Annotated in this window: 77 protein-coding genes and 1 tRNA gene (1 of these 78 running past the window's edge); all 78 read right to left on the bottom strand. The window is 33.3% G+C overall.

The features are described 5' to 3' along the window. Positions 1-546, bottom strand: the 5' end (the start) of a protein-coding gene (locus OWK30_RS07170; protein WP_423325008.1) for an HD domain-containing phosphohydrolase. Its footprint begins 867 nt before the window's first position; the window shows 546 of its 1,413 coding nt (coding positions 1-546); its start codon is at positions 544-546; the stop codon falls past the left edge of the window. A gap of 8 nt (positions 547-554) precedes the next feature. Continuing rightward, positions 555-830 carry a flagellar biosynthesis protein FliQ gene (gene fliQ, locus OWK30_RS07165; RefSeq protein WP_423325006.1) on the bottom strand — a complete coding sequence of 92 codons (276 nt, stop codon included), beginning with the start codon at positions 828-830 and terminating at the stop codon, positions 555-557. Positions 831-853: 23 nt separating this feature from the next. Then, entirely contained in the window at positions 854-1,588 is a 735-nt protein-coding gene (gene fliP, locus OWK30_RS07160; RefSeq protein ID WP_423325089.1) for a flagellar type III secretion system pore protein FliP, read from the bottom strand. Between the two features lie 2 nt (positions 1,589-1,590). Then, complete coding sequence (locus OWK30_RS07155; protein ID WP_423325004.1) at positions 1,591-2,367, bottom strand: hypothetical protein; 777 nt, start codon at positions 2,365-2,367, stop codon at positions 1,591-1,593. Next, positions 2,360-2,650 carry a FliM/FliN family flagellar motor switch protein gene (locus OWK30_RS07150; protein WP_423325002.1) on the bottom strand — a complete coding sequence of 97 codons (291 nt, stop codon included), beginning with the start codon at positions 2,648-2,650 and terminating at the stop codon, positions 2,360-2,362. The genes OWK30_RS07155 and OWK30_RS07150 overlap by 8 nt, the downstream gene beginning before the upstream one ends. Before the next feature lie 7 nt (positions 2,651-2,657). Then, entirely contained in the window at positions 2,658-3,164 is a 507-nt protein-coding gene (locus tag OWK30_RS07145; protein ID WP_423325000.1) for a flagellar basal body-associated FliL family protein, read from the bottom strand. Further along, the gene (locus OWK30_RS07140) at positions 3,164-3,913 is read right to left on the bottom strand and encodes an OmpA family protein (protein ID WP_423324998.1); all 750 of its coding nucleotides are present in this window, start codon (positions 3,911-3,913) and stop codon (positions 3,164-3,166) included. Before OWK30_RS07140 ends, OWK30_RS07145 begins: the two co-directional genes overlap by 1 nt. Positions 3,914-3,920: 7 nt before the next feature. Then, the gene (locus OWK30_RS07135) at positions 3,921-4,685 is read right to left on the bottom strand and encodes a motility protein A (RefSeq protein ID WP_423324996.1); all 765 of its coding nucleotides are present in this window, start codon (positions 4,683-4,685) and stop codon (positions 3,921-3,923) included. An 89-nt stretch (positions 4,686-4,774) separates the two neighbouring features. Continuing rightward, on the bottom strand, positions 4,775-7,246 hold the full coding sequence (locus OWK30_RS07130; protein ID WP_423324994.1) for a flagellar hook-basal body complex protein: 2,472 nt from the start codon (positions 7,244-7,246) through the stop codon (positions 4,775-4,777). A gap of 19 nt (positions 7,247-7,265) precedes the next feature. Continuing rightward, positions 7,266-7,928 carry a flagellar hook assembly protein FlgD gene (locus OWK30_RS07125; protein WP_423324992.1) on the bottom strand — a complete coding sequence of 221 codons (663 nt, stop codon included), beginning with the start codon at positions 7,926-7,928 and terminating at the stop codon, positions 7,266-7,268. Between the two features lie 9 nt (positions 7,929-7,937). Then, on the bottom strand, positions 7,938-9,017 hold the full coding sequence (locus tag OWK30_RS07120; protein ID WP_423324990.1) for a flagellar hook-length control protein FliK: 1,080 nt from the start codon (positions 9,015-9,017) through the stop codon (positions 7,938-7,940). A 122-nt stretch (positions 9,018-9,139) separates the two neighbouring features. Next, positions 9,140-10,246, bottom strand: coding sequence for a lipid-A-disaccharide synthase (gene lpxB, locus OWK30_RS07115; protein ID WP_423324988.1), 1,107 nt, complete (start codon positions 10,244-10,246; stop codon positions 9,140-9,142). Next, a complete protein-coding gene (locus OWK30_RS07110; RefSeq protein WP_423324986.1) occupies positions 10,247-12,634 on the bottom strand; it encodes a type IV pilus secretin PilQ in 2,388 nt (795 codons plus the stop codon). It abuts the gene before it with no gap. Further along, on the bottom strand, positions 12,634-13,164 hold the full coding sequence (locus OWK30_RS07105; protein ID WP_423324984.1) for a pilus assembly protein PilP: 531 nt from the start codon (positions 13,162-13,164) through the stop codon (positions 12,634-12,636). The genes OWK30_RS07110 and OWK30_RS07105 overlap by 1 nt, the downstream gene beginning before the upstream one ends. Further along, positions 13,161-13,742: a type IV pilus inner membrane component PilO gene (locus OWK30_RS07100; RefSeq protein ID WP_423324982.1), complete on the bottom strand. Its 582-nt coding sequence runs from the start codon at positions 13,740-13,742 to the stop codon at positions 13,161-13,163. The genes OWK30_RS07105 and OWK30_RS07100 overlap by 4 nt, the downstream gene beginning before the upstream one ends. 2 nt (positions 13,743-13,744) lie before the next feature. Then, positions 13,745-14,290 (bottom strand): PilN domain-containing protein, encoded by a 546-nt coding sequence (locus tag OWK30_RS07095; protein ID WP_423324980.1) that lies wholly within the window; start codon positions 14,288-14,290, stop codon positions 13,745-13,747. Then, positions 14,287-15,324 carry a type IV pilus assembly protein PilM gene (pilM, locus tag OWK30_RS07090; RefSeq protein ID WP_423324978.1) on the bottom strand — a complete coding sequence of 346 codons (1,038 nt, stop codon included), beginning with the start codon at positions 15,322-15,324 and terminating at the stop codon, positions 14,287-14,289. Before pilM ends, OWK30_RS07095 begins: the two co-directional genes overlap by 4 nt. A 2-nt stretch (positions 15,325-15,326) precedes the next feature. Then, positions 15,327-15,668: a phosphoribosyl-AMP cyclohydrolase gene (hisI, locus tag OWK30_RS07085; RefSeq protein ID WP_423324976.1), complete on the bottom strand. Its 342-nt coding sequence runs from the start codon at positions 15,666-15,668 to the stop codon at positions 15,327-15,329. A 40-nt stretch (positions 15,669-15,708) separates the two neighbouring features. Continuing rightward, positions 15,709-15,930, bottom strand: a complete 222-nt coding sequence (locus OWK30_RS07080; protein ID WP_423324974.1) for a hypothetical protein — start codon at positions 15,928-15,930, stop codon at positions 15,709-15,711. Beyond that, positions 15,905-16,888 (bottom strand): hydrogenase expression/formation protein HypE, encoded by a 984-nt coding sequence (hypE, locus tag OWK30_RS07075; RefSeq protein WP_423324972.1) that lies wholly within the window; start codon positions 16,886-16,888, stop codon positions 15,905-15,907. Before hypE ends, OWK30_RS07080 begins: the two co-directional genes overlap by 26 nt. Before the next feature lie 6 nt (positions 16,889-16,894). Next, positions 16,895-17,977, bottom strand: coding sequence for a hydrogenase formation protein HypD (gene hypD / locus OWK30_RS07070; protein ID WP_423324968.1), 1,083 nt, complete (start codon positions 17,975-17,977; stop codon positions 16,895-16,897). Next, positions 17,964-18,188: a HypC/HybG/HupF family hydrogenase formation chaperone gene (locus OWK30_RS07065; RefSeq protein WP_423324966.1), complete on the bottom strand. Its 225-nt coding sequence runs from the start codon at positions 18,186-18,188 to the stop codon at positions 17,964-17,966. The genes hypD and OWK30_RS07065 overlap by 14 nt, the downstream gene beginning before the upstream one ends. Position 18,189: 1 nt before the next feature. Continuing rightward, positions 18,190-18,861, bottom strand: coding sequence for a rhomboid family intramembrane serine protease (locus OWK30_RS07060; RefSeq protein ID WP_423324964.1), 672 nt, complete (start codon positions 18,859-18,861; stop codon positions 18,190-18,192). A gap of 40 nt (positions 18,862-18,901) precedes the next feature. Next, positions 18,902-20,425 carry a cytochrome c3 family protein gene (locus OWK30_RS07055; RefSeq protein ID WP_423324962.1) on the bottom strand — a complete coding sequence of 508 codons (1,524 nt, stop codon included), beginning with the start codon at positions 20,423-20,425 and terminating at the stop codon, positions 18,902-18,904. Positions 20,426-20,475: 50 nt separating this feature from the next. Further along, the gene (gene atpE, locus OWK30_RS07050) at positions 20,476-20,799 is read right to left on the bottom strand and encodes an ATP synthase F0 subunit C (protein ID WP_423324960.1); all 324 of its coding nucleotides are present in this window, start codon (positions 20,797-20,799) and stop codon (positions 20,476-20,478) included. A gap of 24 nt (positions 20,800-20,823) precedes the next feature. Continuing rightward, complete coding sequence (atpB, locus tag OWK30_RS07045) at positions 20,824-21,495, bottom strand: F0F1 ATP synthase subunit A (RefSeq protein WP_423324958.1); 672 nt, start codon at positions 21,493-21,495, stop codon at positions 20,824-20,826. Beyond that, a complete protein-coding gene (locus OWK30_RS07040) occupies positions 21,479-21,838 on the bottom strand; it encodes an ATP synthase subunit I (protein WP_423324956.1) in 360 nt (119 codons plus the stop codon). The genes atpB and OWK30_RS07040 overlap by 17 nt, the downstream gene beginning before the upstream one ends. Further along, positions 21,828-22,037 (bottom strand): AtpZ/AtpI family protein, encoded by a 210-nt coding sequence (locus OWK30_RS07035; protein WP_423324954.1) that lies wholly within the window; start codon positions 22,035-22,037, stop codon positions 21,828-21,830. Before OWK30_RS07035 ends, OWK30_RS07040 begins: the two co-directional genes overlap by 11 nt. Positions 22,038-22,051: 14 nt before the next feature. Continuing rightward, the gene (locus tag OWK30_RS07030; protein WP_423324952.1) at positions 22,052-22,387 is read right to left on the bottom strand and encodes a P-II family nitrogen regulator; all 336 of its coding nucleotides are present in this window, start codon (positions 22,385-22,387) and stop codon (positions 22,052-22,054) included. Between the two features lie 3 nt (positions 22,388-22,390). Then, positions 22,391-23,662: a glutamate-1-semialdehyde 2,1-aminomutase gene (hemL, locus tag OWK30_RS07025; RefSeq protein ID WP_423324950.1), complete on the bottom strand. Its 1,272-nt coding sequence runs from the start codon at positions 23,660-23,662 to the stop codon at positions 22,391-22,393. Further along, the gene (locus tag OWK30_RS07020; RefSeq protein ID WP_423324948.1) at positions 23,649-24,389 is read right to left on the bottom strand and encodes a TIM barrel protein; all 741 of its coding nucleotides are present in this window, start codon (positions 24,387-24,389) and stop codon (positions 23,649-23,651) included. Before OWK30_RS07020 ends, hemL begins: the two co-directional genes overlap by 14 nt. 198 nt (positions 24,390-24,587) lie before the next feature. Beyond that, the gene (locus tag OWK30_RS07015) at positions 24,588-25,139 is read right to left on the bottom strand and encodes a class II aldolase/adducin family protein (protein WP_423324946.1); all 552 of its coding nucleotides are present in this window, start codon (positions 25,137-25,139) and stop codon (positions 24,588-24,590) included. Continuing rightward, entirely contained in the window at positions 25,111-25,707 is a 597-nt protein-coding gene (locus tag OWK30_RS07010; RefSeq protein ID WP_423324944.1) for an ATP-binding cassette domain-containing protein, read from the bottom strand. Before OWK30_RS07010 ends, OWK30_RS07015 begins: the two co-directional genes overlap by 29 nt. Then, positions 25,704-26,279, bottom strand: coding sequence for an ATP-binding cassette domain-containing protein (locus tag OWK30_RS07005; RefSeq protein ID WP_423324942.1), 576 nt, complete (start codon positions 26,277-26,279; stop codon positions 25,704-25,706). Before OWK30_RS07005 ends, OWK30_RS07010 begins: the two co-directional genes overlap by 4 nt. A 6-nt stretch (positions 26,280-26,285) precedes the next feature. Next, on the bottom strand, positions 26,286-26,702 hold the full coding sequence (gene rplQ, locus OWK30_RS07000) for a 50S ribosomal protein L17 (protein ID WP_423324940.1): 417 nt from the start codon (positions 26,700-26,702) through the stop codon (positions 26,286-26,288). Beyond that, positions 26,692-27,708 (bottom strand): DNA-directed RNA polymerase subunit alpha, encoded by a 1,017-nt coding sequence (locus OWK30_RS06995; RefSeq protein ID WP_423324938.1) that lies wholly within the window; start codon positions 27,706-27,708, stop codon positions 26,692-26,694. The genes rplQ and OWK30_RS06995 overlap by 11 nt, the downstream gene beginning before the upstream one ends. A 19-nt stretch (positions 27,709-27,727) precedes the next feature. After that, on the bottom strand, positions 27,728-28,354 hold the full coding sequence (gene rpsD / locus OWK30_RS06990) for a 30S ribosomal protein S4 (protein ID WP_423324936.1): 627 nt from the start codon (positions 28,352-28,354) through the stop codon (positions 27,728-27,730). 12 nt (positions 28,355-28,366) lie between these two features. Continuing rightward, on the bottom strand, positions 28,367-28,747 hold the full coding sequence (rpsK, locus tag OWK30_RS06985; RefSeq protein ID WP_423324934.1) for a 30S ribosomal protein S11: 381 nt from the start codon (positions 28,745-28,747) through the stop codon (positions 28,367-28,369). Positions 28,748-28,767: 20 nt separating this feature from the next. Next, positions 28,768-29,136 carry a 30S ribosomal protein S13 gene (rpsM, locus tag OWK30_RS06980; protein ID WP_423324932.1) on the bottom strand — a complete coding sequence of 123 codons (369 nt, stop codon included), beginning with the start codon at positions 29,134-29,136 and terminating at the stop codon, positions 28,768-28,770. Positions 29,137-29,147: 11 nt separating this feature from the next. After that, positions 29,148-29,261, bottom strand: coding sequence for a 50S ribosomal protein L36 (gene rpmJ, locus OWK30_RS06975; protein WP_013008450.1), 114 nt, complete (start codon positions 29,259-29,261; stop codon positions 29,148-29,150). A gap of 9 nt (positions 29,262-29,270) precedes the next feature. After that, the gene (gene infA / locus OWK30_RS06970; RefSeq protein WP_423324929.1) at positions 29,271-29,492 is read right to left on the bottom strand and encodes a translation initiation factor IF-1; all 222 of its coding nucleotides are present in this window, start codon (positions 29,490-29,492) and stop codon (positions 29,271-29,273) included. 10 nt (positions 29,493-29,502) lie between these two features. Further along, positions 29,503-30,246, bottom strand: a complete 744-nt coding sequence (map, locus tag OWK30_RS06965; RefSeq protein ID WP_423324927.1) for a type I methionyl aminopeptidase — start codon at positions 30,244-30,246, stop codon at positions 29,503-29,505. Further along, positions 30,246-30,893 (bottom strand): adenylate kinase, encoded by a 648-nt coding sequence (locus OWK30_RS06960; protein ID WP_423324925.1) that lies wholly within the window; start codon positions 30,891-30,893, stop codon positions 30,246-30,248. The genes map and OWK30_RS06960 overlap by 1 nt, the downstream gene beginning before the upstream one ends. Continuing rightward, a complete protein-coding gene (secY, locus tag OWK30_RS06955) occupies positions 30,890-32,203 on the bottom strand; it encodes a preprotein translocase subunit SecY (protein ID WP_423324923.1) in 1,314 nt (437 codons plus the stop codon). The genes OWK30_RS06960 and secY overlap by 4 nt, the downstream gene beginning before the upstream one ends. A gap of 3 nt (positions 32,204-32,206) precedes the next feature. After that, positions 32,207-32,656: a 50S ribosomal protein L15 gene (gene rplO, locus OWK30_RS06950; RefSeq protein WP_423324921.1), complete on the bottom strand. Its 450-nt coding sequence runs from the start codon at positions 32,654-32,656 to the stop codon at positions 32,207-32,209. A 12-nt stretch (positions 32,657-32,668) separates the two neighbouring features. Beyond that, positions 32,669-33,154: a 30S ribosomal protein S5 gene (rpsE, locus tag OWK30_RS06945; RefSeq protein ID WP_423324919.1), complete on the bottom strand. Its 486-nt coding sequence runs from the start codon at positions 33,152-33,154 to the stop codon at positions 32,669-32,671. 18 nt (positions 33,155-33,172) lie between these two features. Then, positions 33,173-33,538, bottom strand: a complete 366-nt coding sequence (rplR, locus tag OWK30_RS06940; RefSeq protein WP_423324917.1) for a 50S ribosomal protein L18 — start codon at positions 33,536-33,538, stop codon at positions 33,173-33,175. Between the two features lie 11 nt (positions 33,539-33,549). Then, positions 33,550-34,086 (bottom strand): 50S ribosomal protein L6, encoded by a 537-nt coding sequence (gene rplF / locus OWK30_RS06935; protein ID WP_423324915.1) that lies wholly within the window; start codon positions 34,084-34,086, stop codon positions 33,550-33,552. A gap of 9 nt (positions 34,087-34,095) precedes the next feature. After that, positions 34,096-34,494, bottom strand: coding sequence for a 30S ribosomal protein S8 (gene rpsH / locus OWK30_RS06930; RefSeq protein ID WP_423324913.1), 399 nt, complete (start codon positions 34,492-34,494; stop codon positions 34,096-34,098). A 35-nt stretch (positions 34,495-34,529) separates the two neighbouring features. Continuing rightward, entirely contained in the window at positions 34,530-34,715 is a 186-nt protein-coding gene (locus tag OWK30_RS06925; protein WP_423324911.1) for a type Z 30S ribosomal protein S14, read from the bottom strand. Positions 34,716-34,730: 15 nt separating this feature from the next. After that, the gene (gene rplE, locus OWK30_RS06920) at positions 34,731-35,270 is read right to left on the bottom strand and encodes a 50S ribosomal protein L5 (protein WP_423324909.1); all 540 of its coding nucleotides are present in this window, start codon (positions 35,268-35,270) and stop codon (positions 34,731-34,733) included. 16 nt (positions 35,271-35,286) lie between these two features. After that, on the bottom strand, positions 35,287-35,616 hold the full coding sequence (gene rplX / locus OWK30_RS06915) for a 50S ribosomal protein L24 (protein WP_423324907.1): 330 nt from the start codon (positions 35,614-35,616) through the stop codon (positions 35,287-35,289). Between the two features lie 11 nt (positions 35,617-35,627). Next, the gene (gene rplN / locus OWK30_RS06910) at positions 35,628-35,996 is read right to left on the bottom strand and encodes a 50S ribosomal protein L14 (protein WP_423324905.1); all 369 of its coding nucleotides are present in this window, start codon (positions 35,994-35,996) and stop codon (positions 35,628-35,630) included. A 12-nt stretch (positions 35,997-36,008) separates the two neighbouring features. Next, entirely contained in the window at positions 36,009-36,278 is a 270-nt protein-coding gene (rpsQ, locus tag OWK30_RS06905; RefSeq protein ID WP_423324903.1) for a 30S ribosomal protein S17, read from the bottom strand. Next, the gene (rpmC, locus tag OWK30_RS06900) at positions 36,268-36,474 is read right to left on the bottom strand and encodes a 50S ribosomal protein L29 (RefSeq protein ID WP_423324901.1); all 207 of its coding nucleotides are present in this window, start codon (positions 36,472-36,474) and stop codon (positions 36,268-36,270) included. The genes rpsQ and rpmC overlap by 11 nt, the downstream gene beginning before the upstream one ends. Continuing rightward, positions 36,474-36,899 carry a 50S ribosomal protein L16 gene (gene rplP, locus OWK30_RS06895; RefSeq protein ID WP_423324899.1) on the bottom strand — a complete coding sequence of 142 codons (426 nt, stop codon included), beginning with the start codon at positions 36,897-36,899 and terminating at the stop codon, positions 36,474-36,476. Before rplP ends, rpmC begins: the two co-directional genes overlap by 1 nt. Continuing rightward, on the bottom strand, positions 36,886-37,560 hold the full coding sequence (gene rpsC / locus OWK30_RS06890) for a 30S ribosomal protein S3 (protein WP_423324897.1): 675 nt from the start codon (positions 37,558-37,560) through the stop codon (positions 36,886-36,888). The genes rplP and rpsC overlap by 14 nt, the downstream gene beginning before the upstream one ends. Before the next feature lie 13 nt (positions 37,561-37,573). Further along, positions 37,574-37,906 (bottom strand): 50S ribosomal protein L22, encoded by a 333-nt coding sequence (rplV, locus tag OWK30_RS06885; RefSeq protein WP_423324895.1) that lies wholly within the window; start codon positions 37,904-37,906, stop codon positions 37,574-37,576. 11 nt (positions 37,907-37,917) lie between these two features. Continuing rightward, positions 37,918-38,199, bottom strand: coding sequence for a 30S ribosomal protein S19 (gene rpsS, locus OWK30_RS06880; RefSeq protein ID WP_013008469.1), 282 nt, complete (start codon positions 38,197-38,199; stop codon positions 37,918-37,920). An 11-nt stretch (positions 38,200-38,210) separates the two neighbouring features. Then, on the bottom strand, positions 38,211-39,035 hold the full coding sequence (gene rplB, locus OWK30_RS06875) for a 50S ribosomal protein L2 (RefSeq protein ID WP_423324892.1): 825 nt from the start codon (positions 39,033-39,035) through the stop codon (positions 38,211-38,213). A gap of 12 nt (positions 39,036-39,047) precedes the next feature. Continuing rightward, entirely contained in the window at positions 39,048-39,329 is a 282-nt protein-coding gene (gene rplW / locus OWK30_RS06870) for a 50S ribosomal protein L23 (RefSeq protein WP_423324890.1), read from the bottom strand. Next, a complete protein-coding gene (gene rplD / locus OWK30_RS06865; RefSeq protein ID WP_423324888.1) occupies positions 39,322-39,951 on the bottom strand; it encodes a 50S ribosomal protein L4 in 630 nt (209 codons plus the stop codon). Before rplD ends, rplW begins: the two co-directional genes overlap by 8 nt. Positions 39,952-39,960: 9 nt before the next feature. Beyond that, positions 39,961-40,605, bottom strand: coding sequence for a 50S ribosomal protein L3 (gene rplC, locus OWK30_RS06860; RefSeq protein ID WP_423324886.1), 645 nt, complete (start codon positions 40,603-40,605; stop codon positions 39,961-39,963). A gap of 15 nt (positions 40,606-40,620) precedes the next feature. Further along, on the bottom strand, positions 40,621-40,929 hold the full coding sequence (gene rpsJ, locus OWK30_RS06855; RefSeq protein ID WP_423324884.1) for a 30S ribosomal protein S10: 309 nt from the start codon (positions 40,927-40,929) through the stop codon (positions 40,621-40,623). 11 nt (positions 40,930-40,940) lie between these two features. Then, positions 40,941-42,131 (bottom strand): elongation factor Tu, encoded by a 1,191-nt coding sequence (gene tuf, locus OWK30_RS06850; protein ID WP_423324882.1) that lies wholly within the window; start codon positions 42,129-42,131, stop codon positions 40,941-40,943. 17 nt (positions 42,132-42,148) lie between these two features. Then, complete coding sequence (gene fusA / locus OWK30_RS06845; protein WP_423324880.1) at positions 42,149-44,224, bottom strand: elongation factor G; 2,076 nt, start codon at positions 44,222-44,224, stop codon at positions 42,149-42,151. A gap of 15 nt (positions 44,225-44,239) precedes the next feature. Beyond that, the gene (gene rpsG, locus OWK30_RS06840) at positions 44,240-44,710 is read right to left on the bottom strand and encodes a 30S ribosomal protein S7 (RefSeq protein ID WP_423324878.1); all 471 of its coding nucleotides are present in this window, start codon (positions 44,708-44,710) and stop codon (positions 44,240-44,242) included. A 22-nt stretch (positions 44,711-44,732) separates the two neighbouring features. Beyond that, positions 44,733-45,104, bottom strand: a complete 372-nt coding sequence (gene rpsL / locus OWK30_RS06835) for a 30S ribosomal protein S12 (protein ID WP_423324876.1) — start codon at positions 45,102-45,104, stop codon at positions 44,733-44,735. A gap of 147 nt (positions 45,105-45,251) precedes the next feature. After that, on the bottom strand, positions 45,252-49,265 hold the full coding sequence (gene rpoC / locus OWK30_RS06830; RefSeq protein WP_423324874.1) for a DNA-directed RNA polymerase subunit beta': 4,014 nt from the start codon (positions 49,263-49,265) through the stop codon (positions 45,252-45,254). A gap of 17 nt (positions 49,266-49,282) precedes the next feature. Then, positions 49,283-53,233, bottom strand: coding sequence for a DNA-directed RNA polymerase subunit beta (rpoB, locus tag OWK30_RS06825; protein ID WP_423324872.1), 3,951 nt, complete (start codon positions 53,231-53,233; stop codon positions 49,283-49,285). A 77-nt stretch (positions 53,234-53,310) separates the two neighbouring features. Further along, entirely contained in the window at positions 53,311-53,691 is a 381-nt protein-coding gene (gene rplL, locus OWK30_RS06820) for a 50S ribosomal protein L7/L12 (protein WP_423325087.1), read from the bottom strand. A 20-nt stretch (positions 53,692-53,711) separates the two neighbouring features. Next, positions 53,712-54,320: a 50S ribosomal protein L10 gene (gene rplJ / locus OWK30_RS06815; protein ID WP_423324870.1), complete on the bottom strand. Its 609-nt coding sequence runs from the start codon at positions 54,318-54,320 to the stop codon at positions 53,712-53,714. A gap of 18 nt (positions 54,321-54,338) precedes the next feature. Further along, entirely contained in the window at positions 54,339-55,040 is a 702-nt protein-coding gene (rplA, locus tag OWK30_RS06810; protein WP_423324868.1) for a 50S ribosomal protein L1, read from the bottom strand. 20 nt (positions 55,041-55,060) lie between these two features. Next, positions 55,061-55,486: a 50S ribosomal protein L11 gene (gene rplK, locus OWK30_RS06805; protein WP_423324866.1), complete on the bottom strand. Its 426-nt coding sequence runs from the start codon at positions 55,484-55,486 to the stop codon at positions 55,061-55,063. Positions 55,487-55,500: 14 nt separating this feature from the next. After that, complete coding sequence (nusG, locus tag OWK30_RS06800) at positions 55,501-56,025, bottom strand: transcription termination/antitermination protein NusG (RefSeq protein WP_423324864.1); 525 nt, start codon at positions 56,023-56,025, stop codon at positions 55,501-55,503. 3 nt (positions 56,026-56,028) lie between these two features. Further along, positions 56,029-56,211, bottom strand: coding sequence for a preprotein translocase subunit SecE (gene secE / locus OWK30_RS06795; protein WP_423324862.1), 183 nt, complete (start codon positions 56,209-56,211; stop codon positions 56,029-56,031). Between the two features lie 20 nt (positions 56,212-56,231). Beyond that, positions 56,232-56,307: transfer RNA gene (locus OWK30_RS06790), tRNA-Trp, on the bottom strand. Positions 56,308-56,310: 3 nt separating this feature from the next. After that, on the bottom strand, positions 56,311-56,460 hold the full coding sequence (gene rpmG, locus OWK30_RS06785; RefSeq protein ID WP_149266042.1) for a 50S ribosomal protein L33: 150 nt from the start codon (positions 56,458-56,460) through the stop codon (positions 56,311-56,313). Positions 56,461-56,465: the final 5 nt, after the last annotated feature.

The following is a 56,465-nucleotide window of genomic DNA, read 5'->3' as shown; positions in this document are numbered from 1 at the left end:
TTTAAATGCTTTTGTAAATATATGGAAAAAACAACCACTAATTAGTGAATCAGAAAAAAGCATTCTCTCCATTCCATTTAAAATCTCTTCATGATCTAGTGTTTTATTGAAAAATAAACCCGCATCATATATCTTTAATAATTGTTTGAGTTCTACCACTTCTTTCTTCAACTTTCTATTTTCATCAGCTTTTTGAAGTTTATTTATCAAATCTTCCACTTTAAACGGTTTTGTAACATAATCAAAAGCACCTTCTTTCAAACATTCTATTGCACTATCAATGCTAGGAAATCCAGTCATAACAATCACTGGTAAATCTGGATACCCTTTTCTAATTTTTCGAAGAAGAGTAATTCCATCCATTTCTGGCATCTTAATATCGGTAATGACAAAATCAAAATAATTTTTCTTCAACAATTCCAATGCTTCAAATCCACTACTAACACCTACAACTTGATATCCTTCTGTGGATAAAATAATATCTAAACTATCTCTTACATAATCTTCATCATCCACAACTAACACTTTATATTTAAATTCTTCCATAACAACTCCTAGAATTTCCCTATATAAATTGGAATATTGTTTATAATACTGACAGTAAAACTAATCAACTTATCAATTATCCATGGGAAAAAAATTATCAGAGCAACAACAACAGCTAGGATCTTAGGGATGAATGTTAATGTCATCTCTTGTATTTGTGTTACAGCCTGAAATATACTTATTATCAAACCAACAACCAATCCAAAAATTAGCATGGGTGCTGCAATCATCAACGTTAGCTCCAATGTCTTTGTGGTTATTTCAATAACAAAGTCTACAGTCATTTTCAACCTTATATTTTATACTACTAATAAAAACTTCTTACTAATGAACCAACTATTAGTCCCCATCCATCAACTAATACAAATAACAAAATCTTGAAAGGTAACGATATCATAACAGGAGGAAGCATCATCATACCCATTGACAATAAAACACTTGCTACTACAAAATCAATAACTAAAAATGGTAAAAACAGTAAAAAACCTATTTCAAAAGCCGTTTGTAGTTCACTTGTAATAAATGCTGGAATAATCACAGTATCTGGAATATCATCTGGAGTCTTGGGCCTTTTTATTTTTGCTATCTCAATAAATGTAAGCAATTCTTTTTTCCGAGTATTTTTTAATAAAAATTCCCTCAACGGTTTTTTTGCCTCAACAAGAGCCTGAGTAAAAGTTAGTTTCCCACTTAAATATGGTTGCAAAGCTTTTTTATTCATTTCACTAAAAACTGGAGACATAATGAAAAAAGTAAGAAATAGTGCAAGACCTATTAAAACCTGATTTGGTGGAGATTGCTGTGTTCCCAACGCACTTCTTAAAAAAGAAAATACAATAATTATCCTTGTAAAAGATGTGACCATTAGTAATATTGCCGGAGCTAAAGTAAGAATAGTTAATAAAAAAATAATTTGTAAAGTAACAGCTACATCGTTTGGATTCTTAGCAGTCTCTACACCAAAACGGAATGTAGGTAAAGGGATATTATCTGCAGCACAAACGTAAACAGATGAAAAAATAATTAATAAGCATATATGCAGAATTATTTTTTTCTTAACGATTCAACCTTCTCCCTTACAATTGTTTTAGTAATTTCCATATCTTCTTTTGTGACTCTTTTACCAAAAAAACGCAAATAACTTGAAAAATCATGATATTTGGAAAACCCTTTTTTTATCTTACTAATTTCCTCTTCATCTGTGAGTTTATCAATAATCGTAACTGAAGCATTAGTATAAGCCAAAATATAAAGTATTGAACCCAATTCCACAAATAATAGTGAAATACCAGGCATCAAATCCATTTTACCCAAAACACGTCCAACACCAGGAACAACCTGATGCAGTTTTTTTCTATACAAAAATTTTAACATTATAAAAGATAAAACAATCATTATTAAGACAATAATAAGTCCCACAATTATACGAATATATGGACTCATTGAATTAGTTTTATTTTCAGCACTGCCACCATCTTTAAATGGAATTTTTATCTCCATTTTATTACCTTTAATGCTATAAGATGGCTCCACAACTTTCTTTATATAACTTATCTCTATATAATACTTTCCGCTTGTATCATAGTATCCTTTTACATATGATACTGGTAAACCTAAAAACTCCCGTTTAAACTGCTCACCTTTTACACCACTAATTAAATAAAAAAACGTGTTTCTATTTATTTTTTTATCAATAAGCTTAGGAGTATTTTTAAATTTAATATCTATCAGCATATAATTTTCTTTTACATCATAATCAAAACACCAAACACTAAAAGTTACCAGAAAAAAAAATAAAACTAAAATGATTTTTTTAATCATAAAGTCCATCTCTTTTCTTGTCTATAATGTTTTCTAATGTATAAATATCTGAAATTCTTACAGCAAATTTTTCATCAATCACCATAACCTCACCTTTGGCTATTGGTCGATTAGCCACTAGTATATCTACTGCTTCTCCTGAAGTTTTATTTAACTTTACAATTGAACCACTATGCCAAGCCAGCATTTCTTGAATTGTAATTTTTTCTCTTCCCAACTCTACTATTACATCTAATATTACTTCTCCAAACTCCTTTTTTATCTTACTTATATTATTTTTCATCTTCCACCTATTGTGCAACAAACTCTGTAAAATAGATATTTCTTATTGCTCCAGTCGTTAAAATAAGATTTATTCTCCTTATTAGTTCCTGTTTTAACGCAAGCTTTCCTTGAGCAGTACTAACCTCAGCATATGTTTTAGAGGATAAAACTGTCAGAATTACATCCCTAATTTGAGGCTTTCTTTTATCCATTTCTTCCTGAAGCTTCTCACTATCAAGCTCAAGCTGCATAGTAACCTTCAAATACCTTGTACCTCCAGGATCTGCAAGATTAACTATAAATGTATCAAGAGAATACAACGGTCCAATCCCAGAATCTACTTTAGATTGCTTTTTCTCCTTTGTTTTATCTCCACCATTTTTATCTGCTTTACCCTTTACCAAAAAGAAATAAGCAGCACCTCCACCAGCAAGTAACACAACAACTAATATTATAATAATAAATAACTTTGACTTTTTCTTCTTTTTACCACCTTCTTCTTGTTCTTGAGTATTTTTATCCTCTTCTGCCATTAAAAACCTCCACTATTATTTTCTTCAAAGATATTTTTATTTGATTCAGCGAGCTCAGGACTTACAAAATTAATCTCAACTCTTCTATTTTTAGCTCTATTTTCTGGAGTAATATTCGGTACTAAAGGATGATATTGAGCATATCCTGCAGCGCTAAGTTTTTCAGGCTTTACTCCTTTACTTATTAAAAACTTAACAATTGATACAGCTCGAGCCGTAGAAAGCTCCCAGTTTGAAGGAAATTTCGGAGTATGAATAGGTATGTCATCAGTATGACCTTCTACTAAAATATTGTAAGGAGTATCTCTCATTACTGCCGCAAGCTTTTCAAGAATTGGTATAGCAGAAGGTAAAATATCAGCACTCCCAGGTTCGAACAATACAGAGTCCATTATTCTTACAGAAATACCTTTATCTGTTTTTACTACCGAAATCTGACTGCTAAGATTAGCCTGTTCTATATAATTCCTCAACCCTGCTAACATCTGATTTTGGGTCTTTTTTATCTGCTGCACAAAATCCATCTTTGACAATATCTCTTCCTTTCCCATTTCTGACTTTCTACCTGCTTCAAGTACGCCAAGTGCACCCTGAAGAGAGCCAAGAGCTTCTTTTATCTTCCTCTGATCAAGGGACGCCATTGATAAAAGCAAAACAAAAAAAGTCAAAAGCAATGTTGTCATATCCGAAAATGTTACCATCCACTCTGGAGCTCCAGCTTTACATTCTTCACATTTTTTTTCTGCCATATATCACCTATTCAAACTGTGATTTTCTCATTTTTGGAGGAAGATATGCATTAAGCTTTTGCTCCACTATTCTTGGGTTATCTCCAGCTTGTATAGCCATAATACCAGCAATCATTATTTCCCTCAATAAAATTTCCTCTGCAGAACGAGTTTTCAATTTACCAGCCAATGGTGAAGCAAAAAGGTTAGCAATTATTGCTCCATAAAATGTTGTAAGCAATGCCACAGCCATTGCTGGACCAATAGAACTGGGATCACTCATAGTTTGAAGCATTGCTACCAAACCAATCAGAGTACCAATCATCCCCATAGCTGGAGCAAAACCTGCAATGCTTTCAAGTATTCCAACACCCTCTTTATGCCTTTCTTCCATATAAGATAATTCTGTCTCTAAAATAGATTTTATTACTTCAGGTTCAGTACCATCAACAGCCAGCCTAATCCCTTTTTTCAAAAACTCATCACTAATCTCATTTTCAGCAGATTCCAAGGCTAAAATCCCATCTCTTCTTGCTCTAACTGCAAAATTAACTAGCTGCTCTATAAGTTTTGCAGGATCTTCTGCTTTAAAAAGAAATGTTTTCATAACAATCGCAATAATGTTAAAAACCTTATTCATTGGATAGTTCATAAAAATTATACCAAATGTACCACCAATAACGATTAACACAGAGGGGATATCAATATACACCCCTACGCCAGGTCCCATTAAAAGAGATATAAACACTAATACATAAGCAAGAACAATACCAATAAGGGTAGCTATATCCATATCATCCCACTCCTAAGAAATTATAATTAAAAAAACAATAACTTTCAAAGAAAATTTATACGGATAAAAACGAAATATCAATCATCATTTTACCTCTTCAAATTCATCAATTCCTGTAACAGTTCATCACTGGTTGTAATAACTCTTGAATTGGCCTGAAACCCCCTTTGAGTTGTAATCATGTTTACAAACTCTCTTGCAAGATCAACATTGGAGTTTTCAAGAGCACCAGAAGCAATAGTACCTCTACCTCCTGTAGATGCACGACCGATTGCTGCCTGTCCAGAGTTTGGCGTTTCAGCAAACAACGTATCTCCTACTTTCAAAAGACCTTCCTGATTAGTAAAAATTGCTACTCCCACTTGTGCAATCAACTTTATCTCACCATTAGTATAAGAACCTACAATTTCTCCAGCATCATTAACAGATAATCTTTCCAGTGCCCCCATCGGATAACCATCCTGATCAGTTTCAGTAATTGTTGAAGGAGCAGCTGACAATGTCATCCCATCATAATTCCCTGAAGTCCCTAAATTTACATTTACTCCACTTATAACAGAAGCACCGTTGCCAGGAGAAAGTGTAAAGGCCAAATTAGATAATATGTTATTTGTAAAAAGATCATATACTCCTTGAAATGATCCATCTTGATTAAATCTTACAATAACTGAGTTACCTGTAGTTCCATCGATTGTTATGGAATCGGCATTATCTGCAGGTGTTATGGTCAGCATCCACTCATTGTTAGCTTCATCAAAAAGTGTAAAATCATAATTGACAACATGAGGATTACCCTGAGCATCATAAATTGTCTGACTTGTAATGAGTTGACCACCTGAAGCATTTTGTAAGGTTTGATACTTCATATAGTCAACAAAGGTGGTGTAAGAACCAGGGCCTGTTGCTGTAAAGTTTATATAATCAATACTATTTGGCACACCTTTTTCCCCAGTAACTTTAATTTTTCCATCCACAATTTCAATACTGTTAGCTGGTATACCCATATATCCTTCAAGAGCATTCATTAAATCACCAATCGTATTACCAGCTACACTTATATTACTAACGCCATTCCCATTAGGTGGATTGCCTCCAATTTGTGCATCAAATTGAATTGTTGCATTTGTATCAAGACCAAGAGGTGTTCCAGAGTTAGTGTATAAATTATCCAAAGAATCAGTTTCTTTCGCATATCTCAAAAATAAATTACTTTCAGCAGAATTACCAGCAGATATTGTATTTGTAGTAACCATATTGGACTCAAAGACAGTACCACTATAAGCTTTATCTATTGTAAAGCCTGTAATGTCATATGCACCTATACCTGTATTTAAGTATGTAAACTTGCCTACATTTGTTGTATTATAATCTACTGTAAAACCAGACGACACATTATTACTAATAGCATTTTGTATCTGAACTGCCAATTCTCCCAAATTAGTAAAATCACTTCCAGCATTTAAGATTTTCTCATAGAAAATTTCATCACTGCTTCTACTTGCTGTAACAGAAGAATAAGTTCCAACAAGAGGTTGAAGCAAAGCAGCAAGATTCGCATTTCCTGAGAATGAGTTAATAACCGTTGTATCACTATTCGCAGAATCTCTCTCTATTAAAATTTTCCCACTATTTATTGTAACATTATAATTGTTTCCAGCTCCTGCTTCTGTTTCTAAAATATTTTTTAGCTCTGCAGCCAGTCCTTGGAGTGAATGAAACAAATAGTCATTACTTGCCGTATCAGCTGTAGAATTAGATGAATATGTAAGTGTATAGCTATTACCGTTTACAATTAAATTTAATGTTGGATTTGAATCTAAACCTATACTCACATCACTTGAATTATATACTGCAGCCATATCTGTTATTTCAGTAGCATGTGCTTTTATCCTAACAGGTTCACCATCCACAAGATCTAATTTTAAGCCCTCTGAACTAAAAAGATCAAAAATATTATCATTATCTGCAGCAGTTGTCATCATTGGTTGAAATTCTAAAATAGTTGGTTCAGCTCTGGTATCAAGATTTCCAACAAGTGAGACATTTTCAGTAGCCCTTGCAGGTACACTTGTATAAGCAGAAGAAAGCTGAATGTCAGAAACCTCTGTATCTGTTAATATTTCACCAGTTGTAGCATCAGCCATCCATCCCTGAACTATAAAACCATCAGGAGTTACAAGATACCCATCTTTATCAAAAGTGAAATTTCCTGCCCTTGTATAATACATTTGGTTTTCATTCTCACTTCTTACAACAAAAAAACCATTCCCCTGTATTGCCATATCTGTCGTAACACCTGTATTTTGAAGAGTCCCTTGAGTAAAAATTGTATCAACAGACGCTGTTGAAGTTCCTGTCCCAATTTGTTTTGGATTAATCCCACCAAGATTCCCTGCAGGTGCTTTTCCACCACTAATTGTTTGACTTAACAAATCCTGAAATATAATTCTAGAAGTTTTATATCCTACTGTGTTCACATTAGCTATGTTATTACCAATAACGTCCATACTTTTTTGATGCTCATTCAACCCAGTAATTCCTGCATATAATGACCTTAGCATCTATACACCTCCAAAATTCTTAATTATATACGGAAACTATTTCTTCAGGTTTAACATGTGTAAAACCCAAATCAAATAAAGTATCATTACCATCTTTTAGAATACCGATTACTTTACCGGAAGAATATAGCCTTACCGGTATTTCATTTCCATCACTATCTTTTGCAATTACTTGGTATGAATAATAACCTGGTTGTAATTTAACACCATTTTTATCCGTTAAGTCCCAGCTAAAAAAATTCTCACCATTCACAGCATTAAAACTTACTTCATTAATCAAAGCCCCTTTTTCATCATAAATTTTTATGACAGTATCTTTTGGTTCACCTGACAATTCAAATTTCAATTCTGCACCATTTTCCCCTGCACTAAATTTATTGCCATAAAAAGTAATTGTCTTATCTATAAACCCTACAGCAGAAAACAAATTTAGATTGTTATTCTCTTGATCATCAATAAGTTTATCAAATTTTTCAGATATATTTATTAATTGTTCAAGAGATGAAAACTGCGTAGTCTGTGCAATAAACTCATTATTATCTAGAGGATTCATCGGATCCTGATATTTCAGTTGAGCAACAAGCAAATTCAAAAAATCATCTTTATCCAGCTCTTTTTTAGGCTCCCGGTTAGTATCCATCGAATACAAAGTGGTAGTTATATTATTTGTATTATAAATCATTTGACCCTCCTACGCATAAAGCGCATTATTATAATCTTCCTCTTTTTTATTTATAGAAACCTCTTCCGAAACCCTATTTTCATTTTTAAAATTATTCTTAGCATCCCTATGATTAAACTGCTCCTTAGGTGAATCATCAGCCAAATATCCAAAATCTATATTTGATAAATTTATTCCTTTAGCTTCTAAATGCTGTCTAATTAAATCAGTTTGTGTTACAAGTAAATTTTTTGCTTCATGAGATTCAACAAAAAGTTTTGCTGTCATTTTTCCGCTAACATCGCTAATTTCAATTCTTAGATTTCCAAGATGCTCAGGATGAAGTTTTACAACGATTTTTTGACCACCTTTGATATTTACCATTTTCAAATAATCAACAAACTTCAAAATATCAGCTGGCTTTTCAACTTTAATTTCAACTTTAACTAACACATTATTATCTTGACTATTTGAATGATATAGCAACGACTGATCAGATCTAAAGTCTATTTCTTGTTTATTCCCTTGAAAATTTATTTTATTTATGTTTAAAAAATGTTCTGATAATAGTTTCTTTTTATCAAAAACAAGCTTGGCATCTAACCCTTTTTTTAAAACGTTACCAATGTGTTGTGTATTTTTGGCATTCCTTACTGTTTTTTCCATTTCATTTACAGCCTCATTCTTTAAATCCTCCTTATCAACCTGTTCTGACAACAAATAAGTTTCATCATTCACTATTTTTTTAAATTTAATATTCTCAATATCACTTAATATCTTTTTCACTTCTTCATCAGAAACCCCAAGCTCTAACAGCATCTCTTTCATTATTTTTTTTGCTTCAGCATAATTTTCTGCACTTTTAATATTCTCAATACTTTCTGTTGAAATTTCCAGATTAAGTTGTTCTAATATCTTTTGTAAAAATGAGATTATATTTTGAATATCAGCTTGATTTTCTTTTGTATTATTATCCTCATTATCATCGAGCTTATTACTAAAAATTTTATGAAATTTTTCATTATCAACTGAGTTTGGTTTATTAAGTTTTAGTTGTGTTCTAGGTTTTTTAGAAATGATATCATTAATATTAATTAATGCTTGCTCCATAGCACACCTCCACCATATACATAGAAAAATAAATGCCAATATTTATTAATTTCACTTTAAAACACTGCGAAACATCTAGCAGGACAACTTATTAATAAATAATAGAAAATAATTTCAAGAAATTAACTATTTAAAAAGGAATATATTTCCTGAGCAGCTTGCTGGGAGGGATTATAAATGGAAAAAATTTCTCCAATTTTCGACAACTCACTCTTATAATACTCATAGTTATCAATTAATTTAAAGGTATAATCGATCAAATTTTCTGGAATTAAACTGTTTTGCAACAACTCAGGGACAACCTCTTTATCAGTCACAATATTAGGAAGACCAATATATTTTGTTTTAATAAATAATTTCCCAAGCATCTCTGTAATTTTCCCAACTTTGTAAATAAGAATTAACGGAGTGCCAATAATAGCACTTTCAAGCGTAGCAGTACCAGAGCAAACCCACAACAAGTCCGAATATTTCATTACATCATAATTATAACCTGTTGCAATTGGAATTTTTTCTTTATCAACATATGAATGCAAGATTAGTTTATCCACATTATCAGCTTTAGCTATTACAAACTGGAATTCATTTTTAAGGTTTTTGATGGCTTGCATTATAACTGGCATTAATGATTTTATTTCTTTAACTCTACTACCTGGTAGAACTCCTATAATCCTTTTATCCTTATTTAATGAAAATAAATTCATAAAATCACTTCTATTATTAATTTTATATTTCATATTATCAATAATAGGATTTCCAACAAATTTAGCATTTATCCCTTCTTCTTTAAATAAGTTTTCCTCAAAAGGTAATATACATAAAACTAAATCAACATATCTTTTAATTTTTTCTATTCTACTATAATGCCACGCCCAAACCTGAGGAGCAATATAATATATAACTCTAAAACCATTTTCTTTTGCAAATTTTGCAAATCTAAGATTAAATCCAGGATAATCTACTAAAATTACAACATCAGGCATAACTTCTAAAAGCTTTCTTTTCAATGTTTTGAATAAATTTATAATAAACGGAATTTTACGGATGATACCATCTATACCTATTATGGACATGTCATTTATATGAAAATATTGTATCTGGCCAAGATCTTTTAATCTATCTCCACCTGTACCATATAAAGAAAAATCCGCCATCAGTGAAAGATGACGGATCATATTTGATGCATGTATATCTCCAGATTCTTCACCTGTTACCAAAAAAATTTTCATTTACTCTACAATTTTAGGTGTTATAAATACTAATAACTCCTTTTTGGTTGCTGTATTCGATTTTGCTCTAAATAATGCACCGATTATCGGTATTTTGCTTAAAAACGGAACACCTTGGTACACTTCAGATTTTTCATCTTCATATATACCACCTATTACTGTTGTTTCCCCGTTCTCTAATAACACCTGTGTTTTAGCCTTTTTCTCTTCAGTAGTAGCTGTATTCGCAGTAACTGAACCTAAAGAACTCTTTTCAACTTCAATATCCAAAAATACCATCCCATTTTGAGTAATATGTGGTTTAATTTTTAGTTTAATACCAACATCAACCTCTTGAGTTTCAGTATTGTCACCTGTAGGTACAATAATAGCAGTTCCACCACTTTTGATTTCAGCTTCTTGATTATTTAATGTAGTAATTCTTGGACTAGAAATAGTTCTTACCTTATTTTGACTTTCAAGAGCAGACAAAGCTACATCTAAATTAAAAGTCCTAGATAAATTACCAAGTGACAATGCCAATGCCCCTGCTGGGGTACCAACAGGTAAATTTACTATATATCCAGATCCACCAATCCCAGTAGTTCCCGTATTACCATTAATTGTGATTGTATTTGGAAAATTAATAGATGTAGAATTAACATTGTAATTTCCACCCCATTGGATACCCAAGTTAATATTATTTGTATCTAAAACTTCAACTATTCTTGCTTCAATTGTTACTTGTGGAGTTTTCTTGTCAAGCTCTTTTAACAATTCACGCGCTTTATCAATTGACGATTTTATATCAGTAATCACAAAACTATTAGTTCTAGAGTTAATTTCAAGTCTACCTCTTTCACTTAATACCGATTTTATTATTGCTGAAAATGCTGATGCTTCAGAAAAATTTACCGGTAGAGTTTCTGTCACCAACGGCTCAACTTTTCTGATAGCTTCTTTTTCTTTGATTTTATTGATTTCTTCTGCTTTCATAGCAGCATATCTCTGTTTTGTTATGATCCAAACCAAATTATCATCTTCAATCTTTACTAGGTTATTTTCTTTTAAAATAACCTCCAATGCCTGCGTATAAGGAATATCTTTTACAAAAAGCGTAGCCTTTCCGCTTACTCCATTCCCAAACACAAGATTCTTTTTCCTACCAAAATATATAAGTTTAATTGCTTCACGAACATCCATATCTTTAATATTAAGTGTGATTAAATCAACTTTGTTTACATTTTTCTTATCTTTTCTAGACTCTAAAAGCTCTAGTCCTTTACTGAATTTCACTGTTGCTTTGCTAAAATTCTCAAAACTACCACTAATTAATATACCTTCAGGAGCTGTTTCAACATTGGCATATACTTCATATCCATTTGGTACAATTAATATTGCTGTTTTACCTTCATAGTTTACAATTTTTAAATATTTAAATGGTGATTTTTCATTAAAGCTAATTATATTTTTTACTTTTTTAAGAATTTTAATATTATCATCAAAAACTAATAATAAATTACCATTTACAATTTTTTTTACAAAATTAACTCTACCAGTAGTTTTTACAATTATACTTTGGAAATTCTTAACCGATATAGTTTCAATCCCCACTAAATATTTCTGTTCATTTGGAAGTTTTTCAAAATTATTTGATAAAATGAGGTAGTTTCTATTTTGAGCAGCAAATATTGTTACAGGATTAATAAGTTTTATCAACAACCTCACCTTTTGAGGTGGATAATACTCACCTACTTTAACATATTTTACCAATCCATTATTAAAACTAAAAAATTTCTTCCCACTAATATTTTTAACATCAAATATATCAACATATAAATAATCATTATCCAAGTAACCGTAATCATACCTAACAACACCATTTAATTTAATTTTAAGTAATAAATTGGAATAATCTGAAGAATTTTCAATACCAAGAAATTTATTCCCCACCAAAATATCTTCTGTAAGAGGTTCAGAATAGTTCAAAGTCTTTCCTACTTCTTTCTCCTCTACAGTTATAGGCATAAATGATAATAATAACTTATTATTATCAATTTTATATTTATATCTAATATCTTTATTTAAAAGTATTTCAACACTAGCACCATATATATCTTTATAAATCAATACAGATTTAATGTTATCATCATTATATTTGTAATTTAACAACTTAGAACTCACATTACAATTAGGCACTAAAATTATTAATCTATATGGTTCTTTTCCATAAAAAACTTTTATATCACTCTTATAATTTGTTGACATCTCAGCTCTATATTCATTATTAATTTTAAATATTTCAAATGTTTCTATTTCATTTACATGTTTTACTTCCACAGTCTTCTGGGCACACGAAAACAAAAATAGCAACGTTAAAATACCTAAAAACTTAATATATAACTTCATTATTTACCCTCCTTCTGGGTTAAATATATCTCTTTAATATCAGTTCTGATATTACCAAATATATCTCTTTCGGTTTGTCTTACCACAATCATATTCTCACTCACAGAAATTATTTTACCTCTATTTACACCAATTTCATCACCAACTTTAACGTAATAATTATTTCCTCTAATATCTAACACTCCGATATTACCAAAAGTGCTTTTAAGAATCCCTACAAGTTTTATTTGATCTAAACTGACTTTAAAAAGAGGATTCCCTTGGTTATCAATATCTTTACTATCTTTATACAATTCAACAACAGATAAGAATGGATCTCTAGCGGCCTCATACTTAAGTGGTTTATAATTCTTAGAAAAAACTTCTTTTAATCTTTCTTCTTGTTTTGTTAATGTTTCATTATCAATCTCAAATTTTTCTTGTTTTACCTTTACTGGCTTTCTTTGAGGTTTAAATTCAATATCAGTACTGTTACAACCTACGGAAACAAAAATTATTAAGGTTACTAACCCAATCAAATATTTTGTCATTTTGCAGCTCCATTAGCAGGCACATTAAACATATAAGAATTCATCCCCATGTTAGTCTTAAGAATTAAATTACCTTCTTTATCCTTTATAGGATTAATACTCAATGAGTTAATATTTATAATCTTATCCAGAAAGTTAATTCTATACATAAAGTTGACTAAATCTATAAAACTGCATTCCAAATTCATATTAAAGTTTACAGAAGAGTGAAAGTCATCAATTTTTCTAATACCAGTTGGTTGAAAAAGAGATACTTTGATTCCATTTTTTTCAGCTAATCCAACAAGTTGATCATACAATACATTATATTTCTTTTCATTTGGAAGGATTTTGAGGACTTTACTGAATTGCTCATTGATAATTTCAAACTCTTTTTTAAATTTTTTATAGCTCAAAACGACTGGTTTTAGCCTTGAAACTGAAAGAGCTAATGAATCATAACGTTTCTTTAACCTACTAATTTCTTCAACCTGAGGCTTATATGACATAAAATAATACACAGTAATAACTATAACAATAATAGCAAGTTCAATTACTATCCTAAACTTTAATGGGATATTAGATATTTTTTTTATCATAACTATCCACCTAAATTCACTTTTGCTGTAATTGTAAAACTATTAATATCTATCCCTTCTACTTGATTTTTTCTTACTATTTTTAAATCAACTTGAGAAAAGATATCGCTTCTATACATATTTATAATAAATTCATTAACTGATGTGCTTCTCAGTGATGAAACTTCAAGATTTATCTGACCTCTAGCGTAATTAAGCTTCCTAATCCAAACATCTTGAGGTAATGATTTTTCTAGACTTGTAAGAATCTTATAATACTCTTTTTGTCCCTCCTTTAACTTTACAACTAAATCAATTTTCTTCTGTAACTCAGCTTTACGCTTTTTTAATGCTTTTACCTCCCTATCAACCTTACGTAACTTTCTAAGTTCAGTCTCTAAACGAGATATCTCACTTTTGATTAAACTCTGTTGTTCTTTTAACTTAGCATTAACACTAACAATACCAACAACAATCGATAATATTAAAAGGAAGAAAACAACCAGCTCTAAATAAATCCCTTGCAAGCGAAACTTTTTCTTCTTAGGTAATAAATTAATCCTTATCATTTTTCATCCACTCTTCTCAATGATAATCCACACGCAACATTAAATCTATACAAATTGTTATTTAGCATATCCTGGTCAACATTTTTTGCAATTTCAAAGTTTGCAAATGGATTAAAAAACACCGACTCAATCTCACAAAATTTCTCTATATACTCTCTTAAGCCATATATGTTCGCCCCACCACCACAAACATATATTTTATTTACAACCATCTGCGTGCTAGAGTAAAAATAATTAATACTATTTTTAATCTCTGTTGCTAACCTTTCATTAAAGTCTTCAACGGCATTTTTCAAGTCATCATCAAATTCTAGAGACTCTTTATCAAAAAGCTTCAACCTTGCATCTTCATAAATATAATTCATTCTCTTCTGAATTTCCTCAACACAGTTTTTTCCTCCAAAATCAACAGTTCTTGAAAACTCATAAAGACCATTTTTAATATAGACCATTAACGTCGACGTATGCCCAATATTGATAATTAAAGATACTTCATCTTCTCTACCATAGTTAGCTTCAAAGCAATTCATCAATGTAAAGACTTCTAGATCAATAACTGTCGGTTTTAATTTTGCAGATTCAAGCACAGAAATAGCATCTGCAATTAAATCTTTTCTCGCAACTGCTAAAATTACATCTGCTTGATTAATAGTCTCATCAAATCCTATTATTTCATAGTCTATATTTACATCTTCAATGTTCATTTGGATATACTGCTCTGCATCCCATCTAAAAGTTTCGTCGAAAGACTTACGATCAGGCACATTTGCCTGTACTCTTTTAACTATTACATCATTACCTTTCAAAGCTGTACCAACATTTTTGTGACTAAACTTACCTCTTTTAAATGCATTAATTATAGCTGTTATAACTTCATTATAATCAACAATAGAACCTTCAGAAATAACATCTTCCGGAAGATCTTCCACAATTGCGCTTACCAACTCAAAACCATTCTTTTTACTTTTTAACTCTACTATTTTTATTGCATCACTTCCAATATCAATACCTATCACATTCTTTTTCTTAAACATAACTATTCCCCATATATCTTTTCAAAAAAACAACTATATTCTCCTGTATGACAAGCAACCCCTTTTTGAACTATTTTATACAAAATGCAATCGCCATCGCAATCTATACAGATTTCTTTTATATATTGGATATTACCAGACGTTTCCCCTTTTTGCCATATTGTTTTTCTGCTTCTTGAAAAATAGTGACACTTGCCTGTTTTTATCGTTAGCCTCAAGGCTTCCTGATCTACATATGCTTGCATTAACACAGATTTAGTATTAATATCCTGTACAATAACAGGAACCAAACCACCCATTTTTTCCCAATCAACCTTTGCTAATACAGAGGCTAAATCATTCATAATAAAATTTTAACATATTTTTAAACTTTATCAATAACAATCATCTAATTTCATTAAGAATTTTTAAAATTTTTTTCTCCTCTGCAGGTGTAATATTCAACCCGCGTTGTTTCATTGCATACAATACTCTTTTCCAGTCACTAATACCTCTAGATAAATATACAATTTCAGAACTATGGCATAAACCACACTTCTGCTCTATCAGATCAAATTTTTTTGAACGACAAGATACTACACTAACAAATACGAGGCAAAAGCTCACCAGTAGGTATTTCAATATACCTCTTACCTCCAACTTTAGTTTCTAAAATTATTTTTTTACAATCTGTCACTTCACCAACAATGGCTGCATTTTTACCATTTTTCGTTTTTCTTATTAACTCAAGGGCTTCATCAGCATAATCACTATCAACAATAATAACAGCAACTCCTTCATTTGCCATTTGCAAAGGATCAAAGCCCAACATCTCACAAAAGTAGTTAACACTTTCTAAAATTGGAACATTCTGCTCTTGAATCAAAAATCCTTTACCACTTTTATCAGTTATCTCATTCAAAACTGCTGCCACACCACCTCTAGTAGCATCCCTAACGAACTTAATCCTTCTATAATCTAGTTCTTTCAGCACATCATACAAACTACAACAATCGGATTCAATATCACTACTAAAACCTAATTCACTCCTCGCAATTAATACAGCAACAGAATGTCTTGCTATATCGGAAGAAAAAATCACTTTATCACCAATTTGTATCCTATCGTAACAATTCAAATCACTTCTAAGTTCTCCAAAACCTGTTGTATTCACAATTATAGTGTTTATTCCATCAATTACTTTTGTATCTCCAGTTATAATTTTAACACCCACATCGCTAATCGCTTTTCTCATTGAATCAAATATTTTCAATAGATTCTTCATTTTATATCCATCAGGAATAATCAGTGATAATGTCAAGTATTTTGGTACACCGCCACTAACTGCGACATCATTGCACGTCCCATAAATAGACAATTTTCCGATATCCCCTCCTGAAAAAAACTCTGGTATTACTGTAAAAGAATCTGTACTAATTATTAATTTACTTTTTTCTATATTTACTAGTGCAGCATCTCTTAAATCATCCAATAAACTGTTACCAAAGTATTCTAATATAACATTCTTAATAAAGTCATTAGTACCTTTACCACCACTACCAATATTTTTGTTAATAAACTCCACTATTTTTTATCCTCCAAATTTATAATAAGCGGCACAAGACCCTTCATTTGAAACCATACATGGGCCAAAAGGATTATCTGGAGTACATCTTTTGCCATAAAAAGAACAATCTGTCGGATTTATCCTACCTAATAAAACATCACCACATCTACATCCAGGTAAGGACTTATCATAATCAATAAAAATATTAAATCTCTCGATTGCGTCATATTCTTTATAGTTATCTCTAAGCTTTAATCCACTTTTTCCTATAATACCAATCCCTCTCCAACAAGCATCACAATCTTCAAAAACTTCATACATTAACTTCATAGCCAGTTCATTACCATTACTTTTTACCACTCTACCATAATTATTCTCTACCCAGAATTTTCCTTTATTTACCTGTTCCATTAATAATTTTACACTCATTAATATATCCACAGGTTCAAAGCCAGAAATCACACAGGCAAAACCGCTTTTTACCAATGGTTCATATAATCTTTCACCAGTAATAGCAGAAACATGACCTGGGCACAAAAAACCATCAACCATAACTTCTTTCTGATTTGCTATAAAATCTAAAACTCTTGGCATTGTTTTATTCATAACAAAAAGTGATACATTTTTAATATTTTCTTTTACTAACTGTTTCACCAAAGCTGCAGAAGCTGGTGTTGTCGTCTCAAACCCTATACTTAAAAATACTACTTCTTTACCTGTATTTTTAGCAATAGATATCACATCCAAAGGAGAATAAATTACTCTTACATCAAATCCAATACTACGAAGCATGTACAAGTTCTCACCATTACTACCGGGAACTTTAAGTAAATCACCATAAGTTGCAATAATCACATCATTATTTTTAACCAAATCAAATATAGCATCTATTTCACCCTGCGATGTTACACAGACAGGACAACCTGGCCCAGAAATAAGATTAATATTTTCAGGTAGCAACGTTCTTAATCCAAATCTTGAAATCGACATAGTATGTGTGCCACACACCTCCATAAACCTATATTTATGCTTTACATTAATGTTACCTATCTGCGTCAATAAAATATCAACTGTTTTCTTATCTCTATAACTATCAATCAATCTCATCAGCATATTCTATAATCGTTTTCAATGTTTCCTCAGCTTCTTTAGGATCCATCTTTGCTATAGCAAATCCTACATGAACCATCACATAATCACCAACTTCAATATCATCAGCCAACATCATTGTAGATACTTCTCTTTTTGTCCCAGCAATATCTACTATCACCGAAAATTCCTTAATTTCAACAACTTTACCTGGTAATCCTAAACACATACTAATACCCCTTTCGAATCTTGTATATTATAGAAATAATAATACCTGTAACAAAACCTGAAATATGTGCCCACCATGCTACTCCACCAACAATCTCAAAAGTATTTTGGGCCATACTATTTAAAAACTGAATAAAAAACCATAATCCTAGAAATACAACTGCAGGAACATCAATTACTGTAATAAAAATCAAAATAAAAAGCAATGTCTTAACTTTTGCATGTGGAAATAAAATAAAATATGCCCCCATAACTCCAGCTATAGCACCACTTGCTCCTATCATCGGAATATTCGATTGAGGATACATAATTATCTGAGAAATAGCAGCAGTTATCCCACAAAATATGTAAAATAAAAAATATTTTATATGTCCAAACTCATCTTCCACGTTATCACCAAAAACATACAAAAAATACATATTAAACAATAAATGAAAAAAACCTCCATGAATAAATATTGATGTAATAAACGGTATAATTTTTTCCAAAAGTGATACCGTATCTAATGGAAGAAACAATTTTATAGGTACTATACCATAATTTAGAAAAAAAAGAGATAAAAGATCATCTCCTAGTTTCTTTTCATATACAAAAACAAGAACACTACATAAGATAATTAAATAGTTAATAACAGGTATTCTTTCAGATGGAATTGAATCTTTTAATGGAAACACTTTTCACCATGAAAAAGCGGGCAATATGCCCGCAACAACTCTATTTATGACAAGTTGTGCAACTTGTACCTTTTTTCACTTTATACTTCTTATGGCATGGAAAACACAATTCTTTATGAAAGGTATTACTTGTTCCTTTTAAAACCTTTATCTCAACTTTCAATGTACCCTCTTCTGGATTACTGTGACACTCTTCACATTTAAACATCTCAAAATGTTGTTTATGTGGAAATATAACGGGTTTTTTTGTCGTTTTTATATCATGGTTTTCTGCTATATTTATTGTCTCAGGTGCTATTTCAATAAGTTCTTCTGGATTGTCAGCCTTAAGTTCATGTGGAGTTTCACCCTTCTTTTCCGATGACTCTGTCATATAAGCAACTTTTTTAGATTCTTCATGTGTAGTAGCTTCTACTTCTTCAGTCTCAACATAATTTTCAATTTTCTCTACCATCTCATTAGCCTTTTCAATAATTAGATCAAAATATTCAGGATTATGAAAACCTTTAGAACCATCCATCTCTAAAATTCTAACATAATATTGAAATTCATTAAACAATTTACGTTTAGCTGCCGGCATTTCTAATCTTTCATCAAACAATTCATCTCTAACTTTTTGTAAGCTAGATAATTTTTCAAGGAACTCTTTCTGTGTATCTATCAACATTTCTCCATAACTTTCATCGTGACAAGAAGTACATGTATCAGTGTTTGGTCTTACAAATGGATCCTTATGACAATCAGTACATTCTAGATCTGCCATATACCATGGTGATTCTTCTAACCCTTTAACAAAAACACCTTTTTGTATTTTATCCTGCATTGTATGGCATGCAGCACAGTCCATATTTTCAGGTACTTTAGCAGATTTGTTCTCTTTTGTGACTTTATAATGACATGCAAAACAGGTTTGCATTTTTGGCAAATTATGAAAATCTCCACCATGAGCAACGCCTAAATGGCAGTCTACACAATTTAAACCAGCATCAATATGTATTTTATGATTAGGAGTAACTCCTACTCTAGTATCCTCAGTTAATATATCTGGTCTACCAAAAGATTCTCTAAACCTTGGGTTTACAACATTATCAATTTTCCTAAATTTTACACCAAGACTCATTATACGTTCTTTTCTAATCTTTTCATTAATTGAATCAGTATGACAAAACATACAAGTCTCATTAGGTACTAATTCAGCAGCTTTCTTTTTATTTGATGCTCCTTCAGCTAATATCTTTAACTTATGTTCATCTGACAAAAATATTTCACCATAAAGATCTTTCAATCCACCAATTTTTGCTTTCATATAACCAACAAACCCTGGCCTCCCATGACAATCTATACATTCGACTTCAGCAGTTGAATGTATATTTTTAGACCATGTATAATACTCCCCCAACGGGCCTACCTTCTGCGCAGGGTGGCATTTACCACAAAATTCAGACTCTGATGTATAATGTAATACTTTAACATTAGCAAAAATAAAACCTACAACAATAACAGTAATTATAATTACAAAGACTACAGGGTCTTTTCTGATAAAATTCTTTAATTTCTCCCACATAATAGTCCTCCAATACAAGAGGGAGAGTAACCTCCCCCTCTTAAATTATATTACTTAACAACAAACAATAGTATCAAACAAATTACTAAAGCATAAATTGCAAGAGATTCGATCATCGCAAGACCGACGATCATTGAAGTCATAATTTTACCAGAAGCACTTGGATTTCTTGAAATACCTTCAACAGCGCTTCCAACAGCTCTACCCTGCCCAAGTCCAGTACCAAAAGCTGCAATACCAATACCAAGACCTGCAGCAAGATAAATAGCCCACTTATAATTTCCTCCTGCAGATGCACCCTCAGATGCAAATGCGCTAAGAGCAAAAAGCCCCATAATTAAAGCTGTGTTAAAAAGTACTTTGAGTGTTTTCATGCATTTCCTCCTTATTTTATTGTTTTAATGTGCTTCTTCTAGAGCACCACTAATATAAATCATCGACAACATCATAAACACATAAGTTTGCAATGCACTTGTAAAAACTCCCATAAAAAACATTGGCAATGGAACCAAATAAGGCACTAAAACAAATAAAATCGCAATAACTAAATCTTCACCAAAGATGTTACCAAAAAGCCTCATAGATAAAGACAATGGTCTAGATAAATGCCCGATCAGTTCTATAATAATCATTAATGGTGCCAGCGCAAGCATAGGCCCCATAAAGTGTTTAATATATCCTATGCCATGTTTTTTAAACCCAATAAAATTGTAAACAAAAAAAACAATAATCGCAGGTGCAACGGTAGAATTTAAGTTTGATGTTGGAGAAAGAAAGCCTGGGATAAGACCTAACACATTTGAAATAAACACATAAAGTCCTATAGCAAATATCAACGGAATATACGGTTTACCTTCTTCACCCATAATGTCAATGGCCATATTGTAGATACCAGAGACAAGTAATTCAAAGATATTTTGCCCTTTAGATGGAATTTCACTCCTCATCTTACTGGCAACAGAACCAATGACAAACGTTATCAACACAACTATAAATGTCATAAATACATGAATATACTTCGCTTGAATCTCATTCGGTAAAAATGAAAAGATATTAAGTGGATGCTCCATCCGTTTTCCTCCTCTCTTCAATAATTACTATTAGGGGAATTGTAAAGGGAATAAGAGAGATACCCACCAACAATCCCCATATATTTACAATATGATTCTTAAACCAAACAACATACAATAATAATATAAAAACCAACCTAAAGAAATATCCAACTATGTTATAACTATTAATATTACCACTAAACACTTTTCTTAATTTCCTACTCATAAGCATAAAGTTTAATGCAGTTGTTAGATAACCAAATGTAAAATTTTCTATAAAACCACCATTAGTCAACAGTCTGCATACAGTATACAAAATTATAAAAAAAATCAATGAAATTGTTAAAACTTTAATCTCCATTTTCATCGTAAAGGTCAGTTTTTTTTATAAAGTAAATGATATTTTTAAAGCCAGCAATTACCCCCAAAACCATAAATAACATAGTTAAGTATGGTTTTGTGTTAAATATTTTATCAAGATACACTCCCATTGCAGTCCCAATTAATATTGCAGCTACAACAGAGATTCCAATAGAACTTGCATTTAAAAAACTTCTCATTTTTTTGTTTAATTTCATTTTTTACCCTTTGGCAACCCTTTACTTTTATAAATATCTATTGCAAACAAAACTCCAGTACCAGGTTCATCAAAATGTAAAATCTTGTCAACCCCATCAATAAACTCATCTAGTTTATCATCTTCCACAGATGTTATTATAGTTTTATTGGAAGCTTTACTCCCTATCATTAATTCTTTAAACGCAGCAAAAATCGGAATATCATATACTAGAATTTTTCCCATACCCACAGAATCATAAACTGTTCCCCCAGTTATCCCTGCTTCTACCATATATTCTAAGACTTCTTCCAATAACTCAGTTTTATTTATCACAATAATAACAAGCTTCATCTGTTAACCAAACATCTCTTTCAAAGTTTCATAATGTTTCTTTATAGTAACTTCTAAATCCTCGTCACTATGTGCTATTGAAACAAACATTGCCTCAAACTGACTAGGAGCTAAATTTACACCTTTTGCTAACATTTTATGAAAAAACTCTGCATAAAGTTTCGTGTCAGATTGTATCGCATCCTTAAAAGACTTAACATAACCATCTATAAAAAACATACTTGCCATCGACTCAATACTATTAAATGCAAATTTTAAATTTAACTTCTTTAGATTTTCATTAAATCCTTCCCAAAGTTTACTCGCTTTATTTCTTAACTTATCATAAAAAGCTGGTTCTCCTAAAATTTTTAATGTCTCAATTCCAGCTGCCATAGCTAAAGGGTTTCCACTAAGAGTCCCAGCTTGATATACCGGTCCTACAGGTGAAACCATTTCCATAATATCTTTTCTACCACCATATGCACCAACGGGTAATCCTCCACCAATTATTTTACCAAGAGTTGTTAAATCAGGATTAATACCAAAATATTCTTGTGCTCCACCTTTTGATAACCTAAAACCGGTTATTATTTCATCAAAAATCAAAAGAGAACCTTCATTTTTACATAATTGTTCCAGATCTTTTAAAAAACCTTCTTTTGGTAACACAACACCCATATTCCCTGCAACAGGTTCTATAATTACACATGCTATCTCACCTTTATTTTCCATAAATAGATTTTTGACAGATTCTATATCGTTATAATCAGCAATTAATGTCAATTTTGCAAATTCTTCAGGAACACCAGGACTACTAGGCTGATTAAATGTCAAAGCTCCACTACCTGCTTTAACAAGTAAACTATCAGAATGACCATGATAGCATCCTTCAAACTTGATAATTTTTTTTCTGTTAGTATATGCTCTCGCCAATCTGATTGCACTCATAACAGCTTCAGTTCCTGAATTTACCATCCTCACCATCTCTATAGTTGGGACATACTCTACCACCAATTTAGCCAACTCTAACTCCAGCTCAGTTGGTGCACCAAAACTTGTACCATTTTCAATCACTTCTTTTAGCCTTTTCACGACCTTAGTATTACAGTGTCCTAATATTAATGGTCCCCAAGAACCAACATAATCAATATATCCATTACCATCTATATCATAAATTTTTGAGCCCTCGCCTCTCTTCACAATAATTGGCTCACCCCCAACAGAACCGAATGCCCTAACAGGCGAATTAACTCCACCAGGAATAAATTTTTTGGACTCTTCAAAAATATTCATAATTCTCCTCCACAACTTTTTTAACTATTTTAACAGACCTTTCAAAATCATCAATATTATTATTTTCAAACACTAAAAACTTTGGGATAAAAAGTTTAAATGTTTTCATAAAATCTAAGCTACCATTATCGATACTATTGTGATCATCCCTGACACCAAAATTGTTATGAATATGATACTCAAAAATATAGCCTTTCAACTTATTAATCCAGTACTCTAATGTAACTTTAGAAAATAAGTTAAAATGCCCAAAATCAAAACAAACCCCCATTCTACTATCATTTATTTTTTTTAAAATCTTAATTATGATATCTGGGTTTTCTTCAAAAACATTTTCCAGTGAAATTGTAAAACTAGGGTTTGTTTTTTCCAAAATACTTATCATCTTTTCTGAAAATCTTTCAACAAACTCATCTTCCATAAAAGCATAATAATATGGAATATAATTATGATGCATTACAACATTATCTACATCCAAACATTTTACTTTAATAATGCTGTTTAGTAATATTTGATAAGATACCTCACTTATATATCTATTCTTACTACCTAAATGAATATCGAAAAATGGTAAATGTACTGTTTTTATATTTTCTTTCAAATTTTTTACATCTTTTAAATTCTCTATATCATCAAATTCTAATGTTAGTTCAAAACTTAAGTTATTCTTTAGTATATATTTTTGATATCTTTCAATTACTTTAAACGGTATTCTAGGTATATACAACTTAACCTCCATAAATCACTATTTAAAAATTTTTTTAAACTTTAATCTACCATAATGTTAGGCTGCTCATAGCATAACAGAAAGCTATCAATGTAATCTCATATATACTCAACTGTATTATTCTATTCTTATTTACTTTTCTAAAACACCTTAAAAAATATTTTTTTCAAACAATAATCAAAAAACTTATATTTTTCATTATCTAATAACTAACTTTTTATAGAATTTCATTTTAGCATAGAACTCAAGAGCAGAAATACGAATAAAACATTCTGTAAGGGTACTCCCCCAACAAAAAACACCATGATTTCTCACAATCACTATATAAGTAGATAATGCAACTCTACCAATATTTTCAGCTAACTTCAAGCTACCACTTTTACCTTCAACAATTTTAATTTCTCCTATTATATCTCCAAATTCATATTCATCGAGGTTAAGATCTTCATCTAATGAAGATAATAATACAGAGTAAAATGAATGCGTATGAATTATAGCATTAAAATTAATATTCTTAGAATAAATCGTTTTGTGAACAATTAATTCAGATGATGCTTTTTCACATTTATCCTCTTTTAAATTACATACAATAATTTTATTATTATCTAACTCATCAAGCATGGTACCTGTTGCAGTTATAAGTACCTTATCGCCTGTTCTTATTGATATATTCCCAAAAAATGATGTACATAACCCTTTTTCTACTACTTTTTTTCCAAATTTAATTATCTCTTTTTTTAAGCTTTCCATCCCTCAACTCCAGCACAATATCTGCGATTTCAATCTCTTTCATTCTGTTTGCACTATATATAATTGTTTTACCTTTATTTTTAGACATTTCAAAAAGCTTTATTATCATTTTTTTACCTTGGCTATCAAGATTTGCAAAAGGCTCATCAGCCAAAACACATTCAGAAACGGCCAAAACTGATGTAATAAATAAAACCCTTTTTTCACCATCGCTTAAATTAAATGGAGACTCGTTTTTTCTCTCAAAAAGTTGCAATTCTTTCAATATTTCATATGTAATATCATCCTTTTTTACAATAGAGTTAATTTCAGAAAATATATCTTTTTTACAGACAATATTTTCAACGAATTGAACAATATATCCTATTTTTTCAGAAGACACAGAATAATTTCCACTAAAGTTGTTATCAACACCAGCAATTATATTAAATAACGTTGATTTGCCAGACCCATTAAGGCCATAAATTGCAGTAATTTTATTTTTCTCAACAACTGCATTATCTATATCCAATATCACTTTATCATTTATTTTTTTCCTTAGTCGACTGATTTCGATTGCATATTTCATTTTAAATACAAAGTCTCATCTGCATATTCATCTAATAAATTTTCATGTGTTGCAACAATAAAATATTTATTATTAGATTCTGTGACAGCATCCAAAATAGCGTCCCTAACATTAATCACTTCTATATCATCAAGCATTTCAAATGGTTCATCCATTATAATCAAGTTAGTATCAAGAGCTAATGCCATTTTAACAGCAATTTTTTTTAGTTCACCACCAGAATATTCACTAATATGTTTCGATAAATTCAAATCTATTTTTAAATCAGAAAGCCCCACAAGCATCATTTCATCTTTAATAAATCCAGTAACAAAATTAAAATTTGAATTAGAATGAATAAAGTACTTCCTTATTGTTTCTTTGTTATGCTCAAAGCTAATAGTTATTTTGCCATATTCCGGTCTATAATAACCATAGATTAATTTCAATAGTGTACTTTTGCCGCTACCAATATCCCCTTTAACTAATAAAATGTTCTTAAATGAAGAACTGTATTCAAGGTTAGAAAAAACTTTTTTTCTTTTATATGAAAAAGTTAGATTCTTTAGATATAAAGAAAGAGGGTTTTTCACCCTCTTTTACCCTTGATCTTCAGAGTTTTCTGGCTCACTAGACTTAGTATTTGCTGGTGTTTCACCAGGTTTTTCAACAAACTCAATAATAGCTAACCTCGCATTATCCCCTTTTCTAAAACCTGTTTTTATAATTCTTGTATAACCACCTGGTCTATTTTTGAAAATTGGAGCTATTTCATCAAATATTTTATGAACAGCATTTTTATTAGGCAACCTTCGTAATGCCAATCTTCTCGCTGCCAAATCACCCCTTTTACCCAACGTTATTAATGGTTCTACAAAACCTCTCAAAGCTTTTGCTCTAGTTAATGTAGTCTCTATTCTACCATTATTAACAAGAGATATAGTCATATTTCTAAGCATTGCAACTCTATGAGCAGTAGGACGACCTAACTTTTTTCCTGCTTTTCTATGACGCATTTTCTTCTCCCTCTACTTCTTTTTTCACATAGCCCACAGCCTCTAAATCCATTCCAAGGCTGAGACCTAATTCTGCAAGCACTTTTTTAATCTCTTCTAACGATCTACGACCAAAGTTCTTAGTTTTTAGTAGTTCTGCATCTGTCTTTTCACATAGATCAGCTAGTGTTTTAATATTAGCATTTTTAAGACAGTTATATGCTCTCACTGAAAGTTCTAACTCTTCTATACTTTTCTCAAGAAGTTCAAGTATATATGAATTATCTTCTTTTTCTTCTTCTTCCACTTCCTCATATACTGGTTCATCAAAATTTATGAAAAATTCCATTTGATCTTTTATAATTTTTGCAGCAAATGCAATTGCATCTACAGGCTTAATTGAACCATCTGTCTCAAGTTCAAAAACCAATCTATCATAATCAGTACTTTGACCTACCCTTGCATGTTCAATAGTATAATTCACTTTTTTGATTGGAGAATATATGGCATCCACAGGTATAACATTAACATCATCAAATTTGTTTTTAATCTCTTCTGATGGAACATATCCAATGCCACGCTCAACATACAATTCCATGTATATCTCAGTTTCAGGGTTTGTTATGGTAGCAATGTGTTGCTCTGGATTCAATACTATGACGCTACCATCACTCTGAATATCTTTTGCTTTAATTTCACCTTCACCTTTTTTATGGATATAAACGCGTTTAATGTTATGCTCTAAAAGATTCAGCTCTAATTGTTTAACATTTAAGATTATATCAACAACATCCTCTAGCACACCATTAATAGTATCATATTCATGATAAACACCATCGATCTTAACACCAATTACTGCTGTACCTTCAATTGTAGATAAAAGCACTCTACGCAATGAATTCCCTATTGTAATCCCAAACCCTCTTTCATAAGGTTCAATCACATATTTTGCATATCTGTCAGTTACTTCACCTACAGGCTCTATTTTCTTAGGCTTCATTATTTTTCTAAAATCCATTAAAACCATTAGGTTTCCTCCAGTTATCTTACTTAGAATACAACTCTACTATCAAATGCTCCTGTACTTCATAATTAATATCAGACCTAATAGGTAATCTATTAACTGTTGCTTTAAAATTAGCCTTATCTAGGCTGATCCACTCGGGTAATCCTCTACCTTCTGCTGTATCAATGGATTCTTTGATAGCAACTATATCTCTACTTTTTTCTCTAACTTCAATAAAATCACCTGGCTTGCAAAGATAAGAAGGAATATTCACCTTTTTACCATTAACCATAAAATGGTTATGTCTAACGAGCTGCCTTGCCTCCTTACGGCTTCTTGCAAAACCTGCTCTATATACTATATTATCAAGTCTTCTTTCCAATAATTGTAATAAGTTCTCACCAGTAATACCTTGCATACGCGATGCTCTTTCAAAATATCTTCGAAATTGCTTTTCGAGTACACCATAAATTCTTTTTACTTTTTGTTTTTCTCTCAACTGTAATCCATAATCTGAAATTTTCTTTCTAACCTGACCATGCTGACCTGGAGGATAACCTTTTTTCTCAAACCCACATTTATCTTTAAAACATCTTTCACCTTTAAGGTATAATTTCATCCCTTCACGTCTACATAATTTGCAGACTGGACCTGTATATCTAGCCAATTTTAACCTCCATTATACTCTTCTTTTCTTCCTTGGACGACACCCATTATGCGGGATAGGAGTTACATCTCTAATAACCGTAATTTTAATTCCAGCTGATTGTATTGCCCTTATAGCACTTTCTCTACCTGCTCCAGGGCCTTTTACATTCACTTCAACCTCTCTAATGCCATTCTCAACAGCTTTTTTTGCAGCACTCTCTGCGGCAAGCTGAGCCGCATAAGGAGTTGATTTCCTTGCATTCTTAAAACCAGCAGTACCACTAGAATCCCAACAAATTACATTTCCATTAACATCTGTAAATGTAATTATCGTATTATTAAAAGTCGACTTTATGTGAGCAATTCCTTTAGGAATGTTTCTCTTCTCTTTCTTTTTTCTAGGCTTTGCCATCACTCCTCCATAAAACTATATTATTTTCTTTTGATACCACGTTTTCCTGCAAGTCCACGTCTTGTCCTTGCATTACTTCTCGTTTTTTGCCCACGACATGGCATATTATTTTTATGTCTATAACCTCTATAACAGTTAATTTCCATCAACCTTTTAATATTCAAACCTACTTCTTTTCTTAATTCACCTTCCACTTTTAGATTTGAATCGATATACTTTCTAATAACTGAAATCTCCTGCTCACTAAGCTCACCAATTCTCTTGTTCGCATCAACACCAGTTTCATTGATAATTTTCCTTGCAGTACTTCTACCTATACCAAAAATATAAGTGAGCCCAATTTCTACTTTTTTGTTGTTAGGAATATCAACACCAGCTATTCTCGCCACCAAATTCCTCCTTATCCTTGTCTTTGCTTATGTCTAGGATTCTCACAAATAACTCTAACAATCCCTTTTCTTTTTATTACTTTACACTTATTACAAATTGGTTTAACGCTCGCTCTGACCTTCATACTGCACTCCTACTTATGTCTATAAATTATTCTACCTCTTGTCAAATCATAAACTGATAGCTCAATAGTAACCTTGTCGCCAGGTAAAATTCTAATATAATTCATTCTCATTTTACCAGATAAATGAGCTAAAACAATATGCCCGTTTTCTAACTCAACTTTAAACATCGCGTTAGGTAATGCCTCAACAACAGTACCCATAACTTCGATAACATCCCCTTTTTTACTCATATACAGCCTTTCATAATGTTAAAATTTCTACCCCTTTATCTGTCAGGGCAATAGTATTTTCATAATGTGCTGCCAGACTTCCATCTTTTGTAACAGCTGTCCAGCCATCTCTGAGGGTTACAACTTCATAATTTCCTAAAACAACCATAGGTTCTATTGCTAACACCATGCCAGCTCTTAATTTAACTCCTCTATTCGGTTTACCAAAATTAGGAATTGTAGGGTCTTCATGCAAATTTCTACCAATACCATGACCAAAAAAATCTCTAACAACATTAAACCCATGCTTCTCAACATAAGTTTGTATATTGTATGAAATATCATGTAGTCTATTACCTATCTTAGCTTTTTTAATCCCTTCAAAAAAAGAATTCTTAGTTACCTCAACCAACAATCTCGCTTCTTCTGATACATTACCTACCATATATGTCCTTGCTGCATCTCCATGAAACCCATCTTTAAAAACACCCACATCTACACTAACAATATCTCCTTCCTTCAATACATAATCTGAAGGTATTCCATGCACTACTACTTCATTAACTGATATACAAGTAGCTGCTGGATACCCTCTATAATTCTTAAATGAAGGTACCGCAGAGCGTTTATTTATAATATCTTCTGCAAATTTGTCAATATCTTTTGTCTTAATACCTGGTTTAATAATCTCTTCTATTTCTTCTAATATTTCCTTAACTATATTACATGCTTTTCTTATGTTATCTATCTCATTTTTAGATTTTAATATCACCATTATTTCACAATCTCTTTAATTCTCTCAAATATATCTTCAGGATCGCCAGTACCATCAACATCGAAATACTTACCTGATCTCTTATAATAATCTTGCAACTGAGCAGTTTGTTTATGATAAACATCTAATCTTTTTTTGATTGTTTCTTCTTTATCATCATTTCGTTGAATTAATTCACCACCACATAAATCACAAATACCTTCTTTCTTTGATGGATTATATTTAATATGAAACGCCGCCCCACATTTTGAGCAACTTCTTCTACCTGTTAATCTCTCCATTATAAGTTCATCAGGCACATTAAGGTTTATTATATGCGTTAACTCAATATTTAATTCATTTTTCAACATATCATCCAATGCTTCTGCCTGTGGTATTGTTCTTGGAAAACCATCTAAAATAAAACCATTTTTACAATCATCTTGTTGTAATCTTGACTTTACAATACCAATAATTACATTATCAGGAACTAGTTTACCTTCATCCATATATTTTTTAGCAAGTTTCCCAAGCTCACTACCAGATTTTACTGCATTTCTTAGTATATCTCCTGTAGATATCTGAACAATTCCAAATTCTTCAACTAATTTAGTTGATTGTGTACCTTTACCTGCTCCTGGAGGACCTAAAAAAACCATATTTATCATACGTAACCTCTTCCTTTTATTTTGCCACTTTTAATAAATCCATCATAATTATGAGAAATTAAATGAGATTCTATTTTCTGCATTACATCTAATCCAACACCAATTACAATAAGTAGACTTGTACCACCAAAATAAAATGGCATATTGAAATTTCTGATTATAAGTTGAGGTAACACAGCAACAATTGCTAAATATATTGCTCCAACAAATGTCAATCTAGAAAGAACATAATCAATGAAATCTGCAGTGGGTTTTCCTGGACGTTTACCTGGAATTACACCATGGCTTTTTTCAATATTTTCAGCAATATCATCTGGATTAAAAATGATAGATGTATAAAAATAAGTAAAAAATATTATTAATACTACATAAAATACGTAGTAAAACATAGAACTTGGAGAAAAATAATATCCTATTTTCGCAAGTATCGGATTTTTTGCAAAACTCGATAATGTACTTGGAAAGGCAACAATAGATGCTGCAAAAATAATTGGAATAACTCCTGCTGGGTTTAGTCTTATTGGTAGATAAGAGCTTGTAACACTACTTTTCATACCAGCATAGCTTCCACGTCTTACATATTGGATAGGGATCCTTCGGTAGGAAATTTCCATAAAGACTACTGCTGCTGTTACAATAACAATTAGAGCCAACACAATAATTAGGGTTATAAGTTGTAATTCACCTGTTTGTAATAGTCTAATTGTATTAATAACAGCTGCGGGAAATCTCGCAATTATACCAGCAAAAATAATTAATGATATACCATTACCGATCCCTTTTTCAGTAATTTTTTCACCTAACCACATCAGAAAAACAGTACCTGTTGTAAGAGTAATCATTGTTGTCAACCGAAAACCCCATCCTGGAAAAAGCACAACACTACTACCATCAGGGGCACTCATAGCCTCTAAGCCAATTGCAATACCAAGCCCTTGTACAACACTTATAAGTACAGTACCGTATCTTGTGTATTTTGTAATTTTTTCTCTGCCTTGAGCCCCTTGTTTTTTCAATTCTGCTAAATTTGGTGAAACAACTGTTAATAATTCAAGGATAATTGCAGCGGATATATATGGCATAATACCTAGACCAAAAACTGTCAATCTTTTAAGAGCTCCACCAGTAAACATATCAAAGAAACCTAATAATGTACCGGTTTGCCTTGAAAAAAATTGAGCGAGTGCATCTGCATTAATACCTGGAGTCGGAATATGTGTCCCAACTCTATAGACAATCAATAAAAAAAGGGTAAATAATACCCTTTTTCGTAAATCAGGTATAGAAAATATTTCTTCAAGTTTTTTCATTTATTACCCCAGATTTTTGATTTCACCACCAACTTTTTTTATTTTTTCAATAGCCGAGCTTGATATTTTATCAACATCAAATAATAATTTTTTTGTAACTTCACCATTTCCAAGAATTTTAACCCCATCTTTATTTCCCTTAATCAGTCTTTTGGCTACTAATGATTCAACATTAATTACTTCACCTTCACTAAACTTCACATTGATCTGTTCTAAATTTACAATTTCATACTCTTTTGAAAATTTCTTATTTGAAAACCCCCTTTTAGGTAATCTTCTATAAAGCGGCATTTGACCACCCTCAAACCCTGGTCTAACCCCACCGCCAGATCTAGCTTTTTGACCTTTTGTACCTTTACCAGCAGTGGTACCTAAGCCACTACCAGTGCCTCTACCTACTCGTTTTTTATTTTTTTTAGATCCCTTAGCTGGCCTTAAATCATGAAGTTCCATCTATATCACCCCTTAGCTAATTATTTCTTTGATTGTTTTTCCTCTTAACTGAGCAACTTCTTCCAAGGTTCTTATTTTTTTAAACCCGTCCATTACTGCATAAAGCATATTTAACGGATTCCTACTTCTAATAGATTTTGCAAGAATATTTTGAACACCAGCCAACTCAAATAGTGATCGTGTTACTCCACCCGCAATTATTCCAGTACCAGGCGCAGCTGGCTTCATAATGATCTCTGATGCTCCAAACTTCCCTAAAACTTCATGAGGTATTGTACCTTTAACAACAGGCACTTCAACTATATTCTTTTTAGCAGCTTCAAGAGCTTTTCTTATAGCATCAGGCACTTCTCTTGCTTTTGCATGACCTATTCCTACACGTCCATTATAGTCTCCAACTATTACTGTGGCAGTAAATCTAAAAATTCTACCACCTTTAACAACTTTGGTCACTCTACCTATATGTACTACTTTATCAACTAACTGTTTTTCGCTCATATTTAGCTATTCCTCCTATTAGAATTCAAGCCCTGCTTCTCTTGCTGCATCTGCAAGAGCTTTTACTCTACCATGATAAATATATCCACCTCTATCAAATACAACTTGCTTAATTCCCTTTTCTAGGGCTCTTTCTGCTATCAACTTTCCTACAGCTTTTGCAGATTCTAGATTTATTCTACCACTAAACTTATTCTTCATTTCTGGCTCAAGTGAACTTGCTGCTACAAGTGTGTTACCATTTAAGTCATCAATTATTTGTGCATATATATATTTATTGCTTTTAAACACACATAATCTCGGTCTTTTCTCGGTACCAAAAACTTTTTTTCTTATTCTTTTATGTCTTTTTAATCTTGCTTCACTTCTACTTAATTTTGCCACTTTACCACCCCTTATTTAGCGGATTTACCAGCTTTTCTTAAAATGTGTTCACCTTCGTATCTAATCCCTTTCCCTTTATATGGTTCTGGTTTTCTAATCTTCCTAATATTTGCTGCCACTTGTCCAACTAATTGTTTATCAATACCCTTCACTACTATTTTCTGCTGATTTTCAACAACAAATTCTATCCCTTCAGGTGGCTCAACCACAACAGGATGCGAAAACCCTAACGATAAATCCAATGCTTTACCTTTCAACGTAGCTCTATAACCAATACCAACTATCTCCAATCTCTTTTCAAAACCTTTAGATACACCCTCTACCATATTATTTATTAGGCTTCTATATAGGCCATGAAAAGCTCGTGACTCTTTACTATCATCATGCCTTTTTACAATTATTTCTTTATCAGTCAATTCAACATTTATTTTTGGATGTAAATCTCTTTCTAACTTCCCTTTAGGACCTTCAACTATTATTTTATTATTTTCTACTTTAACAACTACTCCTTTTGGTATGCTAATTGGTTTTTTTCCTATCCTTGACATTTCACTCTCCTACCATATTTGGCAAATATATTCGCCACCAATTTTTTCCTTAATACATTGTTTAACAGTTTTAATTCCACGGGAAGTTGAAATTATACCAGTTCCAAGACCACCCAAAACTGGCTTCAAATTCTTTGACTTTACATAAACTCTTCTACCAGGTGTACTTATTCTTTTCAAACCTCTAATAACAGATTCACCAGCAGCATCATATTTAAGGTATAATAATAAAGTTTTCTTTACACCTTCGTTTAGCACCCTATAATTTTTAATATAACCTTCTTCTTTCATAATCTCTACAATTGCTTCTTTGAGCTTTGAATAAGGAATAGCAACTTCTTGCTTTTTTACCATAGTTGCATTTCTGATTCTAGCAAGCATATCAGAAATAGGATCAGTCATTACCATAATCTCTCTCCTTTTGTAATCGATATCCTAATGTGTTACCAACTAGCTTTTCTTACACCAGGGATCATACCTTCAGAAGCTAATTTTCTGAAGCAGATCCTACACATATTAAATCTTCTGATGAAAGCTCTTGGTCTACCACAAATTGGACATCTGTTATATTCTCTTACTTTAAATTTTTTCTTTTTAAATGCACTATTATATTTTGCTTTAGTAGCCACTCTATTTCCTCCTGGTTATTCTGAAAATGGCATGCCTAAGGCTTTAAGAAGCTCCCTTGCTTCTTCATCTGTCTTGGCAGTTGTAGTTATAATAATATCAAAACCACGTATTTTATCAATTTTATCATAATCTATTTCTGGGAATACAATTTGTTCTTTAATCCCCATTGCATAATTACCTCTACCATCAAATGAATTAGGATTAACCCCTCTAAAGTCACGAACCCTCGCCAAAGCTATATTAAACAAACGATACAAAAATTCGTAAGCTCTTACACCTCTTAATGTGACTTTACATCCAATTGGCATACCTTCTCTTAGCTTAAAACCTGCAATTGATTTCCTAGCTCTTGTAACCACAGGTTTTTGACCAGCAATTAACATCATATCCTGTACTGCATTTTCAAGAACTTTTGGATTACCAATAGCTTCACCTACACCCATATTTAAAACTACTTTTTCAATTTTTGGAACCTGCATAATATTACTGTAGCCAAACTTTTCCATTAAATATGGGATAACTTCATTTTTATATTTTTCCAGTAAAACACTCATTTCACCGCTCCAAATATTAATCTTTATCTACTAACTCACCACAGCTTTTACAAAACCTTTGTTTTTTACCACTATCTAAAAACTTATAACCGAGCCTAACACCTTTATCACATTTTTTACAAAGGAACATAACATTCGAAATATCTATTGGCATTTCTTTCTCTATAATTCCACCATCAGGACTCAAGGGATTTGGTTTCATATGCCGCTTCACTACATTAACGTTTTCAACTATCACCTTACCTTTTTTTCTATCTACTTTTAAAACTTTACCAGTTTTCCCTTTATTTTTTCCTGCAATAACTATAACTTCATCATCTTTTTTCAATTTATATTTAACAGCCATCTAATTTCCTCCTAAAGAACTTCAGGCGCCATTGAAACTATTCTTAAAAAACCTTTTAATCTTAGCTCTCTCGCCACCGGTCCAAAAACCCTGGTCCCAATAGGTTCTAAGTTTTTATTTAATAAAACTGCAGCATTTTCATCAAACTTAATATATGTTCCATCAGGACGTCTTCTTTCTTTAGTAGTTCTGACAACAACTGCCTTAACAACTGAACCTTTCTTTATATTACTATCAGGTATGGTTGATTTAACACTAGCTACTATCACATCTCCAACGGTGGCATACTTCTTTCTACTGCCACCCAACACTTTAATACACATAATTTCTTTAGCACCTGAGTTGTCAGCAACTTTTAGTCTTGTCTGCATCTGTATCATATGCTACTCCCATTAATCATTTAAACTGGCGGGTCTTTCAATTATTTTGCTGACACGCCATCTTTTCCTCTTACTGAGAGGTCTAGTTTCTATTATCTCAACTATATCACCAACCCTACACTCATTATTCGCATCATGAGCCATAAATTTTTTACTTCTTCTAATAAACTTATGATACTTTGGGTGTAACTTCAGTGTTTCAACTTTTACAACAACAGATTTATCCATTCTGTCACTGACAACTACACCCCTTCTTATCTTCCTTCTTATCCTACTTTCCATATTGCCCCTCTAATTCATATTCTCTCAATATTGTTTTAATTCTTGCTATATCTCGTCTAGTTTCTCTAATTTGTGCGGTATTCTCTAAATCTCCAGTAGCAAGTTTAAATTTCAACCTAAAAAGATCTTCCTTGAGCTCTCTCTCTTTTTTCCTGAGCTCGTCTATGCTCAATTTTCTCAATTCAGAAGCTTTCATTACTCAACCTCCTCGGAATCAGATTTCTTTACAAATCTACATTTAACTGGTAATTTATGCGAGGCGAGCCTGAAAGCTTCTCGTGCCTGCTCTTCAGTAACACCAGAAATTTCATACAACATAGTACCTTCCTTTACTGGTGCAACATAATATTCAACAGCTCCTTTACCTTTCCCCATTCTTGTTTCTGCAGGCTTTTTAGTTATAGGTTTATGAGGGAAAATCCTTATTATAACCTTACCTCCACGCTTAACATATCGAGTTATGGCAATCCTTGCAGCTTCAATTTGTCTACTGGTAATTTTTCCTTTGGACATTGCTTGCAACCCATAATCACCAAACTCTACTTTGTTCCCTTTGGAGGCCTTACCTTTTATTCTTCCTTTAAATACCTTTCTATATTTTAATCTTTTAGGCATTAACATCGCTATCTACTCCCGTAGCTAATTTCTCTTTATTTTCGACTATCTCACCTTTAAATATCCATACTTTAACGCCTATAATTCCGTATGTTGTTAAAGCTTCAGCAAAACCAAAATCTATATCTGCTCTCAATGTTTGAAGAGGTACTCTACCTTTAATATACCATTCAGTCCTTGCCATCTCTGCACCGGCAAGTCTTCCAGAACAGGCAATTTTTATTCCCTGAGCACCACCTTTCATTGCCTGTAAAACAGCTTTCTTCATTGCCCTTCTAAATGCAACTCTTCTTTCAATTTGCATAGCTACATTTTCTGCTACTAGCTGTGCATCTATTTCTGGCTTTTTTACTTCTCTAATCACAACTGTTACATCATTTGATGTTAATTTCTTTAGCTCTTTCTTTAAATTTTCTATTTCCGAACCTTTTTTACCTATTACAATTCCTGGCCTACTTGTATTCAATATAATCCTTAATTTTGAGCCCATTCTTTCTATAGTAATACTTGATAGACCAGCCTGCTTTAATCTTTTCTTAATATACCTTCTAATTTTAAGGTCTTCCATTAATTTCTCACGGTATTCCTTTTTACCGTAAAACCAAACTGATTTCCAATCCTTATTTATACCTAATCTAAATCCAATAGGATGAACCTTCTGACCCACTATTCACCTCCACCTATTCTGCCAGAACAATTGTTATATGGCTGGTCCTTTTCCTGATTAATGTGGCTCTACCATAGGCTCTAGGCATGTATCTTTTCCAAGTTGGACCACCATCTATTCTAATCTCTTTAATATAAAGCTTTGATATATCTTTAACACCATGGTTTTCTTCCGCATTAGCCATTGCTGACTTTAAAACTTTAGCAATCATAACAGCTGCTTTTTTATTTGTAAATTTTAATATCGTCATAGCTTCTTCAACATTTTTCCCTCTAACCAAGTCAGCAACCGGCCTCGCTTTTCTTGGTGAAATTCTAAAATATTTTCCTACAGCTTTAGCTACCATCTGAATCCTCTCTATCTACCCTTAACTTTTTTATCATCTTTCTTATGACCTTTGAATGTACGAGTAAACGAAAATTCCCCTAACTTATGCCCAACCATATTCTCCGTCACATAAACAGGAACGAATTTCCTACCATTATGTACAGCAAAGGTCAACCCAACCATTTCAGGTATAATAGTACTTCTTCTTGACCATGTTTTTATAACTTTTTTATCACCAGTTTCTTTCGCCTTTAATACCTTTTTCAATAAGTGTTCATCAACAAAGGGTCCTTTCTTAGATGACCTAGGCACAGTTTCCTCCTTTATTTACGCCTGGATACAATATACTTATCCGAAGGTTTATTTTTCTTACGAGTTTTATACCCCTTAGTAGGTTTACCCCAAGGAGTTACCGGATGACGTCCACCTTTAGACCTACCTTCACCTCCACCATGAGGGTGATCAATAGGGTTCATAGCTGTACCCCTCACAGTAGGTCTAATTCCTAGCCATCTACTCCTACCAGCTTTACCTATTTTAATATTCTCATGATCAGGGTTAGACACCTGCCCTATAGTAGCCTTACATTCTGCAAGTATCAATCTAATCTCACCAGAAGGCAACCTTACATGACAATATTTCCCTTCTTTAGACAAAAGTTGAGCATAGGTCCCAGCTGACCTAGCAAGCTGTCCACCTTTACCAGGTCTCATCTCAATATTATGAATAACAGTACCTACGGGTATATCTTTTAACTTTAATGCATTACCAGGTTTGATATCAGCTCCCTGCCCGCTTAATATTGTATCTCCAACTTTAATGCCAATAGGAGCAATAATATATCTTTTTTCACCATCTGCATATGCAAGAAGTGCTATTCTAGCACTTCTATTTGGGTCATATTCTATAGATTTAACTGTTGCTGGTATACCATCTTTATTTCTCTTAAAATCTATAATTCTATAAAGTCTTTTATGACCACCACCTTTGTGTCTTACGGTAATTCTACCATAATTATTTCTACCAGATTTTTTCTTAAGTGGTACAACAAGAGACTTTTCTGGTTCAGTTTTAGTAATTTCGCTAAAGTCTGAACCAGTTCTAAATCTCATACCTGGAGATGTTGGTTTATATGTCTTAATACCCATTCTTAGCCTCTCTTACACAAACTCTAATTTTTGATCTTTTTCCAATACAACGATAGCCTTCTTCCAATCTTTCCTTTTCCCCATTATGAGCCCAAACCTTTTCTTTTTACCTTTATAATTCATACATCTTACATCCTTAACTTTAACATTAAACAACTTTTCTACAGCTTCTTTTACCTGATATTTATTAGCTCTTCTATCAACCGCAAATACCACATGATTATATTTTTCTTTAAGATCTATCGCTTTTTCTGTAACAATTGGTTTCTTAATAATATCATAAATACTAAGCATTTGTTAAGACCTCCGTAATCCTTGGAAGGCAATCTTCTAACATCAATATAGTCCTTGCGTTAATTAAATCATAAACATTTAGTCCTTTTACATTCAATAATTTTACATAAGGTAGATTTCTAAATGCTCTTAACACTTTTTCATCCACATCATTGTAAACGATAAGCACTTTCCTATCTGCATTAAAATTTTTTAATATTGCTACAGCTTCTTTAGTTTTTCCTTTTTCTACTATCAAAGTATCAATAATTTTTAATGCCCCTTCATTAAGCTTGGCCCTTAATGCAGATTTTAATGCATTTTTTATTTTCTTTTTAGGCATTTTATAAGAATAATCTCTTGGCTTTGGTCCAAAAATTGTTCCACCACCAACCCATAGAGGTGATCTTATAGATCCTACCCTTGCTCTACCAGTCCCTTTTTGTCTCCATGGTTTTCTGCCACCACCCCTTACTTCACCACGTGTTTTAGTAGAGTGAGTACCTACACGACGACATGCAAGCTGCATTACTACAACTTCATGCATCAACCATGGTTTTATAGGATAACTTAATATTTCATCACTAACTTCAATTTCCTTCAATTTCTTATTTTCTTGATTTAACACATCTAACACTGCCATGGCAACCTCTTACGCTCTCTTCCTTGCTTTAATAGCTTTTCTTACAAACACAATACTATTGTTATGTCCTGGAACAGCACCTTTCACTAACACTAAATTTTTATCAGGTATAACTTTTACAACTTCTAAGTTCATAACGGTGACCTTTTCACCACCCATTCTACCTGGCATTTTCCTACCTTTTGGTGTTTCACCAGGAAATTCACACATCCCTATAGATCCAGGTGCTCTGTGAAATTTAGAACCATGTGAAGCTGGACCACCAGCAAAACCATATCTTTTTACAACCCCTTGGAACCCCTTGCCTTTAGAGATTCCCTGAACATCCACAAGGTCTCCTTCATTAAAAATCTCTACTGTAACTTCTTGACCTTCGCTATATTCATCAGGGTTGTCTACTCTTACTTCTTTTAGATATTTAAGCGGTTCGACATTATGTTTTTTAAAATGGCCAAGCATAGGCTTGTTAACTTTTTTTATTTTAACAAGCTTTTCAAAACCTAGCTGCAGGGCATTATAACCATCTTTTTCTTTTGTTTTTTTCTGTACTACAACGCAAGGACCTAACTGTAAAACTGTTACAGGAATTACTGTACCTTCCGAAGTAAAAATTTGGGTCATCCCAATTTTTTTACCTAACAATCCGTTCAACATATCCTGCCCTACCTTTTATAATTTTATTTCCACATCCACACCAGCTGATAACTCTAGCTTCATCAATGCATCAATTGTTTGTGGATTAAATTCATAAATATCTATAAGCCTTTTATGTGTTCTTAATTCAAACTGTTCTCTTGATTTCTTATTAACATGAGGAGATCTAATAACTGTAAAAATCTCCTTTTTAGTTGGTAATGGTACAGGACCGACAACCCTTGCGCCGGTCCTTTTTGCTGTATTCACTATATCTTTAACCGCCTTATCAATGATCCTACTATCAAAGGATTTTAATTTTATACGGATCTTTTGATTTTCCATTCCATTAACCTCTATTCAATAATTTCAGTAACAACACCAGCACCTACTGTCCTACCACCTTCACGAATTGCAAATCTTAACCCTTGCTCCATCGCTATAGGCTGTATCAACTCAACTTCACAGCTGATGTTATCCCCTGGCATTACCATCTCTACTCCCTCTGGCAATGTAATCACTCCTGTAACATCCGTCGTCCTAAAATAAAACTGTGGCCTATAACCACTAAAAAATGGGGTATGACGTCCACCCTCTTCCTTCGTCAATATATATGCCTCACACTTAAACTTCCTATGAGGTGTTATACTGCCTGGCTCCGCTAATACCTGACCACGCTCTACCTCATCCTTCTTAATACCTCTCAATAACACCCCTATATTATCTCCTGCTACACCCTCATCCAATATCTTACGGAACATCTCCACCCCAGTAACTACTGTCTTCTGAGTCTCCCTCAATCCTACTATCTCTACCTCATCTCCTACCTTAACCTTACCTCTCTCTACTCTACCTGTTACTACCGTACCTCTACCTGATATACTAAACACATCCTCTATCGGCATCAAAAATGGCTTATCTATATCCCTCTCTGGCAATGGTATATAATCATCCATTGCTTTTATTAAATCCCAAATCGGCTGCGCCCACTTCTCATCCTCTGGATTCTCCAATGCTTTCAATGCACTACCCTTAATAACAGGCACATCATCTCCTGGAAACTCATAAGTACTAAGCAAATCCCTTACCTCAAGCTCAACTAGCTCAAGCAATTCCTCATCATCTACCATATCTACTTTATTCATAAATACCACAATATATGGAACACCTACCTGCCTTGCCAACAATATATGCTCCCTCGTCTGAGGCATAGGACCATCTGCTGCACTCACTACCAATATCGCACCATCCATCTGTGCAGCACCTGTAATCATATTCTTTACATAGTCAGCGTGACCAGGACAGTCTACGTGCGCATAATGCCTCGTATCACTCTCATACTCAACATGAGCTGTCGCTATTGTAATACCCCTCTCTCTCTCCTCAGGAGCCTTATCAATATTATCATAATCTGTAAACTCAGCAAAACCTTTTGTAGCCAATACCCTTGTTATCGCTGCTGTCAACGTGGTCTTACCATGGTCTACGTGACCTATTGTTCCTACATTTACGTGAGGTTTCTTCCTCTCGAACTTTGCCTTTGCCATTTCTTCCTCCTATATTTCTATGTCCTAGACTTAATTATTTCATCAGCGATATTAGCTGGAACTTCTTCATAATGATCAAACAGCATAGTATATGTTCCTCGTCCTTGTGTTAAAGACCTTAATACAGTAGCATAACCAAACATTTCTTTCAGAGGAACAAAGCACCTTATAACCTGTGCATTACCCCTAACTTCCATACCTTCAACTCGACCACGTCTCGAGTTGAGGTCACCCATTACATCACCAGTATACTCTTCAGGGACCACTACTTCAACTTTCATAATTGGCTCTAACAACACAGGATCAGCTTTTTTAGCACCATCTTTAAAAGCCATTGATGCAGCAATTTTAAATGCCATCTCAGATGAGTCCACTTCGTGATATGAACCATCAAAAAGCGTAACCCTTACATCAACTACAGGATAACCTGCCAAGATACCTGTTTCCATTGCTTCCACGATCCCTTTTTCAACTGCTGGAATATACTCTTTAGGAATAGCACCGCCAACAATTTTATTTACAAACTCAAACCCGCTTCCTGGCTCCATTGGTTCAATATTAAGCCACACATGCCCATACTGACCACGACCACCAGTTTGTTTAATATATTTACCTTCAATTTTTACAGACTTTCTTATTGTTTCCCTAAATGCAACTTGTGGTTTACCTATATTTGCATCTACCTTAAACTCTCTTTTTAATCTATCTACAATAATCTCAAGATGCAATTCACCCATCCCAGCTATTATAGTTTGACCTGTTTCTTCATCAACTGTCACTTTAAAAGATGGGTCTTCCATAGCAAGCTTGTTCAATGCGTTAGAAAGTTTATCTTGATCTGCCTTTGTCTTAGGCTCAATAGCAAGAGAAATAACAGGCTCAGGAAACTCAATAGACTCTAAAACTACAGGACTGTTTTCATCACAAAGCGTATCACCAGTTGTTGTATACTTTAAGCCAACAGTTGCACAAATATCTCCCGCAAAAATCTCTTTAATCTCTTCCCTTTTATTTGCATGCATCTTAAGCAATCTTCCAACACGCTCTTTTTTATCCTTTGTAGCATTTAGTACATAACTACCTGCCTCTAAATGCCCAGAATACACTCTAAAATATGTTAATTGCCCCATATAAGGATCAGTCAATATTTTGAATGCTAGAGCAGCAAAAGGCTCATTATCTGATGTCTTTCTCTCAACTTCCTCACCTGTTTTAGGATCAATACCTTTAATTGGAGGTATATCAAGAGGAGATGGCAGATAAGCAACCACTGCATCTAAAAGCGGCTGAACCCCCTTATTTTTAAAAGCTGACCCACACAATACAGGTGTAAAATCTATATTTATAGTACCTTTTCTTAAAGCCGTAACAATCTCATCTTCTGAAATTTCTTCACCCTCAAAATATTTCTCCATTAACTCATCATCAACTTCACATATTGTTTCTATAAGCTTTTCCCTATATTCATTTGCCTGATCTATATATTCTTCAGGAATATCTACCACTTCGTACTTAGCACCTAACTCATCCCCTGTCCACATTATAGCCTTCATTTTAACAAGATCTATCACACCTACAAACGAATCTTCCGATCCTATAGGCAACTGAATGGCAACAGGTTTTGCTCCTAACCTATCTATCATCATCTGCATAACATTAAAGAAGTCAGCACCTACTCTATCCATTTTATTTACAAATGCAATCCTCGGAACTCTATATTTATCAGCTTGTCTCCAAACTGTTTCAGATTGAGGTTCAACTCCGCCTACAGCACAAAAAACTGCTACTGCACCATCCAGCACTTTCAAAGATCTTTCAACCTCAATCGTAAAATCCACGTGCCCTGGTGTATCAATAATATTTATTCTATACCCATTCCAAAAGCACTGTGTAGTAGCAGAAGTGATTGTAATCCCTCTTTCCTTTTCCTGCTCCATCCAGTCCATAGTAGCTGTACCTTCATGGACTTCGCCAATTTTATAACTAACACCGGTATAATACAAAATACGCTCTGTAGTTGTAGTTTTACCAGCATCAATATGCGCCATAATACCAATATTTCTTTGTTTTTCTAACGGATACTTCCTTGCCACGTCTGTTCCTCCTAATTACCACCTAAAATGAGCAAATGCTTTATTAGCTTCCGCCATCCTATGGGTATCTTCTCTCTTCTTAATAGCTGCTCCTTTATTTTCAAATGCATCAATAAGCTCATTCGCTAGTCTCTCAACCATTGTTCTCTCTCTACGTTCTCTAGCAGCTTTTATAATCCATTTTATAGCAAGAGAAATTTGCCTATCTGGCCTCACTTCAATGGGTACTTGGTAAGTTGCACCACCAACTCTCCTAGACTTAACCTCAAGTATTGGCTTAACATTTTCAACTGCCTTTTTAAAAACTTCTATACCCTCTTCACCTTTGCGTTCTTTAATTAAATCCATCGCACTATAAAATATCTTTTCAGCAAGTGTCTTTTTTCCATCATACATCAAATTATTAATAAATTTAGTAACCAATACTTCGTTATATACTGGATCAGGAAGTATTTCTCTTTTTTTAGCAACTCTTCTTCTTGCCATATCTACACCCTTTTACATTATTTTACTTTGGCCTCTTTGTGCCATATTTAGATCTACTTTGCTTTCTGTCAGCAACCCCTGAAGCATCAAGAGCACCTCTAATTATTTTATATCGAATACCAGGAAGGTCTTTTACCCTTCCTCCTCTAATGAGTACCACAGAGTGCTCCTGCAGATTATGACCTATCCCCGGAATATATGCAGTCACTTCTACTCCATTTGTCAACCTTACTCTCGCCACCTTCCTCAAAGCTGAGTTTGGCTTTTTAGGGGTTGTTGTATACACTCTAACACAAACGCCCCTTTTCTGCGGATTACCCTGCAATGCCGGCGATTTAGTTTTTTTCAAAACCTTCTTTCTACCTTTCCTTACTAACTGGTTCAGAGTTGGCACTTAACACCTCCAAATTTATCATAAACACAACTATATTTTTTCACCCATAAAACGAGCGTTAGATAGTAACAACCCTTTTTTTTAATGTCAAGAATTTTATTAAATTGCTTTTTTAAATTTATATTTTTTATTACGTAAATGTTTCACTCATGTCCCAGCTGGTATCAGTTTACCCATAATGACATTTTCTTTCAGCCCTCTTAAATAATCTATTTTACCATTTGATGCTGCATCTGTTAGTACTTTCGTAGTTTCCTGGAAACTTGCAGCAGATATAAAACTTTCTGTATTTAATGCTGCTTTTGTTATACCCTGTAAAATTGGTCTACCCTGAGGTGGTCTTAACCCTTCTTTCAACAACTCCTCTTGTATCTTTTTAAATTCATGTTTATATACTTCCTCATTAGGCATATAATCTGAATCTCCAGGATCCTCAATAATAACCTTTCTCATCATTTGCCTTACAATAATTTCAATATGTTTATCGTTTATATTTACGCCTTGTTTTCTATATACCTCTTGAATTTCACTCACAAGATATTTTTGTAAAGCCTCTTCTCCAAGAACTGCAAGAATATCATGAGGATTTATTAAACCATCAACAAGAGCCTCTCCAGCTTTTACTCTATCACCATCTCTAACATTGATGTACCTTTGAATAGAAACATTATAAACTTTCTTATCCCCTGTCTCCTCATTCTCTACAATAATCTTTCTCATACCTCTTGCACCGCTCTCTATCTTCACAATACCATCAATCTCTGCTATAATAGCAGGTTCTTTAGGTTTTCTAGCTTCAAATAACTCTGCTACCCTTGGCAAACCAACTGTAATATCTTTAGTTTTCTGGGTCTCTCTAGGTATCTTAGCAATTACATCACCAGGATAAACATCATCTCCCTCTTCCACCATAATCATTGCACCAACAGGCAATATATACCTCTGAATCGTTTTGTTCTCTTTATTTTTTATTGAAATCCTTGGTTGTCTCTTTTCTTTTGTATTTGAAATAACAACTTTTTGAGCCAAACCAGTAATAGGATCAATATCTTCTTTTAATGTCTCACCATCAATAATATCACCAAAAGCAACTTTACCTTCATACTCTGTCATAATTACTGCAGCAAATGGATCCCATTCTGCAAGTAAATCACCTTGTTTAACAGAATCGCCTTCGTTAACAAGTAACCTAGTTCCATACGATATATTGTATTTTTCAATAGATCTACCATCATTGTCCACAATATGAAGAACACCATTTCTATTTAACACTACATTTACACCATTTCTATCTTTGACATATCTCATATCTTCAAACTTAATCGTTCCGCCAAATTTAGCATTTAAAGTCGATTGTTCAGCAGCTGTAGAAGCTGCACCACCAATGTGGAAGGTTCTCATTGTAAGCTGTGTTCCAGGTTCACCAATAGACTGTGCCGCAATAATTCCCACAGCTTCACCAATTTCAACCTCTCTTCTAGTGGCTAAATCCATACCATAACACTTCTTGCAAACTCCAAATTCTAACTCACATGTGAGTACAGAACGAACCTTAACTCTATCTATACCCGCCTTCTCTATTTTTTCTACTATTTCTTCAGTAATTAATTGATCAGCCTCAACTATCAACTCATCAGTAATAGGATCATAAATATCTTCTAGTGTATATCTGCCAAAAATCCTTTCTCCAAGGGATTCTACAACCTCTGTTCCATCCATTAAAGCAGTCATTTCTATACCACGAATTGTTCCGCAATCTTCATCAGTAATAATCACATCTTGAGACACATCAACCAATCTCCTAGTAAGATAACCAGCGTTGGCTGTTTTCAATGCTGTATCCGCAAGCCCTTTCCTAGCACCGTGTGTTGAAATAAAATATTGTAAAACTGTCAATCCATCTCTAAAGCTAGCTGTAATAGGTGTCTCAATAATCTCACCTGATGGTTTTGCCATCAAACCTCTCATACCAGCTAACTGGCTAATCTGCGCTTTAGAACCCCTAGCTCCAGAATGCGCCATTACATATACAGGATTATAAAATTTATCACGCTTGTTAACAGCTGATTTATCACCACCTTGTGACGCAAGAGTTTTCATCAAACAATCTGTAACCTTATCGTTTGTAGATGACCAAACATCAATAATCTGGTTATAACGTTCACCTGCAGTTAATGCACCCTCTCTATAGTGCTCTTCAATTTCTCTAACCTTATCCATAGCTTCTTTAACAAGCTTTTCTCTTTCAACAGGAATTAATAAGTCGTCAATACAAATAGAAAAACCTGCCTTTGTAGCATACTTAAATCCGATATCTTTCAAGATATCAAGAAATCTAACCGTTTCATAATTACCAAGCTTCTTATATGAATATTCTACAAGCTTAGTAAGCTCTTTTTTATCAAGAACTTTATTAATAACCTCAAACTCAATCCCTTTAGGTACAGCCTGATAGAAAATCACCCTACCAACCGTTGTATTATAAATCTTGCCATTTATGCGAACCTTTATTTCCGCATGAATATCAACAGCATTATTATCATATGCAATTAACACTTCTTCAGGTGATGAAAAAAGCTTCCCTTCCCCCTTAGCATTTTTTAATCCTCTAGTAATGTAATAACAACCAAGAACCATATCCTGAGTTGGCACAGCAAGTGGTCGTCCGTGGGCAGGAGAAAGAATATTATATGATGAAAGCATTAGTACCCTTGCCTCAGTTTGAGCTTCAATTGAAAGCGGAACATGAACAGCCATCTGGTCCCCATCAAAGTCAGCATTAAACGCTGGGCAAACAAGTGGATGGAGCTGTATAGCTTTCCCTTCTACTAACATCGGCTCAAATGCTTGAATACCGAGCCTATGAAGTGTTGGTGCACGATTTAACAGTACAGGATGCTCTTTAATAACTTCTTCTAAAATGTCCCAAACTTCTGGACGCTGTTCTTCCACCATTTTTTTAGCTTGTTTAATGGTAGCAGCATACCCTTTTTCTTTTTCAAGTTTATAGTAAAGAAATGGTTTAAATAATTCAAGTGCCATTACTTTAGGTAAACCACACTGATGCATTTTCAAATGTGGACCAGCTACAATAACTGATCTACCAGAATAATCGACCCTCTTACCAAGAAGATTTTGTCTAAACCTTCCTTGTTTACCTTTGATAACTTCGCTCAATGATTTAAGTGGCCTTTTATTAGAACCTCTTATCACTCTCCCTCTTCTCCCATTGTCAAATAAAGCATCGACTGCTTCTTGAAGCATCCTCTTTTCATTTCTAATAATAATCTCAGGAGCATTAAGTTCCATTAACTTCTTCAATCTATTATTTCTATTTATAACCCTTCTATACAAGTCATTTAAATCACTGGTAGCAAACCTACCTCCATCAAGAGGCACGAGAGGCCTCAATTCAGGAGGAATCACCGGGATAACATCTAACACCATCCATTCTGGTTTATTACCACTCTTTCTAAACCCTTCAATGACTCTTAATCTTTTAGCAATCTTAAGCTTTTTCTGCTGACTACCTGTTTCTTGAAGCTCTTTTTTAAGCTCCATAATCAAAATATCTAAATCCACTTTCTTTAATAATTCTTTTATTGCTTCTGCACCCATTTTGGCCACAAACGAATTTGGACCATATTCCTCAACAAGCTTTCTATATCTTTCTTCGCTCAAAATCTCCTTTTCTTTTAATGCAGTATTTTTAGGATCAATTACAATATAAGATTCAAAATAAAGAACTCTTTCAATATCCTTTATATTAAGATCAAGAATAGACCCTATTCTACTTGGTGAGCCTTTAAAAAACCATATATGAGCAACTGGTGTGGCGAGTTCAATATGCCCCATTCTTTCACGCCTTACTTTTGACTGAATAACCTCCACACCACACTTTTCACAAACAATTCCTCTATGTTTCATCCTTTTATATTTACCACATAAACATTCCCAGTCTTTGACAGGTCCGAAAATTTTAGCACAAAACAGTCCGTCCCTTTCAGGTTTAAACGTTCTATAATTTATAGTCTCAGGCTTAATAACCTCACCTGAAGACCAACTTCTTATTTTTTCAGGTGATGCTATTCTTACCCTAATAGCATCAAAATCTATAGGGCCTTTTTCATTCTCAAAAGGGTTTACTCTTTTAACAGCCACTTAGCCCTCCACAAATCTTATTCATTATTTTCTTTTTCAAGGTCTTCACTCTTAATTAATTCTACATCAAGTGCAAGCCCTTGTAATTCTTTAATTAAAACATTAAACGATTCAGGCAGTCCAGGCTTATATGAATAATTACCATTAACTATAGCTTCATAGACCTTAGTTCTTCCTTCCACATCATCGGACTTGACAGTTAACATTTCTTGTAACAGATATGCTGCTCCGTAACCTTCAAGAGCCCATACTTCCATCTCACCTAATCTTTGACCCCCAAACTGAGCTTTACCACCCAAAGGTTGTTGAGTCACCAATGAATATGGTCCTGTAGATCTAGCATGTATTTTTGTTTCAACTAAATGGTGAAGTTTAAGCATATACATTACACCTACAGTCACTTCCTGATCGAAAGGTTCACCTGTTCTTCCATCAAATAGCACTGTTTGACCATCTTCTTGCAACCCTGCTTTCCTTAACATATCTTTTATATCCTTTTCTTTGGCACCATCAAAAACAGGTGTTGCAATATACAAACCCAAGGCTTTCGCTGCTATACCAAGATGCGTTTCAAGAATCTGTCCTACATTCATACGTGATGGAACACCTAAAGGATTAAGAACTATATCAACTGGTGTACCATCAGGAAGATATGGCATATCTTCTTCAGGAAGTATTCTCGAAATTACACCTTTATTACCATGGCGACCAGCCATTTTATCGCCAACCATAAGTTTTCTTTTTATTGCAACATATACTCTAACTTGCTTTAATACACCTGCAGGAAGTTCGTCACCTTTTTCAATTTTTTTCTTTCTATCTTTAAACTTTTCTTCTGCCCTTTTAATTCTATCAAAGTATATTAAGTTTAATTGAGATAATCTTTCATCAAACTCTGCCTTATTTTCTACAGGCAACATGCTTAGTGTTGTATAATCAAGGCCTTCTAATATTTCTTTTGTTAATAATGTACCTTCTTTTAAAGAAAAGTTATCACCCAAAAAATCTTCAATAAGCTTTTTACCTTCAAGTAGCTTAATAATTTTTTGTTTTCTTCCTTTCTCAATAATTGCAATTTCTTGTTCATAATCTTTCTTTATTGCTTCATACTCTGAGGATTCAATTAACTCGGTTCTCTCATCTTTTTCAACACCTCTTCTAGTTAAAACTTGTACATCTATTACAGTACCTCTAATGCCAGGCGGTACCCTCAACGATGCATCTTTTACATCACCAGCTTTCTCCCCAAAAATTGCTCTTAGTAACTTCTCTTCTGGTGTTGTTTGTGACTCACCTTTAGGGGTAACCTTACCTACAAGGATATCACCTTCTTTTACATATGCACCAATTCTAATAATACCACTTTCATCCAAATCCTTTAAAGCTTCATCACTAACATTCGGAATATCTCTAGTAATTTCTTCTGGACCAAGCTTAGTATCTCTAGCTTCTATTTCAAAAATTTCCACATGAATTGATGTAAATGCATCATTTTTAATTAATCTTTCATTGACAAGAATGGAGTCTTCGTAATTATACCCCATCCATGGCATAAATGCCACTACAACATTTCTACCTAATGCTAAGTCACCCCTATCAGTAGCTGGACCGTCCGCAATCACTTGTCCTTTATCGATATACTGCCCTTTTTTCACAATAGGTTTATAGTTAATACATGTATCCTGATTGGATCTTCTGTATTTGATAAGTTCATATGTATCTATTCCAAAATCATTACTTCCCTTTTCATATCGTATGACAATTTTTCTTGCATCAACATATTCTACAACACCTGAATTTTTGGCAACAATAACTGCACCGGAATCAACTGCTACTTTTCTTTCCATTCCAGTACCAACTATAGGAGCATCTGTTCTAACTAGTGGAACTGCTTGACGTTGCATGTTAGAACCCATAAGCGCCCTATTCGCATCATCATGTTCAAGAAATGGAATTAAGGAGCTTGATACAGATACAATTTGCATAGGAGCAACGTCCATATACTGTATGTTACTTACCGGTACTGTTACAAATTCACCTTTATGTCTAGCAGCTACAAACTCTCTAACAAAGCTACCATCATCATTCAACGGAGCATTAGCTTGTGCAATATAATATTCTTCTTCCTCGATAGCAGATAAATATACCACTTCATCCGTTACTTTACCATCCACTACCTTACGATAAGGAGTCTCAATAAATCCAAACTCATTTACTCTTGCATAGGTTGTTAATGAAGTTATTAGTCCAATATTTGGACCTTCAGGAGTTTCAATTGGACATATTCTACCATAGTGTGAAGTGTGAACGTCTCTGACTTCAAACCCTGCTCTCTCTCTATTTAAACCTCCTGGACCTAATGCAGATAATCTTCTTTTATGTGTAATTTCACTAAGAGGATTTGTTTGATCCATAAATTGTGAAAGCTGATAACTTCCAAAAAACTCCTTAATAGTTGCAGAAAGAGGTTTTGCGTTAAGCAGATCCTGTGGTGTGAGCTCATCAACATCCTGTATACTCATTCTTTCCCTTACTGTTTTCTCCATTCTAGTTAATCCAATCCTAATAAAATTTTGCAACTGTTCTCCAACAGCTCTAACTCTTCTATGTCCTAAATGATCAATATCATCAATGGTATCAAGTCCTCTACGTATTTTATCGAGAGTTTTAACTGTCTCCAATATATCTTCTTTTGTCAGAACCGTATGTTCAAGAGGCAAATCCAAACCTAGTCGTTTATTTATTTTAAGCCTACCAACTTTTGATAGGTCATATCTTTTTGGGTTAAAAAATAGGTTTTCAAAAAATGTTTCAGCTGTTTCTATTGATGCAGGTTCACCAGGCCTCATCTTTTTATATATTTCAAGTAAAGCTTCTTCTCTATTAGATGTTTTATCCACTTCAAGAATATCTCGAATTACAGAGTCATATGTATTTCTATCAATATACAATACCTTGAATTCATCAATACCTTCCGCTTTTATCTGATCCAATAGATCCTCTGTTATCTTTTGATTTACTTCAGCTATAATCTCACCATCTTCATTAATAACATCTTCTGCGATAAAAGTTTCAGATATATCATCAAAAGTGACTGGAATAAACTTAATCCCAGCATTCACTAACCTTCTTCTAGCTGCTTTAGTTATCTTATGATTGGCTTTGACTATTACCTCACCAAACTCATCCTTAATATCCAAAGTAAATCTTCTTCCAAGTACTTTTTCAGAATCAAACTCTACAAATAACCCCTCATCATTAATAATCACTTTTTCTGTTTCATAGAAAGCTTCTATAATATCTTTATCCGTATAACCTAATGCTTTTAATAATGTTGTTACAATAATCTTTCTTTTCTTATCAATCCTTACATACATTATATCTTTATTATCAAATTCAAAATCTATCCATGAACCCCTATAAGGTATTATTCTCGCACTATATAAATGTTTCTCTACTACACTTTTATCTGCAGTTGTATCTTCAAAAAAAATACCAGGAGACCTATGTAATTGATTAACTATAACTCTTTCAACACCATTTATAACAAACGTTCCTCTGTCAGTCATTAGTGGTATATCACACAAATAAACATCAGATTCTTTTGCAGAAACAACGAATTTCTCACCAGTATTTTCATCTATATCATAATTTACTAATCTCACTTTAATTTTCAAAGGAGCAGCATAGGTTGTATTTCTATCCAATGCCTCCCTAGGAGTGTACTTTGGACTCTCAATAGAATAACTTACATATTCTAAAACCGACATCTCGTTGAAATCTGTAATTGGAAAAACTTCTCTAAAAACTGATTCAAGTCCTTTATTTTCACGCTCATCAGGACTTTTATCCTTCTGCAAAAATTCAGAATATGATTTTTTCTGTACCTCAAGAAGATCTGGAACTTCTAACACCTTTTTAATTCTTGAAAAATTAAACCTCTCTATGGGTTTAATGATATTTTCCATATTTTTCACCTACCGGAACAATTTATTGTTGACAAAAAAAGGGGCTTAATGCCCCCAAAAATATAAAGAAAAAATTATTATTTGATTTCAACAGTTGCGCCAGCTTCTTCAAGCTTTGTTTTGATTTGTTCAGCTTCTTCTTTAGCAATACCTTCTTTAACAGCCTTTGGTGCACCATCAACTAAAGCCTTAGCTTCTTTAAGACCAAGACCAGTAATTTCCCTTACTACTTTAATAACCTGAACTTTCTTATCTCCAGCACTTTGAAGAATTACATCAAATTCTGTCTTTTCTTCTGCACCACTTTCTGCACCGCCAGCTGCACCGGGTGCACCTGCAACCATTGCAACAGGAGCTGCTGCCGACACACCAAATTTTTCTTCAAGCTCTTTTACAAACTCAGCCAATTCCAAAACAGACATATTTTCAATAAATTCAATTACTTGTTCTTTTGTAATAGACATATTATAGCCTCCATTTAATTATTTTCTTTTTTTTCTTTAATTGCATTAAGCACATTAAGCAGGCTTCTAGGGATATTGGCAAGAAGCGATACAAAGTTTCTTGCTGGAGCAGACATACTTCCAAGCATTTTTGCAAGAAGTTCTTCTCTACTTGGGATATCAGCAAGTGCAATTACTTCTTCTTTACTTAAAACCTTACCATCAAGATAGCCACCCTTTATTTCAAAACTTTTGAATTCTTTATCAAACTTTTTAAATTCTTTCGCTGCAGTGGTAGGTTCATCAAAAACAATTGCAACTGCTGTTTGGTCCACCAGCAGAGCATCAAGGTTTTCTATCTTATTGTTTTTTAATGCAATTCTTAAAAGTCTATTTTTAACGACTCTAAAGTCGTTTCCTTGCCCTTTAAGGGCCTGTCTTATAGAATTAAGCTCATTATAATTAAGTCCTTTATAATTTGCCAAATAAAGTGCATTTGCTTTAGAAACTTTCTCAGTTAAATCATTTACAAGTGCTATTTTGTCGCTTTTTTTCAATTTTAGCCTCCTAATTAACTCCGGCTGATATCTATTCAAACCGGTTTCCGCAGGATTTACAGCATTGTACGCTACCTGCTTCTTCAACCAGAGTTTTTTTCATATTTAGAGCTCGTTTACAACTTTTTGATGATCTACTTTTATACCAGGACCCATAGTTGTTGAAACATACATTCCCCTAACATATTGCCCCTTTGCAGACGCAGGTTTTGCTTTAATAAGAGAATCCATTAGAGTCATAATATTTTCTAACAACTTCTCAGTTTCAAAACTTTTTTTACCAACAGGTGCATGAATAATACCTGCCTTATCAACTCGATATTCAATCATTCCAGATTTCAACTGCTGAACTACTTCTTTTACATTATTAGTAACAGTTCCTACCTTAGGATTGGGCATCAACCCTCTTGGACCAAGAATTCTACCTAACTTACCTACCACTGGCATCATATCTGGGGTGGCCACAGCTTTGTCAAAACCAAGCCAACCTTCCTGAATCTTTTTTGCAATTTCTTCATCGCCTACAAAGTCTGCTCCTGCTTCTTCCGCTTCTCTAGCCTTTTCTCCTTTAGCAAAAACAAGTACTTTAACCTGCTTACCTGTGCCATGAGGTAAACTAACAGATCCTCTCACCATTTGATCAGCATGACGAGGATCCACCCCAAGCTTCACTGCTAAATCTACTGTTTCGTCAAAATTCGCAAAAGCAATTTTCTTAGCGAGGTCTATAGCCTCTCGCAGATCGTATGCTTTATCTTTATCGACCTGCTTCAATGCTTCTAAATATTTTTTACCTCTTCTTGGCATATCTATTCACTCCTTAAATATTATAATTCTGTTTCAACACCCATACTTCTTGCAGAACCTGCAACAATTTTCATTGCTTTTTCAATATCTTTTGTATTCAGGTCTGGCAACTTAATCTCAGCAATTTTTTTAAGCTGCTCTTTAGTAAGCTTCCCAATTTTGTCTCTTTTTGGGTTACTTGACCCTTTATCAACTTTTAGTTCTTTTTTAATAAGCTCTGATACAGGCGGCGTTTTAGTAATGAATGTAAAGCTTCTATCTTCATATACAGTTATTATTACCGGAACAGTAACATCACCCATATTTTGAGTTGCAGCATTAAATGCTTTACAAAACTCCATAATATTAACACCACGTTGCCCTAAAGCAGGTCCCACAGGTGGTGATGGATTTGCTTTACCTGCAGGTATTTGTAACTTAATTTGACCTAAAACTTTTTTAGCCATCTATTCCTCCAATACTAACCAATTCTCTTAACCTGTAAGAAATCCAGTTCAATAGGTGTTTGCCTACCAAAAATACTAACAATAACTTTTACTTTTTCTTTCTCTGGATTAACTTCTTCTATGACTCCAGTAAAACCTTGAAACGGACCATCAATAACTTCCACTTTATCTCCTTTAATAAACTTAGAAGCAAGTCTTGGTGCTTGGGCTTTTACAAGATCAAGCATAGCTTTCACATCCTGCTCAGGAATAGGCACAGGATTAATACCCCCAACAAACCCCGTAACTTTTGGAACACTTTTTACAATATGCCAGTTTTTTGTATTCATTTCCATATGAACAAGAATATAACCTGGGAATGTCCTTTTTTTACTTACTCTTTTCTTACCTTTTTTAAGCTCGATTACATCTTCAGTAGGGATCAAAACTTCATCTATTTGATCTTCAATTCCAAGATTTTTTACCTTTTCCTCTAATAACTGTTTTACTCTTTTTTCGAATCCGGAATATGTATGCACTACATACCATTGCTTAGCCATAGCTTACCCTACAATCATTTTTACTATTTTAGACAGAGCTACATCAACAACACCTAAAAAGGCAGACACCAAAATCACCATAACAACGACCACCAGAGTTATTTGGATTGTTTCATTTTTCGTAGGCCAAACTACCTTTCTAAGCTCCTCTTTTACCTCTTGAATAAACTTTTTAAGTTTTTCCACTTTTATACCTCTTAAGAAAATGGCAGGCCAGGAGGGACTCGAACCCCCAGCCCCCGGTTTTGGAGACCGGTGCTCTGCCAATTGAGCTACTGGCCTGCTCTATTTAGTTTCTTTATGCAGAGTATGTTTTCGACAATGCTTACAATATTTTTTTAACTCAAGTTTCCCCTGCATTGTTTTTTTATTCTTTGTTGTAGTATAGTTTCTATTTTTGCATTCCGTGCATGCAAGCGTTATAATTTCTCTCATAACCG

Origin of the sequence: Deferribacter abyssi (genome assembly GCF_049472655.1) — a bacterium.
GTDB classification, from domain to species: Bacteria; Chrysiogenota; Deferribacteres; order Deferribacterales; family Deferribacteraceae; genus Deferribacter; species Deferribacter abyssi.
Note: the sequence above shows the minus strand (reverse complement) of the source record. Positions and strands in the feature narration are given on the sequence as shown.

Excerpts from the sequence above, each read along its gene's own strand:
- fliQ (WP_423325006.1), bottom strand. The coding sequence starts at position 830 with ATGACTGTAGACTTTGTTATTGAAATAACCACAAAGACATTGGAGCTA.
- rplX (WP_423324907.1), bottom strand. The coding sequence starts at position 35,616 with ATGGCTGTTAAATATAAATTGAAAAAAGATGATGAAGTTATAGTTATT.
- OWK30_RS07125 (WP_423324992.1), bottom strand. The coding sequence starts at position 7,928 with ATGATTTATAATACAAATAATATAACTACCACTTTGTATTCGATGGAT.
- OWK30_RS07055 (WP_423324962.1), bottom strand. The coding sequence starts at position 20,425 with ATGTGGGAGAAATTAAAGAATTTTATCAGAAAAGACCCTGTAGTCTTT.
- tuf (WP_423324882.1), bottom strand. The coding sequence starts at position 42,131 with ATGGCAAAGGCAAAGTTCGAGAGGAAGAAACCTCACGTAAATGTAGGA.
- rpmJ (WP_013008450.1), bottom strand. The coding sequence starts at position 29,261 with ATGAAGGTCAGAGCGAGCGTTAAACCAATTTGTAATAAGTGTAAAGTA.
- rplB (WP_423324892.1), bottom strand. The coding sequence starts at position 39,035 with ATGGGTATTAAGACATATAAACCAACATCTCCAGGTATGAGATTTAGA.
- OWK30_RS06995 (WP_423324938.1), bottom strand. The coding sequence starts at position 27,708 with ATGGTTTTAATGGATTTTAGAAAAATAATGAAGCCTAAGAAAATAGAG.
- rplV (WP_423324895.1), bottom strand. The coding sequence starts at position 37,906 with ATGGTAGCTAAAGCTGTAGGAAAATATTTTAGAATTTCACCAAGAAAA.
- atpE (WP_423324960.1), bottom strand. The coding sequence starts at position 20,799 with ATGAAAACACTCAAAGTACTTTTTAACACAGCTTTAATTATGGGGCTT.
- rplC (WP_423324886.1), bottom strand. The coding sequence starts at position 40,605 with ATGTTGAACGGATTGTTAGGTAAAAAAATTGGGATGACCCAAATTTTT.
- hisI (WP_423324976.1), bottom strand. The coding sequence starts at position 15,668 with ATGAATGATTTAGCCTCTGTATTAGCAAAGGTTGATTGGGAAAAAATG.
- rpsE (WP_423324919.1), bottom strand. The coding sequence starts at position 33,154 with ATGAGCGAAAAACAGTTAGTTGATAAAGTAGTACATATAGGTAGAGTG.
- OWK30_RS07035 (WP_423324954.1), bottom strand. The coding sequence starts at position 22,037 with ATGAGAAGTTTTTTAAATGCAAGTTCTATTGGAATCTCTGTTGTAGCT.
- OWK30_RS07095 (WP_423324980.1), bottom strand. The coding sequence starts at position 14,290 with ATGATAAGGATTAATTTATTACCTAAGAAGAAAAAGTTTCGCTTGCAA.
- OWK30_RS07155 (WP_423325004.1), bottom strand. The coding sequence starts at position 2,367 with ATGATTAAAAAAATCATTTTAGTTTTATTTTTTTTTCTGGTAACTTTT.
- rpsH (WP_423324913.1), bottom strand. The coding sequence starts at position 34,494 with ATGGTAATGACTGATCCTATTTCTGATATGCTTGCTAGAATCAGAAAT.
- rpsG (WP_423324878.1), bottom strand. The coding sequence starts at position 44,710 with ATGGCAAGAAGAAGAGTTGCTAAAAAAAGAGAAATACTTCCTGATCCA.
- OWK30_RS07130 (WP_423324994.1), bottom strand. The coding sequence starts at position 7,246 with ATGCTAAGGTCATTATATGCAGGAATTACTGGGTTGAATGAGCATCAA.
- rpoB (WP_423324872.1), bottom strand. The coding sequence starts at position 53,233 with ATGGAAAATATCATTAAACCCATAGAGAGGTTTAATTTTTCAAGAATT.
- OWK30_RS07065 (WP_423324966.1), bottom strand. The coding sequence starts at position 18,188 with ATGTGTTTAGGATTACCAGGTAAAGTTGTTGAAATTAAGGAATTTTCG.
- rpsJ (WP_423324884.1), bottom strand. The coding sequence starts at position 40,929 with ATGGAAAATCAAAAGATCCGTATAAAATTAAAATCCTTTGATAGTAGG.
- OWK30_RS07145 (WP_423325000.1), bottom strand. The coding sequence starts at position 3,164 with ATGGCAGAAGAGGATAAAAATACTCAAGAACAAGAAGAAGGTGGTAAA.
- rplW (WP_423324890.1), bottom strand. The coding sequence starts at position 39,329 with ATGCTTAGTATTTATGATATTATTAAGAAACCAATTGTTACAGAAAAA.
- OWK30_RS07120 (WP_423324990.1), bottom strand. The coding sequence starts at position 9,017 with ATGGAGCAAGCATTAATTAATATTAATGATATCATTTCTAAAAAACCT.
- rpsQ (WP_423324903.1), bottom strand. The coding sequence starts at position 36,278 with ATGGAAAGTAGGATAAGAAGGAAGATAAGAAGGGGTGTAGTTGTCAGT.
- rpmC (WP_423324901.1), bottom strand. The coding sequence starts at position 36,474 with ATGAAAGCTTCTGAATTGAGAAAATTGAGCATAGACGAGCTCAGGAAA.
- OWK30_RS06960 (WP_423324925.1), bottom strand. The coding sequence starts at position 30,893 with ATGATAAATATGGTTTTTTTAGGTCCTCCAGGAGCAGGTAAAGGTACA.
- rpmG (WP_149266042.1), bottom strand. The coding sequence starts at position 56,460 with ATGAGAGAAATTATAACGCTTGCATGCACGGAATGCAAAAATAGAAAC.
- map (WP_423324927.1), bottom strand. The coding sequence starts at position 30,246 with ATGGTGATATTAAAATCTAAAAATGAGATAGATAACATAAGAAAAGCA.
- pilM (WP_423324978.1), bottom strand. The coding sequence starts at position 15,324 with ATGTTTAAGAAAAAGAATGTGATAGGTATTGATATTGGAAGTGATGCA.
- OWK30_RS07015 (WP_423324946.1), bottom strand. The coding sequence starts at position 25,139 with ATGGAAAGCTTAAAAAAAGAGATAATTAAATTTGGAAAAAAAGTAGTA.
- rplP (WP_423324899.1), bottom strand. The coding sequence starts at position 36,899 with ATGTTAATGCCTAAAAGATTAAAATATAGAAAGGTATTTAAAGGAAGA.
- rplQ (WP_423324940.1), bottom strand. The coding sequence starts at position 26,702 with ATGCGTCATAGAAAAGCAGGAAAAAAGTTAGGTCGTCCTACTGCTCAT.
- rplD (WP_423324888.1), bottom strand. The coding sequence starts at position 39,951 with ATGGCAGTGTTAGATGTGTTAAATCAAGAAAATAAGAAATTGAAGGAA.
- nusG (WP_423324864.1), bottom strand. The coding sequence starts at position 56,025 with ATGGCTAAGCAATGGTATGTAGTGCATACATATTCCGGATTCGAAAAA.
- infA (WP_423324929.1), bottom strand. The coding sequence starts at position 29,492 with ATGAGTAAAAAAGGGGATGTTATCGAAGTTATGGGTACTGTTGTTGAG.
- rplE (WP_423324909.1), bottom strand. The coding sequence starts at position 35,270 with ATGAGTGTTTTACTGGAAAAATATAAAAATGAAGTTATCCCATATTTA.
- OWK30_RS07150 (WP_423325002.1), bottom strand. The coding sequence starts at position 2,650 with ATGAAAAATAATATAAGTAAGATAAAAAAGGAGTTTGGAGAAGTAATA.
- rpsK (WP_423324934.1), bottom strand. The coding sequence starts at position 28,747 with ATGGCAAAGCCTAGAAAAAAGAAAGAGAAGAGAAACATTCCTAAAGGA.
- hemL (WP_423324950.1), bottom strand. The coding sequence starts at position 23,662 with ATGAATATTTTTGAAGAGTCCAAAAAATTTATTCCTGGTGGAGTTAAT.
- rplA (WP_423324868.1), bottom strand. The coding sequence starts at position 55,040 with ATGCCAAGAAGAGGTAAAAAATATTTAGAAGCATTGAAGCAGGTCGAT.
- OWK30_RS07105 (WP_423324984.1), bottom strand. The coding sequence starts at position 13,164 with ATGACAAAATATTTGATTGGGTTAGTAACCTTAATAATTTTTGTTTCC.
- OWK30_RS07110 (WP_423324986.1), bottom strand. The coding sequence starts at position 12,634 with ATGAAGTTATATATTAAGTTTTTAGGTATTTTAACGTTGCTATTTTTG.
- hypD (WP_423324968.1), bottom strand. The coding sequence starts at position 17,977 with ATGAGATTGATTGATAGTTATAGAGATAAGAAAACAGTTGATATTTTA.
- OWK30_RS07140 (WP_423324998.1), bottom strand. The coding sequence starts at position 3,913 with ATGGCAGAAAAAAAATGTGAAGAATGTAAAGCTGGAGCTCCAGAGTGG.
- OWK30_RS07040 (WP_423324956.1), bottom strand. The coding sequence starts at position 21,838 with ATGGAGATTAAAGTTTTAACAATTTCATTGATTTTTTTTATAATTTTG.
- rplN (WP_423324905.1), bottom strand. The coding sequence starts at position 35,996 with ATGATACAGATGCAGACAAGACTAAAAGTTGCTGACAACTCAGGTGCT.
- rplF (WP_423324915.1), bottom strand. The coding sequence starts at position 34,086 with ATGTCAAGGATAGGAAAAAAACCAATTAGCATACCAAAAGGAGTAGTT.
- OWK30_RS07010 (WP_423324944.1), bottom strand. The coding sequence starts at position 25,707 with ATGAAATATGCAATCGAAATCAGTCGACTAAGGAAAAAAATAAATGAT.
- lpxB (WP_423324988.1), bottom strand. The coding sequence starts at position 10,246 with ATGAAAATTTTTTTGGTAACAGGTGAAGAATCTGGAGATATACATGCA.
- rplK (WP_423324866.1), bottom strand. The coding sequence starts at position 55,486 with ATGGCTAAAAAAGTTTTAGGTCAAATTAAGTTACAAATACCTGCAGGT.
- OWK30_RS07135 (WP_423324996.1), bottom strand. The coding sequence starts at position 4,685 with ATGGATATAGCTACCCTTATTGGTATTGTTCTTGCTTATGTATTAGTG.
- secY (WP_423324923.1), bottom strand. The coding sequence starts at position 32,203 with ATGAAAAAACTTGAAGAAATATTTTCTATACCTGATTTACGAAAAAGG.
- atpB (WP_423324958.1), bottom strand. The coding sequence starts at position 21,495 with ATGGAGCATCCACTTAATATCTTTTCATTTTTACCGAATGAGATTCAA.
- rplO (WP_423324921.1), bottom strand. The coding sequence starts at position 32,656 with ATGGAACTTCATGATTTAAGGCCAGCTAAGGGATCTAAAAAAAATAAA.
- OWK30_RS07030 (WP_423324952.1), bottom strand. The coding sequence starts at position 22,387 with ATGAAGCTTGTTATTATTGTGATAAATAAAACTGAGTTATTGGAAGAA.
- OWK30_RS07100 (WP_423324982.1), bottom strand. The coding sequence starts at position 13,742 with ATGATAAAAAAAATATCTAATATCCCATTAAAGTTTAGGATAGTAATT.